The 55,309-nt window shown below is 61.0% G+C and carries 56 protein-coding genes and 5 pseudogenes (1 of these 61 cut by a window edge); 44 read left to right on the top strand and 17 right to left on the bottom strand.

The window, feature by feature from the left end; translation table 11 throughout:
• From ACCAA_RS12595 to ACCAA_RS12635, 9 genes are all read left to right on the top strand, one after another.
• Positions 1-393: efflux RND transporter permease subunit (locus tag ACCAA_RS12595; protein ID WP_186407604.1), on the top strand; the 393-nt coding region annotated here is incomplete at its 5' end.
• Positions 386-1,804 carry an efflux transporter outer membrane subunit gene (locus ACCAA_RS12600; RefSeq protein WP_186407605.1) on the top strand — a complete coding sequence of 473 codons (1,419 nt, stop codon included), beginning with the start codon at positions 386-388 and terminating at the stop codon, positions 1,802-1,804. The genes ACCAA_RS12595 and ACCAA_RS12600, both read left to right, overlap by 8 nt.
• A gap of 303 nt (positions 1,805-2,107) precedes the next feature.
• Entirely contained in the window at positions 2,108-2,878 is a 771-nt protein-coding gene (ppk2, locus tag ACCAA_RS12605; protein WP_245754564.1) for a polyphosphate kinase 2, read from the top strand.
• 98 nt (positions 2,879-2,976) lie between these two features.
• Positions 2,977-3,873 (top strand): polyphosphate kinase 2, encoded by an 897-nt coding sequence (gene ppk2, locus ACCAA_RS12610; RefSeq protein ID WP_186407607.1) that lies wholly within the window; start codon positions 2,977-2,979, stop codon positions 3,871-3,873.
• Positions 3,874-3,965: 92 nt separating this feature from the next.
• On the top strand, positions 3,966-4,493 hold the full coding sequence (locus tag ACCAA_RS12615; protein ID WP_245754559.1) for a lipid-binding SYLF domain-containing protein: 528 nt from the start codon (positions 3,966-3,968) through the stop codon (positions 4,491-4,493).
• 119 nt (positions 4,494-4,612) lie between these two features.
• Positions 4,613-4,786, top strand: a complete 174-nt coding sequence (locus tag ACCAA_RS12620; RefSeq protein WP_186407609.1) for a hypothetical protein — start codon at positions 4,613-4,615, stop codon at positions 4,784-4,786.
• A gap of 26 nt (positions 4,787-4,812) precedes the next feature.
• Positions 4,813-5,739 (top strand): ABC transporter ATP-binding protein, encoded by a 927-nt coding sequence (locus tag ACCAA_RS12625; RefSeq protein WP_186407661.1) that lies wholly within the window; start codon positions 4,813-4,815, stop codon positions 5,737-5,739.
• Positions 5,736-6,497, top strand: a complete 762-nt coding sequence (locus tag ACCAA_RS12630) for an ABC transporter permease (RefSeq protein WP_186407610.1) — start codon at positions 5,736-5,738, stop codon at positions 6,495-6,497. The genes ACCAA_RS12625 and ACCAA_RS12630 overlap by 4 nt, the downstream gene beginning before the upstream one ends.
• Positions 6,498-6,528: 31 nt before the next feature.
• Complete coding sequence (locus ACCAA_RS12635; RefSeq protein ID WP_186407611.1) at positions 6,529-7,542, top strand: methyltransferase; 1,014 nt, start codon at positions 6,529-6,531, stop codon at positions 7,540-7,542.
• A gap of 180 nt (positions 7,543-7,722) precedes the next feature.
• Here the strand turns inward: ACCAA_RS12635 and ACCAA_RS12640 are convergent, their stop codons facing one another.
• From ACCAA_RS12640 to ACCAA_RS12650, 3 genes and pseudogenes are all read right to left on the bottom strand, one after another.
• On the bottom strand, positions 7,723-8,007 hold the full coding sequence (locus ACCAA_RS12640; RefSeq protein ID WP_186407612.1) for a type II toxin-antitoxin system RelE/ParE family toxin: 285 nt from the start codon (positions 8,005-8,007) through the stop codon (positions 7,723-7,725).
• Positions 8,004-8,282, bottom strand: a complete 279-nt coding sequence (locus tag ACCAA_RS12645) for an antitoxin of toxin-antitoxin stability system (RefSeq protein ID WP_186407613.1) — start codon at positions 8,280-8,282, stop codon at positions 8,004-8,006. The genes ACCAA_RS12640 and ACCAA_RS12645 overlap by 4 nt, the downstream gene beginning before the upstream one ends.
• 103 nt (positions 8,283-8,385) lie before the next feature.
• Positions 8,386-8,592, bottom strand: a pseudogene (locus ACCAA_RS12650) (MerR family transcriptional regulator); the annotation flags it as partial.
• On the opposite strand from ACCAA_RS12650, the pseudogene ACCAA_RS12655 reads away from it, so the two are divergent.
• From ACCAA_RS12655 to ACCAA_RS12675, 4 genes and pseudogenes are all read left to right on the top strand, one after another.
• Positions 8,588-8,833, top strand: a pseudogene (locus ACCAA_RS12655) (mercuric ion transporter MerT); the annotation flags it as partial. The pseudogenes ACCAA_RS12650 and ACCAA_RS12655 sit on opposite strands and share 5 nt — an antisense overlap.
• Positions 8,834-8,845: 12 nt before the next feature.
• Positions 8,846-8,938 (top strand): annotated as a pseudogene (locus ACCAA_RS12660) (mercuric transport protein periplasmic component); the annotation flags it as partial.
• The gene (merC, locus tag ACCAA_RS12665) at positions 8,939-9,361 is read left to right on the top strand and encodes an organomercurial transporter MerC (RefSeq protein ID WP_186407662.1); all 423 of its coding nucleotides are present in this window, start codon (positions 8,939-8,941) and stop codon (positions 9,359-9,361) included.
• A gap of 140 nt (positions 9,362-9,501) precedes the next feature.
• Positions 9,502-10,246, top strand: a pseudogene (locus ACCAA_RS12675) (FAD-dependent oxidoreductase); the annotation flags it as partial.
• A gap of 314 nt (positions 10,247-10,560) precedes the next feature.
• On the opposite strand, the gene guaA reads toward ACCAA_RS12675, so the two are convergent.
• Both guaA and guaB read right to left on the bottom strand, forming a co-directional pair.
• Complete coding sequence (guaA, locus tag ACCAA_RS12680; protein ID WP_186407614.1) at positions 10,561-12,126, bottom strand: glutamine-hydrolyzing GMP synthase; 1,566 nt, start codon at positions 12,124-12,126, stop codon at positions 10,561-10,563.
• Positions 12,127-12,207: 81 nt separating this feature from the next.
• Positions 12,208-13,668 carry an IMP dehydrogenase gene (gene guaB, locus ACCAA_RS12685; protein ID WP_186407615.1) on the bottom strand — a complete coding sequence of 487 codons (1,461 nt, stop codon included), beginning with the start codon at positions 13,666-13,668 and terminating at the stop codon, positions 12,208-12,210.
• Between the two features lie 62 nt (positions 13,669-13,730).
• On the opposite strand from guaB, the gene ACCAA_RS12690 reads away from it, so the two are divergent.
• Positions 13,731-14,174: a DUF4124 domain-containing protein gene (locus ACCAA_RS12690; protein ID WP_186407616.1), complete on the top strand. Its 444-nt coding sequence runs from the start codon at positions 13,731-13,733 to the stop codon at positions 14,172-14,174.
• A 26-nt stretch (positions 14,175-14,200) separates the two neighbouring features.
• Here ACCAA_RS12690 and ACCAA_RS12695 read toward each other — a convergent pair whose 3' ends face one another.
• Positions 14,201-14,515: an RnfH family protein gene (locus tag ACCAA_RS12695; protein WP_186407617.1), complete on the bottom strand. Its 315-nt coding sequence runs from the start codon at positions 14,513-14,515 to the stop codon at positions 14,201-14,203.
• The gene (locus ACCAA_RS12700; protein ID WP_186407663.1) at positions 14,508-14,951 is read right to left on the bottom strand and encodes a type II toxin-antitoxin system RatA family toxin; all 444 of its coding nucleotides are present in this window, start codon (positions 14,949-14,951) and stop codon (positions 14,508-14,510) included. Before ACCAA_RS12700 ends, ACCAA_RS12695 begins: the two co-directional genes overlap by 8 nt.
• 85 nt (positions 14,952-15,036) lie before the next feature.
• Here ACCAA_RS12700 and smpB point away from each other — a divergent pair.
• The 4 genes and pseudogenes from smpB to ACCAA_RS12720 all read left to right on the top strand — a co-directional run.
• Positions 15,037-15,486: pseudogene (gene smpB, locus ACCAA_RS12705) on the top strand (SsrA-binding protein SmpB); the annotation flags it as partial.
• Between the two features lie 29 nt (positions 15,487-15,515).
• The gene (locus ACCAA_RS12710; RefSeq protein ID WP_186407619.1) at positions 15,516-16,298 is read left to right on the top strand and encodes a (Fe-S)-binding protein; all 783 of its coding nucleotides are present in this window, start codon (positions 15,516-15,518) and stop codon (positions 16,296-16,298) included.
• Entirely contained in the window at positions 16,295-16,972 is a 678-nt protein-coding gene (locus ACCAA_RS12715; RefSeq protein ID WP_186407620.1) for a LutC/YkgG family protein, read from the top strand. The genes ACCAA_RS12710 and ACCAA_RS12715 overlap by 4 nt, the downstream gene beginning before the upstream one ends.
• On the top strand, positions 16,969-18,444 hold the full coding sequence (locus ACCAA_RS12720; RefSeq protein WP_186407621.1) for a LutB/LldF family L-lactate oxidation iron-sulfur protein: 1,476 nt from the start codon (positions 16,969-16,971) through the stop codon (positions 18,442-18,444). Before ACCAA_RS12715 ends, ACCAA_RS12720 begins: the two co-directional genes overlap by 4 nt.
• A 302-nt stretch (positions 18,445-18,746) precedes the next feature.
• On the opposite strand, the gene ACCAA_RS12725 is transcribed toward ACCAA_RS12720, so the two are convergent.
• Together ACCAA_RS12725 and ACCAA_RS12730 are read right to left on the bottom strand one after the other, a co-directional pair.
• Positions 18,747-19,259 (bottom strand): PIN domain-containing protein, encoded by a 513-nt coding sequence (locus ACCAA_RS12725; RefSeq protein ID WP_186407622.1) that lies wholly within the window; start codon positions 19,257-19,259, stop codon positions 18,747-18,749.
• Positions 19,256-19,582: a UPF0175 family protein gene (locus ACCAA_RS12730; protein WP_186407623.1), complete on the bottom strand. Its 327-nt coding sequence runs from the start codon at positions 19,580-19,582 to the stop codon at positions 19,256-19,258. The genes ACCAA_RS12725 and ACCAA_RS12730 overlap by 4 nt, the downstream gene beginning before the upstream one ends.
• A gap of 107 nt (positions 19,583-19,689) precedes the next feature.
• Here ACCAA_RS12730 and ACCAA_RS12735 point away from each other — a divergent pair, with 107 nt between their 5' ends.
• From ACCAA_RS12735 to ACCAA_RS12750, 3 genes are all read left to right on the top strand, one after another.
• Complete coding sequence (locus ACCAA_RS12735; RefSeq protein WP_245754560.1) at positions 19,690-20,376, top strand: hypothetical protein; 687 nt, start codon at positions 19,690-19,692, stop codon at positions 20,374-20,376.
• A 397-nt stretch (positions 20,377-20,773) separates the two neighbouring features.
• The gene (locus ACCAA_RS12745) at positions 20,774-21,088 is read left to right on the top strand and encodes a BrnA antitoxin family protein (RefSeq protein ID WP_245754561.1); all 315 of its coding nucleotides are present in this window, start codon (positions 20,774-20,776) and stop codon (positions 21,086-21,088) included.
• A gap of 705 nt (positions 21,089-21,793) precedes the next feature.
• Complete coding sequence (locus ACCAA_RS12750; RefSeq protein WP_186407625.1) at positions 21,794-22,534, top strand: hypothetical protein; 741 nt, start codon at positions 21,794-21,796, stop codon at positions 22,532-22,534.
• A gap of 31 nt (positions 22,535-22,565) precedes the next feature.
• On the opposite strand, the gene glpK is transcribed toward ACCAA_RS12750, so the two are convergent.
• Both glpK and ACCAA_RS12760 read right to left on the bottom strand, forming a co-directional pair.
• Positions 22,566-24,122, bottom strand: a complete 1,557-nt coding sequence (gene glpK / locus ACCAA_RS12755) for a glycerol kinase GlpK (RefSeq protein ID WP_186407626.1) — start codon at positions 24,120-24,122, stop codon at positions 22,566-22,568.
• A 76-nt stretch (positions 24,123-24,198) separates the two neighbouring features.
• A complete protein-coding gene (locus ACCAA_RS12760) occupies positions 24,199-24,780 on the bottom strand; it encodes a TetR/AcrR family transcriptional regulator (RefSeq protein WP_186407627.1) in 582 nt (193 codons plus the stop codon).
• Positions 24,781-24,997: 217 nt separating this feature from the next.
• On the opposite strand from ACCAA_RS12760, the gene ACCAA_RS12765 reads away from it, so the two are divergent.
• The 18 genes from ACCAA_RS12765 to ACCAA_RS12850 all read left to right on the top strand — a co-directional run bounded on the left by ACCAA_RS12765 (position 24,998) and on the right by ACCAA_RS12850 (position 43,566).
• Positions 24,998-25,747, top strand: a complete 750-nt coding sequence (locus ACCAA_RS12765) for an electron transfer flavoprotein subunit beta/FixA family protein (protein WP_186407628.1) — start codon at positions 24,998-25,000, stop codon at positions 25,745-25,747.
• A 2-nt stretch (positions 25,748-25,749) separates the two neighbouring features.
• A complete protein-coding gene (locus ACCAA_RS12770) occupies positions 25,750-26,682 on the top strand; it encodes an electron transfer flavoprotein subunit alpha/FixB family protein (protein ID WP_186407629.1) in 933 nt (310 codons plus the stop codon).
• A gap of 22 nt (positions 26,683-26,704) precedes the next feature.
• The gene (locus ACCAA_RS12775; RefSeq protein ID WP_186407630.1) at positions 26,705-27,370 is read left to right on the top strand and encodes an energy-coupling factor ABC transporter permease; all 666 of its coding nucleotides are present in this window, start codon (positions 26,705-26,707) and stop codon (positions 27,368-27,370) included.
• 40 nt (positions 27,371-27,410) lie between these two features.
• Positions 27,411-28,739, top strand: a complete 1,329-nt coding sequence (locus ACCAA_RS12780; protein WP_186407631.1) for a type IV pilus assembly protein FimV — start codon at positions 27,411-27,413, stop codon at positions 28,737-28,739.
• A 35-nt stretch (positions 28,740-28,774) separates the two neighbouring features.
• The gene (locus ACCAA_RS12785) at positions 28,775-30,568 is read left to right on the top strand and encodes an acyl-CoA dehydrogenase (protein WP_186407632.1); all 1,794 of its coding nucleotides are present in this window, start codon (positions 28,775-28,777) and stop codon (positions 30,566-30,568) included.
• Positions 30,569-30,813: 245 nt separating this feature from the next.
• Positions 30,814-31,221 carry an acyl-CoA thioesterase gene (locus ACCAA_RS12790; protein WP_186407633.1) on the top strand — a complete coding sequence of 136 codons (408 nt, stop codon included), beginning with the start codon at positions 30,814-30,816 and terminating at the stop codon, positions 31,219-31,221.
• Between the two features lie 15 nt (positions 31,222-31,236).
• Entirely contained in the window at positions 31,237-33,207 is a 1,971-nt protein-coding gene (locus ACCAA_RS12795; protein ID WP_186407634.1) for an acetoacetate--CoA ligase, read from the top strand.
• A gap of 116 nt (positions 33,208-33,323) precedes the next feature.
• The gene (gene dndC, locus ACCAA_RS12800) at positions 33,324-34,448 is read left to right on the top strand and encodes a DNA phosphorothioation system sulfurtransferase DndC (protein ID WP_245754562.1); all 1,125 of its coding nucleotides are present in this window, start codon (positions 33,324-33,326) and stop codon (positions 34,446-34,448) included.
• 12 nt (positions 34,449-34,460) lie between these two features.
• Positions 34,461-34,658, top strand: a complete 198-nt coding sequence (locus tag ACCAA_RS12805; protein ID WP_186407635.1) for a DNA modification system-associated small protein — start codon at positions 34,461-34,463, stop codon at positions 34,656-34,658.
• A gap of 8 nt (positions 34,659-34,666) precedes the next feature.
• On the top strand, positions 34,667-36,727 hold the full coding sequence (gene dndD / locus ACCAA_RS12810) for a DNA sulfur modification protein DndD (protein ID WP_186407636.1): 2,061 nt from the start codon (positions 34,667-34,669) through the stop codon (positions 36,725-36,727).
• Positions 36,728-38,257: a DndE family protein gene (locus ACCAA_RS12815; RefSeq protein ID WP_186407637.1), complete on the top strand. Its 1,530-nt coding sequence runs from the start codon at positions 36,728-36,730 to the stop codon at positions 38,255-38,257.
• 1 nt (position 38,258) lies between these two features.
• Positions 38,259-38,771 carry a hypothetical protein gene (locus ACCAA_RS12820; RefSeq protein WP_186407638.1) on the top strand — a complete coding sequence of 171 codons (513 nt, stop codon included), beginning with the start codon at positions 38,259-38,261 and terminating at the stop codon, positions 38,769-38,771.
• A gap of 9 nt (positions 38,772-38,780) precedes the next feature.
• Complete coding sequence (locus ACCAA_RS12825) at positions 38,781-40,079, top strand: DGQHR domain-containing protein (RefSeq protein ID WP_186407639.1); 1,299 nt, start codon at positions 38,781-38,783, stop codon at positions 40,077-40,079.
• An 85-nt stretch (positions 40,080-40,164) separates the two neighbouring features.
• The gene (locus ACCAA_RS12830; protein ID WP_186407640.1) at positions 40,165-40,647 is read left to right on the top strand and encodes a type II toxin-antitoxin system VapC family toxin; all 483 of its coding nucleotides are present in this window, start codon (positions 40,165-40,167) and stop codon (positions 40,645-40,647) included.
• Positions 40,640-40,879: a hypothetical protein gene (locus ACCAA_RS12835; RefSeq protein ID WP_186407641.1), complete on the top strand. Its 240-nt coding sequence runs from the start codon at positions 40,640-40,642 to the stop codon at positions 40,877-40,879. Before ACCAA_RS12830 ends, ACCAA_RS12835 begins: the two co-directional genes overlap by 8 nt.
• Before the next feature lie 2 nt (positions 40,880-40,881).
• Positions 40,882-41,754 (top strand): c-type heme family protein, encoded by an 873-nt coding sequence (locus tag ACCAA_RS12840; RefSeq protein WP_186407642.1) that lies wholly within the window; start codon positions 40,882-40,884, stop codon positions 41,752-41,754.
• 18 nt (positions 41,755-41,772) lie between these two features.
• A complete protein-coding gene (locus ACCAA_RS12845) occupies positions 41,773-43,140 on the top strand; it encodes a serine/threonine-protein kinase (RefSeq protein WP_186407643.1) in 1,368 nt (455 codons plus the stop codon).
• Between the two features lie 66 nt (positions 43,141-43,206).
• Entirely contained in the window at positions 43,207-43,566 is a 360-nt protein-coding gene (locus ACCAA_RS12850; protein WP_186407644.1) for a hypothetical protein, read from the top strand.
• 122 nt (positions 43,567-43,688) lie between these two features.
• On the opposite strand, the gene ettA is transcribed toward ACCAA_RS12850, so the two are convergent.
• On the bottom strand, positions 43,689-45,353 hold the full coding sequence (ettA, locus tag ACCAA_RS12855) for an energy-dependent translational throttle protein EttA (RefSeq protein ID WP_186407645.1): 1,665 nt from the start codon (positions 45,351-45,353) through the stop codon (positions 43,689-43,691).
• Positions 45,354-45,530: 177 nt separating this feature from the next.
• The gene (locus ACCAA_RS12860; protein ID WP_186407646.1) at positions 45,531-46,307 is read right to left on the bottom strand and encodes a ferredoxin--NADP reductase; all 777 of its coding nucleotides are present in this window, start codon (positions 46,305-46,307) and stop codon (positions 45,531-45,533) included.
• A 99-nt stretch (positions 46,308-46,406) separates the two neighbouring features.
• Between ACCAA_RS12860 and ACCAA_RS12865 the strand changes: the two genes are divergently transcribed.
• Entirely contained in the window at positions 46,407-47,333 is a 927-nt protein-coding gene (locus ACCAA_RS12865) for a LysR family transcriptional regulator (RefSeq protein WP_186407647.1), read from the top strand.
• A 1-nt stretch (position 47,334) separates the two neighbouring features.
• On the opposite strand, the gene ACCAA_RS12870 is transcribed toward ACCAA_RS12865, so the two are convergent.
• Entirely contained in the window at positions 47,335-47,892 is a 558-nt protein-coding gene (locus ACCAA_RS12870) for a DUF3617 domain-containing protein (protein ID WP_186407648.1), read from the bottom strand.
• A gap of 42 nt (positions 47,893-47,934) precedes the next feature.
• On the opposite strand from ACCAA_RS12870, the gene mtnA reads away from it, so the two are divergent.
• Genes mtnA through ACCAA_RS12885 form a run of 3 tightly spaced genes read left to right on the top strand, consistent with a single transcriptional unit; the run spans position 47,935 to position 51,305 of the window.
• The gene (gene mtnA, locus ACCAA_RS12875) at positions 47,935-49,020 is read left to right on the top strand and encodes an S-methyl-5-thioribose-1-phosphate isomerase (protein ID WP_186407649.1); all 1,086 of its coding nucleotides are present in this window, start codon (positions 47,935-47,937) and stop codon (positions 49,018-49,020) included.
• A complete protein-coding gene (locus ACCAA_RS12880; protein ID WP_186407650.1) occupies positions 49,013-49,657 on the top strand; it encodes a class II aldolase/adducin family protein in 645 nt (214 codons plus the stop codon). Before mtnA ends, ACCAA_RS12880 begins: the two co-directional genes overlap by 8 nt.
• A 37-nt stretch (positions 49,658-49,694) precedes the next feature.
• Entirely contained in the window at positions 49,695-51,305 is a 1,611-nt protein-coding gene (locus ACCAA_RS12885) for an NAD(P)/FAD-dependent oxidoreductase (RefSeq protein WP_186407651.1), read from the top strand.
• A 37-nt stretch (positions 51,306-51,342) separates the two neighbouring features.
• On the opposite strand, the gene dksA is transcribed toward ACCAA_RS12885, so the two are convergent.
• Positions 51,343-51,765, bottom strand: coding sequence for an RNA polymerase-binding protein DksA (gene dksA / locus ACCAA_RS12890; protein WP_425394483.1), 423 nt, complete (start codon positions 51,763-51,765; stop codon positions 51,343-51,345).
• A 158-nt stretch (positions 51,766-51,923) separates the two neighbouring features.
• On the opposite strand from dksA, the gene ACCAA_RS12895 reads away from it, so the two are divergent.
• On the top strand, positions 51,924-53,822 hold the full coding sequence (locus ACCAA_RS12895; RefSeq protein WP_186407652.1) for a serine/threonine-protein kinase: 1,899 nt from the start codon (positions 51,924-51,926) through the stop codon (positions 53,820-53,822).
• 49 nt (positions 53,823-53,871) lie between these two features.
• Here the strand turns inward: ACCAA_RS12895 and ACCAA_RS12900 are convergent, their stop codons facing one another.
• Together ACCAA_RS12900 and ACCAA_RS12905 are read right to left on the bottom strand one after the other, a co-directional pair.
• Complete coding sequence (locus tag ACCAA_RS12900) at positions 53,872-54,426, bottom strand: OmpA family protein (protein WP_186407653.1); 555 nt, start codon at positions 54,424-54,426, stop codon at positions 53,872-53,874.
• A gap of 234 nt (positions 54,427-54,660) precedes the next feature.
• Positions 54,661-55,309, bottom strand: partial view of a cupin domain-containing protein gene (locus ACCAA_RS12905; RefSeq protein ID WP_186407654.1) — the 3' portion only. Its footprint extends 212 nt past the window's final position; only the last 649 of its 861 coding nucleotides appear in the window; its start codon lies off the right edge, out of view; its stop codon occupies positions 54,661-54,663.

Genomic DNA, 55,309 nt, shown 5'->3' on the forward strand with positions numbered 1-55,309 from the left:
CTGGCGGCCAAGAACGCGATCCTGATCGTCGAGTTCGCCAAGATGGAGTACGAGAAGGGCGAGTTATCGCTCGCCGAGGCGACGCTCAAGGGTGCGCAACTGCGCCTGCGGCCGATCCTGATGACCTCGTTCGCCTTCATCCTCGGCTGCGTGCCGCTGGCCATCGCCAGCGGCGCCGGCGCCCTGTCGCGGCAAGTCATGGGCAGCGCGGTGATCGGCGGCATGCTCGCCGCCACCTGCCTGGCCATCTTCATCATCCCGGTGACTTTTTACGTCGTCGAGAAGATCAGTCACAAGGGAGAGACCGGCGTGCGCCATCACGAGGCGGGCAAGCAGGATGCCGGCCAACTCGCGCTGGAGCCGGCCGGCAACGAGGAGGATCGCCATGCGTAAGCCACCGCTCGTCACCTTGCTGGCGCTGCTGGTCAGCGCTTGCATGGTCGGACCCGACTACGTCCGCCCGCCGGTCGACACGCCGACGGCCTGGCGCCTGAGCGAAAAGGACGCTCGCGACCTCGCCAACACCCTCTGGTGGGAACAGTTGGGTGACCCGGTGCTTAACGATCTGGTGACCACCGCGCTGCGTGAAAACAAGGATCTGATGATCGCTGCCGCGCGAGTGGATCAGTTTGCCGGCAACTACGGCATCGTTCGCTCAGGCCTCTTCCCGCAGCTCAGCGCCAGCGCCGACGCCCGTCGGCAGAGAGACATCAGCGCGGTGGTGATCGGCGCCGGTGGCAACGAGATCTACAACAGCTACAACGCGGTGTTGAACGCCAGTTGGGAGATCGACATCTGGGGCCGCATCCGTCGCCAGACGGAAGCCGCACGCGCCCAGCTCCTGGCCAGCGAGGAAGGCCGGCGCGGGGTCATCCTGTCGCTCGTCGGCAGCGTGGCCGGCGCCTACATCAACCTGCGCGACCTCGATCGCCAACTGGAGATTGCCCGGGCGACGGCGAAGAGCCGCGGCGAGTCGTACGACATCTTCAAGCTGCGCTTCGAGGGGGGCATCATTTCGGTGCTCGAACTGAGCCAGAACAAGTCGCAATACGAAGAAGCGCTGGCGAGCATCCCACCGCTGGAGAAAGCCATCGCCCAGCAGGAAAACGGGCTCAGCGTGCTGCTCGGCCGCAACCCCGGACCGATACCGCGCGGCAAGGACATCGACCATCTGACGCTACCGGTCATCCCGGCCGGCCTGCCGTCGGATCTGCTTGAACGCCGGCCCGACCTCCGGCGCACCGAGCAGAACCTGATCGCGGCCAATGCGCTGATCGGCGCCGCCAGGGCGGCCTACTTCCCGACCATCTCGCTGACCGGCCTCTTCGGTTACGCCAGCACCAGCCTGAGCAATCTCTTCGACGGCCCGAACAAGGTGTGGAGCTACGGCGCCCCCATCACCATGCCCCTCTTTACCGCCGGCGCGATTGCCGGTCAGGTACAGGCCGCAGAAGCCACGCAGCAGCAGGCGCTGTTTGGCTACCAGAAAGCGATCCAGGAAGCTTTCCGCGAAGTCAACGACGCGCTGGTCAGCCAGGACCGGACGCGCGAACAGCTCAAGGCGCAGCGGCGCCAGGTCGAGGCGCTGCAGCAGTACGCGGCCACCGCTCGCCTGCGCTACGATAACGGCTACACCAGCTACATCGAAGTCCTCGACGCCGAGCGCAGCCTGTTCAACGTTCAACTACAATACACACAGACCCAGCAGGTGGAATTCCAGTCGATGATCAATCTTTACCTGGCCATGGGCGGGGGCTGGGTCAGCGAAGCCGAGAAAATGGCCAGTGTGAGCAATGTGCAGTGATCGCCGTTGAGCATCCGGCAGCCTGCCGACGGCCTCGTCACTGGCGATCTGCGGTGCCCTGAACGGCGCCGCAGCTTTTCGCCGGAGTTATGACCGGCGGTGGTACCAGCAGGGAAGTGTCCACAGACCACTCCAAAGGAGGAGACAATGAGCGAGAAGCAGAAGCAGAACACGGAAGCTTCGGTCGAGGGAAACATCAATCCGGACATGCCGCCAGAACCGGAAATCGAAGAGGTACCCGAGGTCGTCGATAGCGCAGAAGAAACTGGAAAGGCCGCGAAGCGCAAGAAGTCGACCAAGAAGATGTCCAACCGGGCCTATCTCAAGGCACTCGAGAAGCTGGAGGCGGAACTCGTTCATCTCCAGTCCTGGGTGATTAGAAAGGGCCTCAAGGTCATCCTGGTCTTCGAAGGCCGCGATGCAGCAGGCAAGGGCGGAACGATCAAGGCGATCACCGCGCGCGTCAGCCCGCGCGTTTTCCGCGTGGTCGCGCTGCCCGCGCCGACCGACCGCCAGAAGAGCCAGATGTATGTGCAGCGCTACATCTCGCACTTCCCGGCAGCCGGCGAAGTGGCTATCTTCGACCGCAGTTGGTACAACCGGATAGGCGTCGAAACGGTGATGGGCTTCGCCACCGAGGATCAGGTGCAGCATTTCCTCAGGATGACGCCGATGTTCGAGAAGGCAGCGGTGAAAGAGAACGGCATCATCCTGCTCAAGTACTGGCTCGAAGTGGACATGGACGAGCAGGCGCGGCGCCTCGAGGCACGCATCACCGACCCGCGCAAGCAGTGGAAGCTCTCGCCGATGGACCTCAAGTCCTACAGTCGCTGGTACGATTATTCGCGCGCCCGCGACAGAATGTTCAAGGAAACCGATACTCATTGGGCACCCTGGTTTGTCGCCAATTCCAACGACAAGAAGCGCGTTCGCCTGAACATCATCCAGCACATTCTGAACAGTATCCCCTACGAAGTGCCCAAGGATCCCAAGATCACGCTGCCGCCGAGGCAGAAGCGGGGAGACTACAAGGAGCCCAAGCTGACGCTCAAGCGCGTTCCGGAAGTCTATTAAGCAGGGAGCCAGGCGCAGGATCATGCCGCCGGCGTGCTTGCGCGGCGGCGGCATGGACCGGGGTTGCAGTGGCAACATCATTTGGAGTGGTTTGCACGATGGGCAAGAAAGAGAAAGCACGAAAGAAAGCTAAAGTCCTGGGTAACATCAATCCGGACCTGCCGTCAGAACCGTCGGCGGGCGAGGCGCCGGCGACGGCCGAGGCCGCCACGGCGAAGAAGCTGTCCAACCGCGGCTACCTCAAGGAACTCGAGAAGCTCGAGGCCGAACTGGTTCATCTGCAATCCTGGGTCGTCGAGAAAGGCCTCAAGATCGTTATCCTCTTCGAAGGGCGTGACGGTGCCGGCAAGGGCGGGACGATCAAGGCCATCACGGGACGCCTCAACCCGCGCGTCTTCCGAGTCGTCGCGCTGCCCGCACCGACCGAGCGCGAGAAAACCCAAATGTATGCCCAGCGTTACCTGGCGCACATGCCGGCGGCCGGTGAGGTGGTGATCTTCGACCGTAGCTGGTACAACCGCGCCGGCGTCGAACGCGTCATGGGTTTTGCCAGCGAAGAGGAGGTACAGGGTTTCCTCAGGATCGCGCCACTGTTCGAAAAACTTCTGGTCGGGAAAAGCAACAACATCATCCTGCTCAAGTACTGGCTCGAAGTCGACATGGACGAGCAGACGCGCCGTCTCGAAGCGCGCATCACCGATCCGCGCAAGCAGTGGAAGCTCTCGCCGATGGACCTGAAGTCCTACAGCCGCTGGTACGACTACTCGCGAGCGCGCGACGAAATGTTCAAGGAAACGGATACCGCGTGGGCACCCTGGTCCGTCGCCAATTCCAACGACAAGAAGCGCGTTCGCATCAACATCATCAGGCACATCCTGAGCAGCGTCCCGTACGAGGCCGTCAAGCAGCCGAAAATCACTCTGCCCAAACGGCAGAAGCCCGGCGATTACCAGGAGAGCAAGCTGCCGCTCAAGTACATCCCGGAAGTCTGCTGACAACGAACCGACACAGAATCAATCGCCATCGTCATTAACAGGAGGACTACATGCACAAGACGTTTGTTTCGCAACTGGCTAGAACATCCAGGATGTTCCTGATTGCTGTCCTTGCGGCGCTCGTGGGTTCGGTCGCTGCCCTCGCAGCCGACCGTACAGCGCTCGAACGAGATGCGCAAAACACCTATCAGAAGCTGATCGCCAGAGTGTCAGGGGCGAAGGCCTTGTCCAGGGATGCTGTGGCTGTGCTGGTGTTTCCGAAGATCACCAAAGCCGGTCTGGTCATTGGCGGGCAGTACGGCGACGGCGTACTTTTCAAAGGCGGCAAGGCAGTGGGCTTCTACAACACCTCTGGCGCTTCGTACGGACTTCAAGCCGGTGCACAACAATACGGTTACGCGATGTTCTTCATGAATGAAAAATCGTTGAATGCCTTGACCGCGAACGACGGATTCGAGGTCGGTGTGGGCCCCAGCATCGTCGTGGTGGACCAAGGCATGGGCAAGTCTCTGACCTCAACGACCGCGAAGGACGACATCTACGCCTTCATTTTCAGTCAGAAGGGCCTGATGGCCGGTCTTGGTCTGCAGGGCAACAAGATTACGAGGCTGAGCGAGTAATCACGTCTGCGGCGGCGCACGATACACCTTGGGCATTTTCCGCTTGCCATGTTGCCATGCCAAGGCAGGGAAGGGTAGGGCAGGGTTGGCTGCATCGGCGCATACGGGCCGGCGCGCCGATGCCCGCTGGGCAAGATGAGACCGCGGGCCTCGAGGAAGAGCTTGATACCCTATCGGGATGGCTGCTCGATCGCTTCGTGCGTGAGCAGATCGCCCCGGACCGGATCGCCGGCGTCTCGGCCATCGTCGCGCATATTCGCCACGTCGTCGAGCGCAGGCGGAATCCTTCCTGATGCCTGTTTCAGCTATGATCGCGCCGATGCAGACAATCATCTCCGTATCCGAACTCTCCAAGACCTATCCCTCCGGCTTCCAGGCGCTAAAGGGCATCAATCTGGACATTCGCCGGGGCGAGATATTCGCCTTGCTAGGCCCCAACGGCGCCGGAAAGACAACGCTGATCGGGATCATCTGCGGGATCGTCAAAGCGAGTGCCGGGACCGTTCGGGTAGACGGTCACGATATCATCGCCGACTACCGCGCTGCCCGTTCGCTGATCGGTCTGGTGCCGCAGGAACTGACCACCGACGCCTTCGAATCGGTGTGGGCGACGGTGTCCTTCAGCCGTGGCCTGTTCGGCAAGCGCGCGAATCCGGACTACATTGAAAAGATACTCCGCGATCTATCCCTGTGGGACAAGAAAGACAACAAGATCATCACGCTCTCGGGCGGCATGAAGCGTCGGCTGCTGATCGCCAAAGCACTGTCGCACGAGCCGGAAATCCTCTTTCTTGACGAACCGACCGCGGGCGTCGACGTCAACCTGCGGCGTGACATGTGGCAACTGGTGCGCGCGCTCAAAGCCACCGGGGTGACCATCTTGCTGACTACCCATTACATCGACGAGGCCGAAGAGATGGCCGACCGGATCGGCGTGATCAGCAAGGGCGAGATCATTCTGGTCGAGGAGAAGAGAGAACTGATGCGTCAACTGGGCAAGAAGCAACTGACCCTTCATTTGCAGACCCCCCTGGAGCGAATTCCGTCCACGCTAGGCGCCTACCGGCTGGACCTGTCGAGTGATGGCAGCGAGCTGACCTATACCTACGACGCGCAAGGCGAGCGAAGCGGCATCGTGGCGCTGCTCAAGGACCTCAATGAGGCGGCCATCGTTTTCAAGGATCTGCACACCACCCAGAGTTCCCTGGAAGAAATCTTCGTCAGTCTGGTGAAGGACGCCAAATGAACGTGCCTGCCATGCGTGCAATTTACAGCTTCGAGATGGCGCGCACCCGCCGCACGCTGCTGCAGAGCATCGTCTCGCCGGTGATTTCGACTTCCCTGTATTTTGTCGTCTTTGGTGCAGCGATAGGCTCGCGTATCGCCGAGATCGACGGTATCAGTTATGGCGCGTTCATCGTTCCCGGGCTGATCATGTTGTCGCTCCTGACGCAGAGCGTCTCCAACGCTTCCTTCGGCATCTACTTCCCGAAATTCACCGGAACGATCTACGAGCTTCTCTCGGCACCTGTTTCCTATCTCGAAATCGCCGCAAGTTATGTCGGCGCTGCGGCGACGAAGTCGATGATCCTCGGCCTGATCATCCTCGCGACTGCGGGCCTGTTTGTGCCGATTCAGGTCGCGCACCCCTTGTGGATGCTTCTTTTTCTGGTCCTCACGGCGGTGACCTTCAGTCTGTTCGGTTTTATCATCGGCATCTGGGCCGATAACTTCGAGAAACTGCAACTTGTCCCGCTGCTGATCATCACGCCCTTGACCTTCCTAGGTGGCAGCTTCTACTCGATCAACATGCTGCCGCCGATCTGGCAGACGATCACCTTGTTCAACCCGGTGGTCTATCTGGTCAGCGGTTTCCGCTGGAGCTTCTACAATATCGCCGACGTCAGCGTCGGCATCAGCCTGGCCATGACGCTGCTGTTCCTGGCGATATTCCTGGCCATCGTGGCCTGGATCTTCAAGACCGGATATCGGCTCAAGACCTGACGGCGCTTCCATAACAGCAAAGGACGAATCCATGAACGACCCACTGAACCCCGAGAAGATTCTGCAGACCGGCATGGCTTTCTGGGCCTCCAAGACGCTGTTGAGTGCCATCGAAATGGGTGTCTTCACCGAACTGGCGCGCCGCCCTGAAGCATTCGATTCGCTCAGCGGCCGACTTGGCCTGCATCCTCGTTCCGCGCGCGACTTTCTCGACACACTTGTGGCACTGGGATTTCTGGAACGAAAGACGGATGTTTACGCGAACACTCCAGAAACCGATGCCTTCCTCGATCGGAGGAAGCCTGGATATATAGGCGGCATTCTTGAGATGGCAAATCACCGCCTCTACCCTTTCTGGGGTCACCTCACCGAAGCATTGCGCACCGGATTGCCGCAAAACGAAATCAAGTCCGGTTCTGGCGGACTGTTCGAGACGCTCTATGCCGACCCGGCGCGCTTGAAGGAATTCCTGGGCGCCATGACCGGCATCAGTCACGGCGCCAACATGGCCATCGCCAGCGCTTTCCCGTGGCAGGAGTATCAAACCTTCGTCGATGTCGGCACTGCACAGGGCGATCTGGCGGTGCAGATTGCACTGCGCAATCCGCACCTTCAGGGCATCGGATTTGACTTGCCGGAAGTGGCGCCCATCTTCGAAGAATACGCATTTACTGCGGGTGTCACAGATCGGCTGACCTTTCAGCCCGGTGATTTCTTCAAACAGGGCATGCCCAATGCGGACGTGGTGCTGATGGGGCATATCCTGCACGACTGGGACCTGCCCAGCAAGAAGATGCTCATCAAGAAGGCTTTTGACGCTCTGCCGGTGGCTGGCGCGCTCATCGTGTACGAAGCGATTATTGATGACGATCGGTCGAAGAACGCGTTTGGCCTGATGATGAGCCTGAATATGCTCATCGAGACACCAGGAGGTTTCGATTACACCGGGAGCGACTGCGCCTCGTGGATGAAGGACGCCGGCTTCACCTCGACGCGAGTCGAACATCTTATCGGCCCGGACTCGATGGTCATAGGCATCAAGTGACTATTCCCACTCAGATGTTAACAAGACAAAAAATACAAATGAAATCATTGCGTTGGCGTAGCCTGTACGATTTGATGCCATAAAAAATACCATGTTCATTAGTTAGTAAGAATTTGCAACCAACATTCGGCCGCATCGAATGCGGTCAACCTCTCGATCCTAGGCGCCCGTTCACCTCGCTCAATTACGGACCAATGGCCACTGGCGCGCAGTGTGAACCAAGGCCAGCATCCACACGGTTTCGCCGCTGATTTCGTACACCAAGCGATAGCTTTCATGTGGGATCAGCTCGCGGGTTCCTTGAATTTTTCCTGGCCGCCCCAGCTTCGGGTGATCGGCCAGCCTAGCGGCCGCATCGCTAAAAAGCTCATCCATGCGAGCAGCCGCTCGCGGGTTATCGCCCGCGATGTAGTCCCAAACGTCAGCGCGATCCTGCAGCGCCTCAGGCGTCCAAATAGCCCTCACGCCTGGCTCGCCACGACCGCACGCCGAGCGGCGAACGTGGCTTCAACCTCATCATTGGAGTGACCGACACCGGCACGCATCGAGGCACGAGCGGCATCAACCTTGCGCCCCAGGAACTCATCATATTCCCTAGTCGCCCGCTGACGCTGGACGAACTCACGCATCAGTTCGCGCAGGACTTGCGAAGCCGGCCGGTGCGCGGCTTCCGCTTCGGCCATGAAATCGGCGCGCAACTCCGGCTCTAGCTTCATCGTGAAAACGGCTTCTTTAGACATGGCGCAATCCTCATGTTATGTACTAACAAAGTATATACGTTTTCATTACCAACAGCGACTACTCGGACGCAAGTCAGGGTCTGCTCACGAAACGGAAAAATCGCTAAGGCATAGCCGGGCTTGCGCCACCCTGTAGCGACGCAATCAACGGGCAGGAAACATTCCCCTTCCGCGCATGACAGGCGCACACCAGCTCAGACAGTGCGGTTTCCATGCGCGCCAGGTCGGCCATCTTTTCGCGCACGTCCTGGAGCCTGTGCTCGGCCAGGTGGCTGGCTTCGTCGCAGTAGGTGCCATCGTCCAATTTCAGCGGTGCGTGGATAGGCAATCTGACAGTGCTGGAGCCGTATCGACCTCTCTTCATCGGTGCGGCGCTGGTGGCGCTGTTCTTCGCTTGGCGGCGCATTTACCGTCCGGCACAAGCCTGCAAGCCGGGCGATGTATGCGCGATTCCGCAAATGCGCGGCACCTGCAAGCTCATTTTTTGGGTTGTGGCCGCGCTGGTACTGGTTGCGCTCGGATTCCCCTATGTCCTTCCTTTTTTTCACTAACTGGAGATCACCATAAGAAAACTGTTTGCTTCCCTCGCTCTCATCGCCGTCGTTGCCCCCGTGTGGGCCGCCACTCAAACCGTCAAGCTGGCGGTGCCGGGTATCATGGGCTTGATTACACGCATCGCCGACAAGGCCGGGGCGCTCGGCAGCGTCGTGTCAGCGATGGGCTGCGCGGCCTGCCTTCCAGCTATCGCCAGTTTCAGCGCGGCCATCGGGCTGGGCTTCCTGAGCCAGTACGAGGGCTTGTTCATCAGCCGGCTGCTGCCGCTGTTCGCCGTGCTCGCCTTCGTGGCGAACGCGCTGGGCTGGCTGAGCCACCGGCAATGGCACCGCAGCTTGCTCGGCATGATCGGGCCGTCCATCGTGTTCGCAGCCACGGTCTGCTTCCTGGGGAACTGGTGGACGGCGAACCTGATGTATATCGGCCTAGCCTTGATGGTCGGGGTGTCGGTCTGGGATTTCGTCTCACCGGCACATCGCCACTGCGGGCCAGACGGCTGCGAACTGCCAGCACAACGTGGCTGACGGCAACGGCCGTCGCCGACAACAACAGAAAAGGAACAAGCATGACTACCCTAAAAATCACCGGCATGACCTGCGATTCGTGCGCGGCGCACGTCAAAGACGCCTTGGAGAAAGTGCCCGGCGTGCAGTCTGCCGTAGTGTCCATTACTGCCGCCTTCCGTGCTGGAGGAATCAAGGTGCTGGAACACACGCAAGCCAGCCAGGTTGCCCATGTGGATGGCGAATTCGTGCTGACCACAGAGCACGGTGAAGTGCGCGCCGACAAGCTGCTGGTGGCTACCGGCCGCACGCCGAACACGCGCAACTTATCGTTGGAAGCGGCGGGTGTCGTCGCCAATGCGCAGGGAGCCATCGTCATCGACAAAGGTATGCACACCAGTACGCCACACATTTATGCGGCAGGCGACTGCACTGACCAGCCGCAATTCGTCTACGTGGCGGCCGCCGCCGGCACCCGTGCGGCCATCAACATGACGGGCGGGGACGCGGCCATCAATCTGGCCGCGATGCCGGCGGTGGTGTTCACCGACCCACAGGTCGCCACTGTTGGCTACAGCGAAGCGAAAGCGCATCACGACGGCATCGAGACTGACAGCCGCACCTTAACCCTGGATAACGTGCCGCGTGCGCTCGCCAACTTCGACACACGCGGCTTTATCAAGCTGGTCGTCGAAGAAGGTAGCGGACGACTCATCGGCGTGCAGGCGGTCGCCTCGGAAGCGGGCGAACTGATCCAGACGGCGGTGCTCGCCATACGTAACCGCATGACGGCGCAGGAACTGGCTGACCAGTTTGTTCCCCTACCTGACGATGGTCGAGGGGCTTAAGCTCGCGGCGCAAACCTTCAGTAAGGACGTAAAGCAGCTTTCGTGCTGCGCCGGATGAAGAAAAGGAATGTCTCGGCATCTTTCACGCCTAAAATTACCATATTCAAAACAAGCGCAAAATATTCACGTGTGTTACAAAGCAATTGCTTAGAAAATCTCGATACCATGCAACACTGGAAAATCATGGCATGGTATCGAGCGATGTTCATGGTATCAGCGCAGATAGTACCATCCGCCATGCCATAAAAAAGCAGTGCTTGGCGGTGCTGTGTGTTGCCAGTCGATGCCAGACCCAGAAGCAAAAAAGCCCGCAGTGGCGCGGGCTTACATGTGTTTTGTGCTTCTCAATGCCGGCCGTTGCCAGACATCAAATCATTCCCACTCGATCGTTGCCGGCGGCTTGCTCGATATGTCGTACACCACACGGTTGATGCCGCGAACCTCGTTGATGATGCGGTTCGACACTCTACCGAGCAGGCTGTGCGGCAGTTCGGCCCAGTGTGCAGTCATGAAGTCCTGGGTTTCTACGGCGCGCAGGGAAACGACGTATTCGTAGGTCCGCCCGTCACCCATGACGCCGACCGATTTGACCGGCAGGAACACGGCAAAGGCCTGACTGGTCTTGTCGTACCAGCCAGCAGCACGCAACTCGTCGATGAAAATGGCGTCGGCGCGGCGCAGCAAGTCGGCGAATTCGGGCTTTACCTCGCCCAGAATCCGCACTCCCAGGCCAGGGCCGGGGAAGGGGTGGCGATAGACCATGTCGTGCGGAAGACCGAGGGCGACGCCCAGTTCACGTACCTCATCCTTGAAAAGCTCACGGAGCGGCTCGAGCAGCTTCAGATTCAGCGTCTCCGGCAGGCCACCGACGTTGTGATGGCTCTTGATGGTGTGCGCCTTGCGCGTCCGGGCACCGGCGGATTCGATCACATCCGGGTAGATCGTTCCCTGGGCCAGCCACCTGGCGTTGTTGAGCCTGTTCGCCTCGACCTGGAAGACCTCGACGAACTCGCGTCCGATGATCTTGCGTTTCTGCTCGGGATCGGTGACCCCGCGAAGGTGGCCCATGAACTGCGCAGAGGCATCGACGTGCACTACCTTGACGCCGAGATTGCGGGCAAAGGTGTGCATCACCTGTTCGGCTTCGTTCAGGCGCAGCAGGCCGTTATCGACGAAGACGCAGGTCAACTGGTCGCCGATCGCGCGGTGGATCAGCGCGGCGGCGACAGAGGAGTCGACCCCGCCAGAGAGACCGAGAATCACCTCTTCATTGCCGACCTGGGAGCGAATCCGGTCGACGGCCTCGGCGACGTAATCAGGCATCGTCCAGTCGCGCCCGCAGCCGCAGATATCGCGCACGAAGCGCCCGATGATGTCGCGGCCCTTGAGTGTGTGGGTCACCTCGGGATGGAACTGCACGGCGTAGAACCCGCGCGTCTCATCGGCCATTGCCGCGATCGGCGTCGACTCGTTGCTGCCAATCACCTTGAACCCGGCTGGCAGGTCGGTGACCTTGTCGCCATGGCTCATCCAGACGTCGAGCAGTCCGTGGCCCTGATCGTTGCGGCGATCCTCGATTCCCTTGAACAAGGCCGAGTGGCCGTGGGCGCGCATTTCGGCATAACCGAATTCGCGCCGTGGAGAGCTTTCCACTCGTCCTCCCAACTGCTCGGCCATGGTCTGCATTCCGTAGCAGATGCCGAGGACGGGGACGCCGAGGGTGAACACCACCGGCGGAGCCTTGAAGTCTTCAACTTCGTAGACCGAGTTCGGCCCGCCGGAGAGAATGATTCCCTGCGCATTGAAGTCGCGAATGAACTCGTCCGCGACGTCGTAGGGGTGCAGCTCGCAATAGACCTGCTGCTCGCGAACTCGCCGAGCGATCAGTTGAGCGACCTGCGAGCCAAAGTCGAGAATCAGGATTTTTTGATGGGACATGGCAGCGCCTCAAATGAAGCGGGCGGCCCGCCGCCGCCCGCTGAATGTCTCTGGTCAATGATCGAGCGGCGCTCAGGGTGCTTACTCGACGTGGTAGTTGGGTGCTTCCTTGGTAATCTGTACGTCATGGACATGCGACTCGCGGACACCGGCCGAAGTGATTTCGACGAAAGTGGCCCGGTCGTGCATTTCTTCAATTGTCCGGCAGCCGAGGTAGCCCATCGACGAACGCAGGCCGCCCATCAGTTGGTGGATGACGGCCAGCACCGAGCCCTTGTACGGTACGCGGCCTTCGATCCCTTCCGGGACCAGTTTATCCACGTTGGCCGTACTGTCCTGGAAATAGCGGTCGGCCGCACCCGCGGCCATGGCGCCAATCGATCCCATGCCACGGTACGACTTGTAGGAACGTCCCTGAAAAAGCTCCACTTCTCCCGGCGCTTCCTCGGTACCGGCAAACAGGCCGCCGAGCATGACCAGGTCGCCACCGGCGGCAATGGCCTTCGAGATGTCGCCCGAGTAGCGTATGCCACCGTCGGCAATCAGCGGCACGCCGCTGCCCTTGAGGGCTTCGAAAACCATCTGGATGGCGGTGATTTGCGGGACGCCAACACCGGCCACGATGCGCGTGGTGCAAATCGATCCGGGGCCGATGCCGACCTTGACGCCGTCGGCGCCATGGTCGATCATCGCCCGCGCCGCTTCGGCAGTAGCGATGTTGCCGCCGATCACTTCGACCAGCGGAAAGTTCTTCTTGACCCAGTTGACGCGGTCGAGGACGCCCTGAGAATGGCCATGGGCGGTATCGACCACGAGGACGTCAACGCCCGCTTCGGCGAGCAGTTCGGCACGCTCTTCGGTTCCCGGACCGACGCCGATGGCGGCCCCGACGCGCAGGCGACCAGCGGCATCCTTGCTGGCCTGCGGGTGTTCAGTGGTCTTGATGATGTCCTTGACGGTGATCAGGCCGCGTAGCTCGAAAGCGTTGTTCACCACCAGAACACGTTCAAGTCGGTGCTTGTGGATCAGGGCCTTGCCTTCCTCGACGGTCGCGCCCTCATGAACGGTGACCAGGCGATCACGCGGAGTCATGATGTTTCTGACCGGCTGGTCGAGGTTGGTCTCGAAGCGCAGGTCGCGGTTGGTCACGATGCCGACGACCAGTCGACCGTCGAGTACCGGCACACCGGAGATCTTGTGCAAGCGGGTCAGCGTCAGGACGTCGCGCACCGACATGCTTGGCGGAACGGTGATCGGATCCTTCAGGATACCGGATTCGAAGCGCTTGACCTTGGCCGCCTCGGCCGCCTGCACCTTCGGGCTGAAGTTCTTGTGCACAATCCCGATACCGCCTTCCTGAGCGAGGGCGATGGCCAGACGACTCTCGGTCACCGTGTCCATGGCCGCGGAAACGAGAGGCAGGTTGAGGCTGATTTGGCGTGTCAGACGCGTCTTGAGGGTGACATCGCGCGGCACTATGGTCGAATGGGCGGGAACGAGGAGGACGTCGTCGAACGTCAGCGCCCTTTGGATTAAACGCATGGCCTTTGATCCGAGGTCACAAAAACGTATTATACAGCGTGCTCCGTTACGGCTGGATGACCATGAGACGCTTTGCTCTCCTTGCTACTGCGCTGATCGCTGCTTTTGCGGCCGAAGCCCAGATCTACAAGTGGCAGGATGAAAACAACAAGACCGTGATCTCGGACCGGCCACCTGCCGGCAAGGTCCGGCAGCAGACGCAGATCGACGCGGAAGCGCCGGCCGCCGGCAGCGAGACCGGCAAGACGTTCGCCGACCGCGAGATGGAGTTCCGCAAGCGTCAGAAGGAAGCCCGGGAGAGTGCCGAGAAGTCCGCAAAGGAGCAGCGTGCGACGGCAGACCGAAAGGAAAACTGTGACGCTGCGCGCAGCTCACTGCAACTCATGGAGTCGGGCGAACGCGTGTCCATGCGCGACAGCAAGGGTGAGCGTTACTTCCTGGACGACGCCCAGCGCGAACGCGAGGTCAACAAAGCTCGTCAGATCGTGCAAGCCACCTGCCGGTAAGCGTGCCTACTCGTGCCTGCTCGTCCCTACTCACTTTCGCCAGATCCCTTTTTCATCACCTTGCCTTCGGCGGCGCGCTGCTTGCGCACTTCCTTCGGATCGGCAATCAGCGGCCGGTAGATCTCCACGCGGTCATGGTCGCGTAGGGGCGCATCAAGTTTGGTGAGCCTGGCGAAGACACCGATCTTGTTCTTCGCCAGATCGATTTCGGGATACTTCGGCAGCAGTCCGGAGGCGTCAATCGCCTGTCTTACGGTGCTGCCGGGCGGCAGCTTCAGGCTGATCAGTGGTTGCTTGGTCGGCAAGGCGTAGATCACTTCTATGGCAAGCATCTCAGACATTTGGCACCCCATGCACCTCGTCGGCCCGTTTCACGAAGGCATCGACGAAACTATTGGCGATCTGGCCGAACACTGGACCGATCACCTTTTCGAAAACCTTGCTGGAAAACTCGTAGGAGAGTTGAAACTCGATCTTGCACGCGTGCTCGGCGAGCGACTTGAAACGCCACAAGCCATCAAGCCGGCGAAATGGACCATCGACCAGAGTGATTTTCATCCATAGCGGGGATTCCTTGTTGTTCTCGGTGGTGAAGTGGGACTTCACACTGCGGTAGCTGATGTGCAGCGTGGCCACCGTCTTCCGGTCGTCGCGAAATTCACAGCGCGTCTGGCTGCACCAGGGCAAAAACTGCGGGTAGTCCTCAACACGGTCGACCAGATCGAACATCTGTTGCGACGAACGCGCGATCAGCACCGATTTCTTGACCATGGCCATCCTCTGCCACACCTCGTGAATCCTGTAGAATCGAGAATTCTAGCACTCCCCAACCCTAACGAACGCTAATCGCCCGAGAAACAGAACCATGAGCATAGTCGCCAACAAGAAGGCTTTTCATGACTTCTTCATCGAAGAGAAGATCGAGGCGGGTATCGTCCTCGAGGGCTGGGAGGTGAAGGCGATCCGTGCCGGCCGGGCGAGCATCAAGGAGGGCTATGTCGTCATCCGCAGCGGCGAAGTCTTCCTCTTCGGCATGCATGTCGCGCCGCTGCTGGCCGCGTCGTCGCATGTCAAGCCGGACCCGATTCGCACGCGCAAGCTGTTGCTGCACAGCAGGCAGATCGGCAAACTGATCGGCCAGGTCGAACGCGCCGGCTACACGCTGGTGCCGCTGGACCTGCATTTCCAGCGTGGCCGCCTGAAGGTCGAGATCGGCCTGGCCAAGGGCAAGAAGCAATACGACAAGCGCGAGACCGAGAAAGAGCGCGACTGGGTCCGCGAGAAGGCGCGCTTGATGCGGGAGAAGGTCTAGCTTTCATATTCAATAAAAAGGAGATAGAGATGGACGAGACAGGCAATCGCCACTACCCGGACAAGCCGCCGAAGGTCTACCTTTTCGGGACTTGCCTGATCGACATGTTCTGTCCCGAGGCCGGCATGGACACCGTCCGCCTGCTCGAGCGCGAGGGAATCGAAGTGCATTTCCCAGCCGACCAGACCTGCTGCGGGCAACCGGCGCACAGCAGCGGCTTTCCCGAACAGACGCGCGCGGTGGCCCTGGCGCAAATGCGTCTCTTCCCGGAACCCTGGCCGGTGATCGTTCCTTCCGGCTCGTGTGCGGGCATGATGCGCCACCACTATCCCAAGGTTTTCGCCGACGATCCGCGCCTGCTGGCCGAAGCGACGGCACTGGCCGATCGGATTTTTGAACTTTCCGAGTTCCTGCTGCATGTGGCGAGGGTCAGCCTCAGCGATTCCGGGCAGCCGGCCCGCGTCGCTCTGCACACCTCGTGTGCCGCGCGTCGCGAAATGGGCACCCAGGTCCACGCGCGGGCGCTGCTGGCGCAATTGCCGGGCGTCGATGTCGGCCTGCACGAACACGAATCCGAATGCTGCGGCTTTGGTGGCACCTTCTCGCTCAAGCACCCGGCGATCTCGTCGGCGATGGCCGGCGACAAGGTCGATGCGCTCAAGGAAACCGGCGCCGAGACCTTCCTGTCGGCAGACTGCGGCTGCATGCTCAGCCTGAACCACACCCTGCAGAAGCGGGGTGACCCCTTTCAGGGCCAGCATCTGGCGAGCTTCCTGTGGCAGCGGACGAATCCTGAAGGAGGGCGGCGATGAGCGCGCGTGACAACATCCTGCAACGCCTGCGCGCCGCGCCGCAAGGAACGGCGCCGCTGGCGCCCGACGTGCGGGGTTTCCATGCCGCGGTGAGTGCCGCCCGGCCGGCCAGCAACCGTGCTACGCGCATGGAAGTATTCTGCGACAAGATGGCTTTCTGGCACGCTGAAGTCGTCAAGGTGACGCGTGACAACTGGTCGCAGAAGCTGCGCGAACTTTGCGCGGCCAAGGGCGTACGTTCGTTACTCTACGGCGAGCAGACCGAATACACGGCTGCGTTGCTGGCCGCCGGCATCGGCGGACTGAAGCCTTACGATCGCCCGGTGGACGACTGGAAGCAGGAACTCTTCGAGAACACCGATGCCAGCTTCACCTCGACGCGCGGCGGCATCGCCGAGACCGGGACGCTGATCATCTGGCCGGACGCCAACGAGCCTCGTTTGATGTCGCTCGTCCCGCCGATCCATTTCGCGCTGCTCGACGCCGACAAGCTCTACGAAACACTGTTCGACGCGATGATCGAGCAGGGTTGGAGCGGCGGCCTGCCGACCAACGCGCTGCTCGTTTCGGGACCCTCGAAGACGGCCGATATCCAGGTGACGCTGGCCTACGGCGCGCACGGCCCGAAGGAGTTGATCGTCCTGCTGCTGGTCAATGAGGAGGAACTGGCATGAACGCACAGAACAACTCACAAATCAACGCACAAGCGAACACCCAAGCGCTCAGATTCGTCCCGGCCAGCGAATTCAAGGAACGTGCCGCCGTAGCGGTCGCCGACGCGCATCTGCGCAAGAGTTTCCGCGGCGCGATGGACTTCCTGATTGCCAAGCGGGCGGCGCAGTTTCCCGATCCGGTGGCGCTCGAAAGTCAGCGCGGGCTCGCCGAGCATATCCGCAAGTACAGCCTGGCCCGCCTGCCGGACCTCCTCGAACAGCTAGAGCGTAACCTGACCGCCAACGGCGTTCAGGTGCACTGGGCCGAAAATCCCGAACAGGCCAACGCGATCATCATCAACATTGCCCGGCGTCACTCGACCAAGCTGATGGTCAAGGGCAAGTCGATGGTCAGTGAAGAGATCGAGCTCAACCACGCGATGGCCGACGCCGGCATGGAAGCGCTTGAGAGCGACATGGGCGAATACATCGTCCAGCTCGATGGCGAAAAACCTTCGCACATCATCATGCCGGCGATCCACAAGACCAAGCTCGAGATCGCCCGCCTGTTTGCCGCCAAGGTGCCCGGTGCCGGGTATACCGAATCGGTCGATGAACTGATCGGCATTGGCCGCGCCGTCTTGCGCGAGAAGTTCATGACCGCCGAGATCGGCTTGTCCGGAGTGAACTTCGCCGTCGCCGAAACCGGCACCCTGTGCCTGGTCGAGAATGAAGGCAACGGCCGCATGTGCACCACCGTTCCCGGCGTGCATATCGCGATTACCGGCATCGAGAAAGTGGTCGAGAAACTCGAACACGTGCCACCGCTCTTTGCCCTGTTGACGCGTTCGGCGACCGGCCAGGCGATCACCACCTATCTCAACATGATCAGCGGCCCACGCAAGCCTGGCGAGAAGGACGGCCCACGAGAAATGCATCTGGTGCTGGTCGACAATGGCCGCACGCAGGCCTACAGCGACGAGCAACTGCGTTCGACGCTGCAGTGCATCCGCTGCGGCGCGTGCATGAACCACTGCCCGGTCTATACGCGCATCGGCGGCCACGCTTACGGCACCACCTATCCCGGTCCGATCGGTGAAATCATCTCGCCGCACATGCTCGGGCTGGCGGCGACGCACGTCCTGCCGACCGCTTCGAGCCTCTGCGGCGCCTGTGGCGAAGTCTGCCCGGTCAAGATCCCGATTCCCGACCTGCTCATTCGTCTACGCGGCGAAGCGCAGCACGACGCCCGTCCGGGTCATGCGCCGATGCTCGGCCAGGGTGCGGCCAAGAGTGCCCTGGTTGATGCCATCTGGTCGGGCTGGGCAGCGCTGTACACGCGTCCGGCGCTGTACCGCGCTTTCGGCTGGCTGGCGACGCGCTTCCGCGCGCTGACGCCGCCGATGCAGTCCGGCTGGACGGTCAGCCGCACGCCGCTGAAGCCGGCAAAGCGGACCTTGCACGAGCAGATGGCGGCGAGAGAAAGGCGCTGACCGGTCATGAATGAATCGTCGAAGGTCGATCCGGAATCTCGTACCCGAATCGGTTACGACGATCTCCTCTCTGCCTTCGAGTGGGTCAGCGCCGCCGCCCCATTTGAGAACTCCGCTTTGGTCTCGTGCCAGACGGGACGCACGCATGGGGGTTCGTCCAGCCACGACCTCGAAGACCGTGAGGCGGCTTGCTCGGTAAGGCGCAGGGCGTAGGAGGTGCTGAGCCAAGAGAAGCGCATCGCCGCTCGCGATCGATGCGTTTCGTACCTTTCGTATCCTATGGCTTACATTGCGCACTACGATCAGCGACGATGCATCGCGGGCGTGATCTCTCCTGCCTGATCAAGCGCGGCAATGATGAGGTCTTCGCTCAAGTGGTAGCCGGCGCGTTTCCAGGTATCGAGGATGGGCTTCACTGCGGCGAGCTTGCCAATTTTCTTCGCCAGCAACAGGATACCAACACTGCCGATGACCTTGATGTTGCGCTGCCGTGCAATCACACGCCCGAGTTTCTCGTCGATCAGTACCGCTTCGTTGATCGACAAGGCCAGGGCCAAGGCGGACTTCTCGCCAGCGTTGAGGTTGGGAATGTTATCGAACAGATGACCCATCTCGGGGTCCCCCGACAGGGTGAGCTCCCCTCGCTCGAATGCCTGCTCGATGGCCTTGGCACCTGGTCTCGTTCGATCGAACAGGCACTCTTCTCTTACCGCAGGCGCCACCAGGATCCTCTTGGCGACCGCTAAAAGTACGTCCAACGAGTGAGTACGCGCAAATACGATCAACGGGCCGCTGTCGGCCACAACGAGGTTCATTTCGAGAAGCCGGCCACCTCATCTGCCAGATCAGCCGCCGGGTAATCGATGACCGCGATGCCAAGTGCGCCGAGCACATCCATGAAGGTCTCCGTGGACATCCCGGCGAACTGCGCGGCTCTACCGAGGCTCAGCACATTTTCCTCAAAAAGCTTAACTGCGAGTGAAGCGGTGACGCCCTTGGAGAGCGTCGTGTCGTCAAAGGGAACAGCGACGAAAACTGGATGGCCCTGCTCGGCGACAAGCGACAAATGGCCGGCCTCGGCGTTTCGAATAAGGTCGTCGCTGCGTTCCCGAAGGTCACGGATAGAAAAGGTGTGCACGGCTTAGATCCTGAAAATGCGCAGCAAACGATAGCACATTTTTTCGTTGCCAAAGCCACCGCGCGCTGGCGATCAGGGAGAAGGCGCTCGGCGCCGAGCACCCGTCCGTGGCCACGACGCTGAACAACCTGGCGGGGCTGTACAAGGCGCAGGGCGGCGCTACCGACGCACTGACGGCGAGCCGGCGCAGCAGCGCGATCCTGGCGCATCGCTTCGGCGAGGGCGCGCGCAGCGAAGGCGAAGGCAGCGTCTCCGAGCAGCGCAGATTCGCCCTCTACTTCGAGTTCAACATCGCGCTGCTTGCCGAGGCGAGCGCGCGCGAGCCCAAGGCGGCCGAGGCGCTCGACGCCGCGCTCGAACGTGACTTCCCGCGCTACCGCGAACTGACCACGCCGCGGCCGCTGACACTGGCCGGCGCGCAGAAGCTGCTCGGGCCGAACGAAGCGCTGCTCGCCTTTCTGTTCAGCGGCGATGAAGGCTACGTCTGGGCGCTGCGCCGCGATCAGGCGCGCATGGCGCGGCTTGGCGTCTCGGCCAAGGCGCTGAGCGAGCGGATACGCAAGCTGCGCGTGCAACTCGACCTGTCCGCCGCCAATGTCGAGGCGCAGCTCGCGTGCCCCTTCGACGTGCAGGCGGCGCATGCGCTGTACGCCGATCTCCTCGGCCCGGTCGCCGACCTGCTGACGGTGGCCAACCCGGCCAGCCATCTGATCGTCGTCCCCGACAAGGCGCTGACCGGGCTGCCCGAGACGGCGCAGGAATTGCGCGCCGTCGCGCGGATGAATCTTGAATGATCGGGGAGCACACCATGAATACACAGGTGGCACGCTTGCCCGCAGCCCCATTTCAGAACTCCGCTTTCGTCTCGCGCCAGACGGGACGCACGCATTGGGGTTCGTCCAGCCACGACCTCGAATACGAATTGACCGAAGAAACAGTCGATGCTGCCGCTACTACATTGACGCAGATACGCTGTGTATATACACTGAACGCATGGAGTTCACTTGGTCTGAAGTCAAGCGCAACCTGAATTTGAAGAGCCACGGGCTGGATTTCCTCGACGCCCCAAGAGTCTTCGAGGCCATCACGTTCACCTTCGCAGATGATCGTTTCCCTACGGAGAGTAGCGCTTCGTGACATTGGGTCTCCTGGCCGGCATTCCTGCTTCAATTGTGCACACGGAGAACGAACATGAAATCCGCATCATCTCGTTCCGCAAAGCAATCCGCCGCGAAACGCAAATGTACTACGATGGAGTCGCAAACTGATTGGCCTCGTCTCGAGTCAAAGACGGCTACGTCCAAAGTGTCCGCAGACCATCCCGAAGCGGATGTTCGTCGCATCGTTCGCGGTATCGTCAGGCGTGGGCTTCAGCCATTGCCCGCCAAGGCTTTGATCTCTCTGCGGATTGATCAAGATGTCCTGGAGTGGTTCAAGGCACAAGGGCCGGGTTATCAAACTCGCATCAACACCGTGCTGCGCGCGTTTCGGGATGCCTCTGTCTGACTTCTCCAGGCGGATGAACGCAAGGGCTCGGGCTGAAACCAGGAATGGACGTGATCTGCTTTTGATTGACCAATAGGCGTTGATGGGCCGCGACATGGGCCACGTTGATGTTCATTTGCTCGTTTCTGCCCGCTGATTGTGGACGCGCAACAAGCGGCTGCACGCCATAGCGCTTGAGTTGCGTCTGGCGCACGCGCAGATTCAGCATTGAATCGAGCCTCTTGCAAGACTCCCGAATGAAATTACGCCTGTCACTGAACGATACCTAACGACCTGGCTCACCTGCCGGAGCTGCCAAGGCTCCCTGAGGGAGCTAGAACTTCGGGAAACGGGCTTGCCACGATCAGCGATTGACCGCGGTCATGAGCGCCACATATACTCTCGCTGATGCAATCTGTTTGCATGTGCGTTTCCTCGCTGTCATGGCGTCCGATCCATCCCGCCTCCAGCATCAATCGTGGCTTTCGCGGTTCCACCGTTTTGTTTCGCTACTCGGTGATGAAACCTCCGTCTCGAACTCTTCACGAAGTCAGGCGACGTGATGGCTGCTGGCAGGATCGCTCGCTCGGCGGCAGGCTGCGTACCCCTCTCAGTGAGTGGAGGTAGATGGCCGTGATACCGATTTGCGTCAAGACGCCAAAGGGCATCGAGGAGGTCGAGAAGCGGACCTGCCGCCTGGCGCCGCGTGCTCGCCAGGTGCTCATCGTGATCGACGGCAAGCGCGACTACGACGCGCTGCTGACCATGTTTTCCGCCGACACCCTGCCGGCAGTCTGCCGGCAACTGCTCGACGAGGGCTTCATCGTCCCGCTGCGAGGGAACGAACCTGTGCCGACGCTGCCGCCGACGCCTGTCCGGTCGGTGACAGTGTCCGCCGACGCGGCGCCGCTGTCGGCCATCGACGAGCAGCGTCTGAAAATGGCGCGAAACTTCATGACCAACACGCTGCGCACCTTCGTTGGAAATTCCGCCTCGAGCCTCATCAACCACATCGACGTGGCCGCGCGACTCGAGGACCTGCATGAGCTGGCCATGCCCTGGCGCGCGGCCATCTCCCTGTCTTCTGATGGTCGCAAGCAACTGGCCGACCTGGAAAGCAAACTTTCCGTCATCGACGAGTGCTTCCTGCTGGCGTGGAACGTCCCCGCCGCTGCCCCGGTGGGCGCATCGGCCGCGGCGAAGCCGGCAGCGGGCGTGCCGACCGCAACTCCTGCCCCGGCCGACGACGACGAACGCCTGGGAATGGCGCGGAATTTCATGCTCAACACGCTCGACGCCTTCGTCGGCATGGCCGCATCGAGCTTGATCGCGCGCGTCGAAGGCAGCCCAAGCATCGAGGAATTGCGTCACCTGTTCAGTGAGTGGCACGACGCGATCGCGCTCAGTGGCGATGGACGAAAGCGTCTTGACGAACTCGAGGCCAAGCTGGCAGCTTTGCTCTCCTGAAGACTGCCGGCACCGCCGACCGGCGCCGATGCTAGTCAGCTTTCGCCCAGTGCCGGCAACGCTCCACGGCGCGACGCCAGTCGCCGAGCAGGGCGGTCCGCTGCGCATCGGACATCGCCGGTTCAAAGCGCCGCTCGGCTCGCCACAACGAGGTCAGCTCGGCTTCGTCCTGCCAGAAGCCGACTGCCAGTCCCGCCAGGTAGGCAGCACCGAGCGCAGTGGTCTCGATGATGCGCGGGCGCACGACGGGCACACCCAGCAGATCAGCCTGAAACTGCAGCAACAGATTGTTCGCGGCGGCGCCACCGTCGACGCGCAATTCGCGCAGGCGCGCGCCGGATTTTCCGGAGTCTGCAGAATCTGCGGAATCTGAGGAATCCCGAGAATCCTCTTCCATGGCGATCAGCACCTCGGCGCTCTGAAAAGCTATTGCTTCAAGCGCGGCGCGCGCGATGTGCGCGCGGTTCGTTCCGCGCGTCAGACCGAGCAGGGCGCCACGGGCGTAGGGGTCCCAGTACGGAGCGCCGAGGCCGGTGTGTGCCGGCACCAGATAGACACCACCGCTATCGGGTACTGAAGCGGCCAGCGTTTCGATCTCGTCGGTTCTGGAGATCATCCCCAGCCCGTCGCGCAACCATTGCACCACTGCGCCGCCCATGAAGACGCTGCCTTCGAGCAGGTAAGTGGTCTGCCCCTGACGCCGCCAGCCGATCGTCGTCAGCATGCGGTGCGTCGAGTTCATGGCCTGCGAGCCGGTGTTCATCAGCAGGAAGCAGCCCGTGCCATAGGTATTCTTGGCCATTCCCGGTTCGAGGCAGGCCTGGCCATAGGTCGCCGCCTGCTGGTCGCCGGCCATGCCGGCGAGCGCGATCGGCGCGCCGAGCAGGTCGCCGTCGAGCGTCGCGATCAGCCCGCTACTGTCGACGACTTGCGGCAGCACGGCCGGCGGAATGTCGAGCAGGGCCAGCAGTTGGTCATCCCAGCACCGGCGCCTGATGTCGAAGAGCAGCGTGCGCGAGGCGTTCGAAGGATCGGTGACATGGACGCGGCCGCCGGACAGCTTCCACGCCAGCCAGGTGTCTATGGTGCCGAAAGCCAGTTCGCCACGCTCGGCGCGGGCGCGGGCGCCGGGGATATGGTCGAGCAGCCATTTCAATTTGGTTCCCGAGAAGTACGCGTCGAGAACCAGGCCGGTGCGCTGGCGGAACAGTTCGACGTGACCCGCTCGCTCCAGGGCAGCGCACAGACCCGCCGTCCGCCGGTCCTGCCAAACGATCGCCCGGTGCAGCGGTTCGCCACTGGCGCGATCCCAGAGAAGCGTGGTCTCGCGCTGGTTGGTGATGCCGACAGCGGCAACCCGGCTGGCCGCGATTCCGTTCTCGCGCAGCGCCGCGCGCGCGACGGCAAGCTGGGTTTGCCAGATGTCGATGGCGTCGTGCTCCACCCATCCCGGTTGCGGGTAGTGCTGGGCATACTCCTGCTGCGCGGTGCCAACAACGCTGCCGTCGCGCGCGAAGACGATGGCACGCGAACTGGTCGTACCCTGGTCGAGGGCGAGAATGAATTGTTGGCTGGCGGTAGGTTTCATCGGGCAATCCCGCGCGAGAGAAAGGTCGCTCAGAAAAAGATGACCGCCAGGGTGGTCGCCCTGGCAGCCGGCGAGACTACTGCGTGACGATCAACTCGGCGATCCAGCGCTTGCCGTCGCTGATTTCACGATCGTCGTTCTTGCAGGCCATCAGGCTCCGCCCGAAGACGTAGGCGTAGAGCAACAGGCTGCGGCTTTTCGCCTCGTCGTCAGAAACGCCGCGGGCGACGAACAGCTTGCGCGTGCAGTCGAGACGCCAGTTGTCCACCTCCTCGACGATACTGGCCGCTTCGGTGTCCCGCCGCGCCCATTCACGCACCGCCAGCTCGATCGAGATCCCTCGCCGGTTGCGCGTGGCGCCGTAGACGTCGATCAGGTGCAGCAGTTGCTCTCGCTCGCTACCGGGAGTGGCGACGGTCTGCTTGTCGATATCCCGGATGCGGCCGTCCCGCCAGGTCTGCAGGACGGCCGTGAACAGGTCCTGCCGGTCCTTGAAGTGCCAGTAGAAGCTGCCCTTGGTGACGCCGAAATTCTTGGCCAGAACTTCAACTCGCATTCCCTGGACGCCCTGCTCGGCCAACACGTCGATTGCCGCCTCGACCCACTCGCTGCGGTCGAGTTGAGCACGCGGCCTGCGCTTTTCCAGCCTCATCGTCATCTGGTCCTTTCGTGAATCACGCGCCTCAGGCAATATATCAAGTTCATGTGTCGCCGCGTTGGCCGACAGTGTTGACAGTCGTCGTACCATACGGTACCGTACGTCATCCATACGATGAGGTATGGTTCATTGTCCGGCCAGAATACAGCAATGTCAAACGTCGATTGCCTTGATCGCAATTGATGTCGATTACCGTGTAGTCATCAAGGAGAGCAAATTGAAAATCCTCGTTCCAGTCAAACGGGTGGTCGATTACAACGTCAAGGTCCGCGTCAAGGCGGATGCGAGCGGTGTGGATCTGGCCAACGTCAAGATGTCGATGAACCCTTTCGATGAAATCGCCGTAGAGGAGGCCGTCCGTCTCAAGGAAGCCGGCATCGCCACTGAAGTGGTCGTCGTTTCCGCGGGTGTGGCCAATTGTCAGGAAACCTTGCGTACGGCGATGGCACTTGGCGCCGACCGTGGCATCCTGATCCAGACCGATGCTGAATTGCAGCCGCTGGCCGTCGCCAAGCTGCTCAAGGCCGTGTGCGCCAAGGAGCAGCCGCAGATCGTCCTTTGCGGCAAGCAGGCCATCGACGACGACGCTAACCAGACCGGGCAGATGCTGGCCGGTCTGATGAACTGGCCGCAGGCGACCTTTGCCTCCAAGGTGGTTGTCGCCGGCCAGCAGGCAACGGTGACGCGCGAGATCGACGGCGGTCTGGAGACCATTGAAGTGCCATTGCCGGCCGTGCTGACCGCCGACCTGCGGCTCAACGAACCGCGCTACGCGACCTTGCCGAACATCATGAAAGCCAAGAAGAAGCCCCTCGAGACCACCAACCCGGCAGCGCTTGGCGTCGATGTCACGCCGCGTCTGAAGACGCTGAAGGTTGCCGAACCGGCCAAGCGGACGGCGGGTGTCAAGGTGGCTGATGCCGCCGATCTGGTGATGAAACTCAAGACTGAAGCGAAGGTGATCTGACCATGGCCATTCTCGTTATTGCTGAACACGACAATACCTCGATCAAGGCGGCGACGCTCAATGCGGTCACCGCGGCGACCAAGATCGGTGGCGACATTCATCTGCTGATTGCCGGCAGCGCTTGCGCTGCAGCCGGCGAGGCGGCAGCGAGGGTCGCCGGGGTGAGCAAGGTGCTGGTCGCAGACGCCGCCCCGTATGCCGATCACTCTCCGGAAAACCTCGCCGCGCTGGTAGTAGCCAATGCCGCCAACTATGGCCACATCCTGGCTCCGGCGACGACCAGCGGCAAGAACTTCATGCCGCGAGTGGCCGCGCTGCTCGACGTGGCGCAGATCTCCGAAATCGTTGCCGTTGAGTCGGCTGACACCTTTGTTCGTCCGATCTACGCGGGCAACGTTCTGTCTACCGTCCAGTCGATCGACCCCGTCAAGGTGATTACCGTCCGGGCAACCGCTTTCGAAGCCGCCGGCGAGGGTGGCAGCGCCGTCATTGAAACTCTGGCTGCGGGCACCGATCTCGGCCTGTGCAAACTACTCGGGCAGGAGCTGACCAAGTCCGAGCGCCCTGAACTCACCGCCGCCAAGGTCATCGTCTCGGGCGGACGTGGCATGGGCAGCGGCGACAATTTCCACAAACTGCTCGAACCACTTGCTGACAAGCTGGGGGCGGCGGTGGGTGCCTCGCGCGCGGCGGTCGATGCCGGTTTTGCGCCAAACGACTATCAGGTCGGTCAGACAGGCAAGATCGTTGCGCCGCAACTCTACATCGCGGTCGGCATCTCGGGCGCCATACAGCATCTGGCCGGGATGAAGGACAGCAAGGTGATCGTGGCGATCAACAAAGACGCCGAGGCACCGATCTTCCAGGTGGCCGATTATGGACTTGTCGGCGATCTCTTCGAAGTGCTGCCAGCGCTGGTTGCTGAGCTCGGCTGATCAGCACCGGGATGCGGGCCGCATGAACCTGCCGGACGGCCTGGTGGACGGTGACTGGACCCTGATCGCTTGGCTCCTGTTCGTCGTCGTCGCGCTCTTTGCGGTGCGGCGGGCACCGTGGCGTGTGCTGAGCGATAGCGCACGCCAGAATGCGTTCCTGGGAATGATCGTCGCACTGATCCTGCTCTGGCACCTGCAGGCCGGGGTAAAGCCCGGCCTGGCCTTTCACCTCCTTGGTGCGACCGTGTTCACCCTGTGCTTCGGCTGGGCGCTGGCCTTCGTCGGCCTGTGCCTGGTGCTCGCCGGAGTCAGCCTCAACGGTTCTGCCGGCTGGCAGGCTTTTGCGGCCAATGCTCTGCTCATGGCCGGGGTCGGCGTGGCAGTCAGTCACGCGCTTCATCAAGTGGTCGACCGGGTGCTGCCGCGGCATCTGTTTGTCTACCTCTTTGGCCACGGTTTCTTTGCCTCGGCGCTGGCGGTGATGGCCGTCGGTGTGTCGGCCAGCGTCCTGTTGGCCTTGGCCGGAGTCTATGAGAGCGAGTATCTGATCGCTGAGTACCTGCCGTATTTCATTCTTCTCGGCTTTGCCGAGGCCTGGTTGTCGGGCATGCTGACGACGCTGTTTGCCGTCTATCGACCAGACTTGCTGGCGGATTTCGAGGATGCGCAGTTTTTCGGCAGAAAATGACACCTTCGCCGGCGTGTGGGTCCCGACCGGGGGCGCTTGAGTGATCACCGCGACCTTCCGCTGTTGCCGGTTGCTGGCCGCGCTGACCTTGCTGCTGGCCCTGCCGGAGGCAGCCGCCGTTGGCCTTGGCGAGAGGCACAGCGACTCGCGGCCGGGGCGGGAAGCGAACGTTCGCCTGCCCAACGACGCCGGGCTGCCGTTGCGCCTGAGCACTGAATTGTCGGTCGTCGCGCCGGACAGCGACCTCGGCCGCGACCTGCGACGTCTCGAGTATCGGACCCTGCAGATGCTCGTTGGTCGCAAGGACGACCAGCAGGTGCTGGGTGACAAGCTCGCCTGGCTGGAAGCGGATCTGGCCGAACTGAAAAGGGCCGGCGATCGCCTCGGCGGGGTAGCGGCAGCGGTGCCGACGCCTTCACCGGCCGCTCCAGCCACACCGGCGAAGCTGTCGGCGAACACCAGGGCGGTCCCTGCATCGACAGTGCTCGTGCCGACCGCTCCGCTGGCCAGCCCGCGGCCAGCCGGCGGGACGACACCGGAGATCGCGCCACGGCAGACTGCGACAGCGTCCGAAAACGCGTTCACCGACCGGATGCTCTACGTATACGCTGGCCTCGCTGGCCTCGCTGGCCTCGGCGTAATGGCGTTGCTGCGCGCGCTCCCCGTCTTTCGTCGGCGGCTTGTTGCGCGACCAGCTCGCGTTTCCCGGCGGGGGGCTGAACCGGTGGCGCCTGCGGTCAGCGAAAACGACCTCTCGCGCACGCACGCAGAGGCTGTGGCCGTGCCCGTAAAACTTGCGGGGCAAGCACGTGTGCGGGAGCCGCAGCAGGCTCCGGACCGAACGGAGTTCCTGTCGCAGACTTCAGCCGACATTCGAGCGGACGTTGAGCAAGGGGGGGCAGGTCCCGCGCTCGAGTTGGCAGAGGTCATGCTCTCCTTCGGCCGTGTCGGCGGCGCGGCGAAAACCTTGCAGGAATACATCGACGCGAACCCTAAAGAGGCCTTGCCGCCGTGGATACGCTTGCTCCAGATCTACCAGGGCAACGGCCTGCGCGAGGAATTCGAGGCGCTGGCTGCGAAGTTGAACCAGAATTTCAACGTCGAGATCATGCGTTGGGATGGTGAGCAGCGCCGCGATGAACTCGAACTGCTGCCGCTTGGACAGGCAACGGAAAAAGTGGTGACACTCGAACAGCTTCCTCACTTGCGCGAGAGAATCGTCTCGCTCTGGGGCAAGCCGGAGTGTCGTGATTATCTGGAGCAGTTGCTGCGCGACAATCGTCAAGGTCAGCGCAGCGGATTTACCTTGCCGGTCGTCGAGGAACTGCTGTTCCTGATCGACCTCATAACGGCCTGCGAAGCCGAATAACAGGCTAACGAGTAGCCAAAACAGGAGAGATGAAGATGAGTGAATATTTTGCCCCCGTGCGCGACATGCATTTTGTCATCAAGGAACTCGCCGGGCTGGAACAGGTGGCGGAACTGCCGGGTTACGAAGACGCGAGCGCCGATCTCGTCGATGCCGTTCTCGAAGAAGCGGCAAAGTTCGCGGGTGGCGTCCTGTCACCGCTCAACTGGCCGGGCGACCAGGAAGGCGCGCGCTGGCATGACAAGGCGGTGACCATGCCGGCGGGTTTCAAGGAAGCGTACAAGCTGTTCGCCGACAGTGGCTGGACGGCACTGGCCGCCGAGCCGGAATGGGGTGGGCAGGGACTGCCCAAGGTGGTGGCGGCCGCCGTCGCCGAGATGTGGAAATCGGCCAATCACTCGTTTTCGCTCTGTCCCCTGCTGACCGCCGGCGCCATCGAGGCGCTGGTTCTCACCGGCTCCGACGAATTGAAGGCGACCTACCTCGAAAAAATGGTCAGCGGGGAATGGACCGGGACGATGAACCTCACCGAGCCGAGCGCTGGCTCCGACCTGGCCGCCGTGCGCACCCGTGCCGAGCCACAGGCCGACGGCAGCTATCTCGTTTTCGGGCAAAAGATATTCATCACCTACGGTGACCATGACATGGCGGAGAACATCATCCACCTGGTGCTGGCCCGAACGCCGACCGCGCCCGAGGGCGTCAAGGGCATTTCGCTGTTCGTCGTGCCGAAGTTCATGGTCAACGACGACGGCAGCCTCGGTGCCCGTAATGATGCCTGGTGCGTGTCGATCGAGCACAAGCTCGGCATCCACGCCAGCCCGACCGCGATCATGGCCTTTGGCGACCACAGCGGCGCGGTCGGCTACCTGGTAGGCGAAGAGAATCGCGGCATCGAGTACATGTTCATCATGATGAACGCGGCCCGCTTCGGTGTCGGACTGGAGGGGGTTGCCGTTTGCGAGCGGGCCTATCAGCGGGCGCGTGACTACGCGCGCGATCGCATTCAGTGCACCGACATCGGCGTCCGTGGGGGGCCGAAAGTGGCGATCATTCACCATCCCGATGTGCGCCGCATGCTGATGACCATGCGCTCCTACGCCGAAGCGACACGCGCGCTGGCCTACGTGGTGGCGGCCGCGCACGATGCCGCCATGCGCCATGCGGATGCCGCGGTGCGCCAGCGCAATCAGGCCTTCGTCGATCTGATGATCCCGGTGGTCAAGGGCTGGAGCACCGAATCCGGCGTCACCATGGCCTCGCTCGGCGTTCAGGTGCATGGCGGCATGGGTTACGTCGAGGAAACCGGCGCCGCGCAGCACCTGCGTGACGCGCAGATCTCGACGATCTACGAGGGCACCACCGGCATACAGGCCAATGATCTGATCGGTCGCAAGATCGCGCGCGAAGGCGGCACAACGCTGAATTCGGTGATCGACATGATGCGCGCCCTTGACGCTGAACTGGCCAGCCAGGGCGGCGGTCATTTTGCTGCCATTCGCCGCCGCTTGGCGGCCGCAGTCGATGCGCTGGCCGCCGCCGGCGACTGGCTGGTCGCCACCTATCGCAGCGACGTGCGTGCCGCCTCGGCTGGTGCCGTCCCCTTCCTGAAGCTCCTCGGCATAGTCGCCGGTGGCTGGCAGATGGCGCGCGCCGCGCTCATCGCGCAAGCGAAGATCGATGGCGGTGACCATGATCCGTTCTTTACAGCGAAGATCATCACTACCCGCTTCTACGCCGATCACGTGCTCTGCGAAGCCGCCGCTTTGGCGAGCAGCGTGACCGATGGCGCCGAAGGCGTGATGGCGCTGCCTGACGAAATGTTCTGAGCGCGGCAGCCGGCAGCGCCGGTGGCCGAGTTGTGGCTCGACCACCGGCCTCTGCGCCGTGCCTACGGGCAAGGTCACGCGCTGGATCAGCATCAGCCCCAACGGTCATGACTTTTCAAGACTCCCCCGATAGTGAAAGTCATGACCGTTTCCCTCACCCCCGACCCCTCTCCCGCGCAGGCGGGCGAGGGGAGATTTGTGAGTCGCTCGTGCGACTTTCATGGTAACAAGAACAGGAAGCGCCCATGCACAGCCCACGCAAACTCGTCCAGACCAGCCTGATCCCCATCCGCTGGGGTGACATGGACGCCTACGGACACGTCAACAACACGATCTATTTCCGTTACATGGAGCAGTGCCGCGTCGAATACCTCGAAGCACTGGGCTTCAAGGTCATGCCGCACGGCACGGCGCCGGTGATCATCAATGCCGCCTGCACCTTCCTGGTGCCGCTCAACTATCCCGGCGTCGTCGAGGTCAGGATGTTCTGCGGGCACCCTGGCCGCAGCAGCGTCCAGACGCATTTCGAGCTTCGCCTGCACGACGACGATACCCTCTATGCGACCGGCGATGCGAAAATCGTCTGGATGGACGTGGACAGCGGCAAGTCGGTGCCGATTCCCGACACCCTGCGCGTCGAGTTGACGAACTGACCAGGGACGAGGGGGATGGAGCCACTCTGGCGCCCGAGCGCCGAACGTATCGCTGCCGCCAGGCTGAGCGCCTTCATGACTGCCGTCAACCGCCGCTGGCACGTCGACTGCTCTGATTACACTGCTCTCTGGCGCTGGTCGGTTGCCCAGCCTGAGGCCTTCTGGACCTCGGTATGGGATCAATGCGCAGTGCTTGGCGAGCGCGGCGATCGCGTGCTCGAGAACGGTGACCGGATGCCCGGCGCGCGCTGGTTCCCGCAAGCCCGAATCAATTACGCACAGAACCTGCTCCGCCGCGACGATGACGCCGACGCGCTCGTCTTCTGGGGCGAAGCGAAGGTCAAACGCCGCCTGTCGAACCGTGAGCTTTACGCGCAAGTCTCGCGCTGTGCGCAGGCGCTGCGGGGAGCGGGTGTCGTTGCCGGAGATCGGGTCGCCGCCTATCTGCCGAACATGCCCGAGGCGCTGATCGCGATGCTCGCCACGGCCTCGCTCGGCGCCATCTGGTCGTCAGCATCGCCGGACTTCGGCGTCCAGGGTGTCCTTGACCGTTTCGGGCAGATCGAAGCCAAGGTCCTGGTCTGCGTTGACGCCTACTGGTACAACGGCAGGCCGGTCGACTGCCTGGCCAGGAACGCCGAAGTCGCCGCGCGAATGCCCTCGCTGGCACGCACGGTCGTCGTCTCGTACCTCGACGAGGTGCCCGATGTGTCGGCCATCCGAAATGGCCTGCGCTGGGCGGACTTCATCGCGCCATTTGCTGCCGGTGAAATCGAATTTGCGGCCTTGCCCTTCGATCACCCGCTGTTCATCATGTTCTCGTCGGGTACCACCGGCGTTCCCAAGTGCATCGTCCACTGTCACGGCGGCGCCCTGCTGCAGCACCTGAAGGAACATCAGTTGCACGGCGACGTCAGGCCAAACGACCGCCTCTTCTACTTCACCACCTGTGGCTGGATGATGTGGAACTGGCTGGTCTCGGGTCTCGCTTCGCAAGCCACGCTGCTGCTCTACGACGGTTCCCCGTTCGTGCAGACTCCCGCGGGCCAGGCTGGAACGATCCTCTTCGACTATGCCGAAGCCGAGCACATGACGCACTTCGGGACCTCGGCCAAGTTCATCGACGCCATCGCCAAGGCCGGCTTGAAGCCCCGCGAGACGCACCGACTGGAAGCGCTGCGGACGATGTTTTCGACCGGCAGCCCACTGGCGCCGGAGAGCTTCGACTACGTCTATCGCGACCTCAAGGTGGACGTGTTGCTGGCCTCGATCTCCGGCGGTACCGACATACTGTCGTGCTTTGCCCTCGGCAATCCGATCCTGCCTGTGTACCGCGGCGAACTGCAATGCCGTGGTCTGGGTATGGCGGTCAATGTCTTCGACGACGAAGGCCAGCCGATTCCGGCCGGCCGCGGCGAGCGCGGTGAGCTGGTATGCACCGCACCTTTCCCGGCGATGCCGATCGGTTTCTGGAACGATGCCGACGGCGCCAAATACCACGCCGCCTATTTCGATCGCTTCGCCAGCGTCTGGTGCCACGGCGATTTCGTCGAACTCACCGCCCATGACGGGATGATCATCCACGGCCGCTCGGACGCGGTGCTCAACCCCGGCGGCGTGCGCATCGGAACGGCCGAGATCTACCGCCAGGTCGAGCAATTGCCCGAAGTCGTCGAGTCGCTGGTCATCGGTCAGGAGTGGGAGAACGACGTACGCGTCGTCCTGTTCGTCAAACTGCGAGACGACATGGTCCTCGACGAGTTGCTGATCAGCCGCATCAAGCAGCAGGTACGCGACAACGCCACGCCTCGCCATGTTCCGGCCAGGGTGCTGCAGGTCGCCGACATCCCGCGTACTAAGAGTGGCAAGATCGTCGAACTCGCCGTGCGCAACGTGGTTCATGGCCGCGTGGTGAAAAACGTCGAAGCGCTGGCCAACCCGGAGGCGCTGGATTTGTTCCGCGATCGGGTTGAGCTGCTGAGCTGAAGCTCGGGGCCTCGTCGAGGAACCAGTGGCAGTTCGCGTCGTCGCGCACCACGCCGGGTAGCTGAACAAGGGACAGGAGGATGGCGAGGGTTGGTCGGTGCGGGTAGAATGGCCGCATGAACGCAGCTAACGACCTCATGCAAGACCATATCCACAGCCTGTGGAGCGAGATTATTGAGAGCATCAAGCAGGAATATCTCTCCGAAGACCAGTCGTATCCGTGGATCCTGGGTTTCTCGGGTGGTAAGGATTCAACCGTTGTTGCCCATGCGGTCTTCGACGCCTTGCTCTCCCTTGCTCCGTCAAGGCGCACGCGCGAAGTCCACGTTGTCTCAAATGACACCCTGGTCGAGAGTCCACTGGTTGCTGCTCACCTACATCGAACTCAGGCGGCATTACGCAACGCTGCCAAGAGCTGGTGCCTTCCAGTCACCATAGCAACCACACGTCCGCCAATCGAGAAGACCTTTTGGACTCTACTGATAGGAAAAGGATATCCTAGCCCGAACCAGACGATGCGCTGGTGCACCGACCGGCTGAAGATCCAACCGACAAGCCAATACATCCTCGACAGAGTGTGCGCCAAAGGGGCCGCGATCATTGTCCTCGGCGTTCGACGAGATGAGAGTGAGACTCGCCGCATCAACGTGAATAGGCGGAAAAACCTCCACCAATCGAACCTCTCACCTCATTCAGAATTGCCAGGAGCCTTTGTCTATCGACCTATCGTCGAGATGACCACCGATGATGTTTGGGACGCCATCGCGACCTTCCCGCCACCTTGGGGCGGAAGCCACACCGGACTGATCCAGCTCTATCGCGATGCCGAGGGCGGCGAATGCCCCGTCGTCCTGAGCAAAGCGGAAGCCCCCGGTTGCGGTACGGCATCTAGCCGCTTTGGTTGCTGGACGTGCACTGTGGTGGAAAAAGACAGAAGCCTGCAAGGTTTCGTCGATTCGGGTAACCGCGAGTACAAGCCATTGATCGACTTTCGAGATTGGCTCAAGGAAATACGGAATAACCCAAACTATCGCAGCGTTGAGCGACGGAACGGGAAGATCCAATTTGATGCTCTGGGCAAGCACATCCCCGGTCCCTTTACGATACAGGCGAGGAGAATGATTCTTGAAAAACTTCTTGAAACCCAAGAGGCATACGGCGGCGACCCACTTATTAGCAACGATGAGATTGACCTCATAAAGGCCATCTGGGCTCAAGATCTCTCCAAGAAATCGCAATAAACAAGGACAATAATGGATAGTTATCTGAGCGATTTGCCTCTCTGGTCTGACCCAGAGGCAAAAACAATTCTCGCCGAGCTTTGCGAAAAGCACAGGGTGCCCATGCAGGTTCTAGAAGATTTGGTTTCGATCCAACGCGAGCGACAAAGCCAAGAGCGAGCTGATGGCGTCTATCAGGCCATAACGGAAGCCCTGGATCAGATGGAATAAAGTATGCCATGTGGATATCCAAACTCGAACTGACGAATTTCAAGAGCTTTACCTTTCAAACCTTTACCTTCCCACGGCCAGAAAATGCCGCAAACCTGATCCTTATCGGAGGCATGAATGGTTTTGGTAAGACAACACTTCTGGAAGCTCTTTACCTTTGCTTGTACGGACCGGACGCAATGCCGCATCTCGCCCGCGCCGGTCTCAAGCCCACCGAAGAGCGCAAGGGGTACCCTACCTTTCTGGAACGGGCGCTGAACGGTCAGGCGATCGGCTTAGGGCGCGACAGTATGAGCGTGAAAATAGAGGCGCTCTCCCTCCCATCGGAAGGTTTTGAAATCACCCGTCGCTGGTTTTTCACAAAGCGTGGCGATTGGAATGGCGAAACGGAGATTCTTCTACAAGAAATTTCCGGAGGAATCTCCAGGCCGATAGATTCCGCGCATTTGCCATTGCTGCTTGACCAGCGCTTTGTGCCCGCGCATCTGGCACCATTCTTCTTTTTTGATGGAGAAGAAGTCAAGACACTTGCTAATCGTAACCGCATTGAGCAGATCAAGGCAGGAATGGAGGGACTCTTGGGCGTCGTTCTATTGCGCGGAGTTCAGAAGCGCCTGGAACAGTACCAAGCTAGTAATCGATATAGAAATGGCTGTTCCTCGGTAGACGAGCAGAAATATAAGGAGTTGGCCGAGAAGCTTGATCGTGATGAGCGGCAACTCGACGGGCTCAACGGCCAGCGGCAAGAGCTGGACCGCGAATTGGAAGCTGCCAAGGGAAAACGAGACGATCTGATGGGCCGGATCATGGCCCTAGGTGGAGGCAGTGGAGATATCGCAACCGCTGGCGATATCGTCCGCCAACAGGGTTTGGTGAAAGGCCAGCTAGTCGAGTGCGAGCGGCAAATGGAAGATGCATTGTCTGCGAAGTTGCCATTCCACTTAATTCACAAGGATTGTAGTGATCTATTAAAGGAGCAACTCCTCCAGGAAATCAAGCGACGCAAGTGGGACGCGCGAAGAGACAGTATGGAGCCCGAGAAGGAGCGCTTCATTACTTCCTTTTTCCAGGCTGCAGAACCCACTATTAATCCCGCATTAAGTGATGCTCAAATAGATGCCGTCTTGGGCCGACTTAACGTTGCTTGGGAGAGTTTGTTCTACCCGCCGCCGACCGCCTGCGCTCGAGTGATTATTCATGATTATCTGTCAGACGATAAGCGTGAAAGTGTTTTGGCGATGATGGAAAGACTGCGCATCGGTGCGCAGGAAATTCGCGGCTTAGTTTTAAGGAGAGAAAGCCTTGAGCGCGAGTTGCGCGACCTAGAAAAACGATGGGCGAAGATAGACGGGGTGGATAGGGACGGGACACTTTCGCGGATCAATGAAGAGCTGGCCGGAGTAAGCGTCACTATCGATCAGAAGGAGCGTTTTCGAGGTGATCTCGATCGCCAGATTAACTCGCTCGGTGCGACAATAGACCAGGACCGGGCGGTTTATTCGAGGATGCACGAGCAGATCGTCAAAGCCAGTCCGGCCAAGTCCAATATTTCGAAAGCCCAGCGCGTGAGGGAATTGGTCGATGAATTGACCCCTCGCTTGTATGCTTTAAAAACTCGGCAGTTGGGCGAGGCGATGACGAAAGCCTACAAACTGTTGGCTCATAAGTCACAGGTGGATCGGATAAAAATCGACGAAACTGGCGCTAGCCGTTTGCTGGCGAAGGATGGTACTGAGATAGTTTTTGACCGTTCGGCGGGCGAAAACCAGTTGTTCGCGACGGCGCTGCTGGCTGGGCTTGCTCAGGTCTCTGGCATTGATGCGCCCCTTGTCGTCGATACCCCTCTTGCTAGACTCGATAGTGCGCATCGGAAGAATATCCTCAATTTCTGGATCAACCAAAAGTGCAGACAAGTCATATTACTTGCCCAAGATGAAGAAATTGACGGCGAAATGTTCAGAGTCATTGGAGGCGCAGTTTGCAAGAGCTACCTGCTTGAGCATAGCGATTTGGGCCGTGGAGTAGGGCGGGCGAAGGGCATTGAAAATCAATACTTCAAGGGGCGTTAAGTGGCAGAATGGACCATTGAGAAGGCCTTGCTAGCCAACTTTGCGTCGTCATCGGAAGCGTATCGACAGACTGACGAATTGCGGATAAAGCTCGGTTTCGCAGCACGCGCGCCTATCGCTCGCATGGCGATCGGCCGGTCACTTGGTGAAACCACGATGCCACCAAAGACTCCTGACATGCAGGGCAAGCCCATAAAGGGCGACACGCTATTTGGTGTGGACGAGCACTCACTTTGGATGGCCCTGATCGTCGCAAATTTCCGCGACCTGTTTCCGAAACTTCCGATTACTCTCCCAAATCTTCAGGACATGGTCGCAAGGCACTGGCATCGCGGCGTTGGCCTTCTAATATCGGACTGGGAGGAGGCAGGCGGCTATTCGAAGTTCGTCGAGATCCTGATCACTCGCAGGGCGACTTTGTCAGAAGACATTCCAGACTTCGAGGGAGCACCGGAGCGAGGCTCCGGCGAGGGCTGGGCAGGTCCGGAAGCGGTCGCCAAAGCCGTGCGTGTTGATCTGGGGAAAGAAGAGAATACTGATACATCCTTTGTATGGACGGTCAACGGTGTCGGATACTCCCCGCACATCGCAGTCATGGGTCAGGCGGGTTCCGGGAAGACGCGCACGATGATTGATGCTATAAAACAGGTACACGCGCAGACAGGAGCCCCAGTTCTTCTGCTGGACATGGGCAAGGGAGACCTGGCGGAAAACGCTGATCTGGTCAGAGCACTTGACGCCCGCGTTCTTCAGGTTCCGCGCGACCCTCTTCCGTTGGACATGTTCCATGGATCGTCCCGCTCCGAGACAGAAGCGTCCGACGTGGTTCTTGGTTTTCGTGACTCATTGTCCAAAGTCATGCAAAGTCGGCCGGGCGCGGTACAGCTTGAGCACATAAGGGAAGCTCTCAAACCGTTATTCGCAAGAAATGAAAGGATATCGCTGGAGGACGTGAGGCACACGCTCAAAGATCATTACGAAGATGGCGGCGTTCGGGTCGATTCTGTCATCTCGGCGATCAACGACCTCACCGAACGTATGATTTTTTCCCCGGAGTTGTCTCCGGCTGCATTCTTCTCAAAGTCCTGGATTATCATCTTTGCTCACGCGCGAGACACGGTCAAGAACTTGGCGGCCTACATGCTTTTAGACTCTTTGAATGGCTACATGAAGCGTCTCGATGAAGCTCCGCAGGACCAGCACGGCCACCGTGCTATCCGAATGGTCTTGTCGGTTGACGAGGCCCGGCATTTGCTGGCTTCGCGGCACAAAGCTCTCTCCGACAATATACGCCTTCACCGTTCGAAGGGTCTAGTCGTTTGCCTGGCTTCGCAGTCTCCCGACGATTACGACGGTGCGGGCGATGACTATCTGGAAAATATTGGCCTGCCTGTCTGCTTTAAGACAAATGCCGCATCCACAACAGTTCTGCAAAATATGTTCCGAGGAAAAATTAGTTTTTCCGGCTTGGGTACGGGTGTTTGCATGACGATAAAAGACGGGCGGCCAATCAGGGTAAAAGCTTTCTAAAATGACTCCCCACACCAATTCCTTTAAAGTACTCGGCAGTTTTATTTCGAGTCGATTATGCACGCCACTTGGCCACGTCTCCTTTTGGGCTTATATTATTCTTGCAATTGTCCTATTCGGAGCTGCAGGTATATGGGTGGAGCTTGTACGATTATTGCTTAAAGCAAATGCAAGTGAATTTGAAGGGATTCTAACTGCGATATACACTTATTTCCCAGCTATTGCGGTTGGCGCAGCCGTCCAGTTAATTATGGATCGACCACCAAAGCCTGTTGCTTCTTTCACCATGGTATGGGTTGTATTCTCATTAGTATTGGTCATCCCTTACTCTGTGGGTTTGGTTCAGCCTGACGATGCTCTGCGTCTTGGAGTTGTTGGCAGTGTCATGGCCTTTCTCATGTGGTGGGTCGCCAATGGAGCTAATCCAAGCTACCTAGATTCGTCTCCCGAAGACACGTTGGGTGCTACACCTACTTCGGAACCGGCTGGCGACACCAGTAATTTTACTGTCTGAAAGTGAGACTTGAATAACTATCCGATCACTGTTCCAGCGATCAGAGTCACTCAGCCGCTGGGAATATTTTATGTCGTTTCTCTGCCCGCGAGAGTCCTGTTGGACACAGCCTACAGCGATCGACTCAGAGCTAGAAGATCTGCGGATGGTAGCTCGTATGAGCTTGAAGGATCGCAGCGAGAACTTCATAGGGATCGACTTCGAGAAATCGGTACTTATTTGTCAACCGAGGAATCCACGTTCCCGAATTCGATCATTTTGGCACCGAATTTTGATTTGGAGTCGGGCTTGCCTGTGGACAACTCAGATATTCGTTGGCGCGTGGTCGAGAAGGAATGTACATGTGTTCCCGGAGATGTATCTTATAGCCTCACGATACCGACAGATGAGGCATTGGCGCCAATTATTGACGGACAACATCGGTTGTTCGGGTTTAACTTCTGCGACAAGCCGGATCGCATGGATATGGGCTTGGTTTGTTCTATTTTCCTCGATTTGCCTAAGCCGTTTCAAGCGTTTCTGTTCGCAACAATCAACTCTAATCAAAGGCCCGTCAATAAGAGCCAGACCTACGAGGCGTTTGGTTACAACATTGAAAAAGAGCTTCCGGACTCGTGGAGCCCGGACAAGCTCGCAGTGTTTTTGGCGCGAAAGCTCAACGCCGAAGACGACTCACCGTTAAAAGGCCGCATTCTAATCGCTGCGGAAAACGACTTCGCTATGACTCGCATCGAAGCCCGTCAGCAAGGTACCTGGATGGTATCGATGGCCACGGTTGTAGAAGGTATTTCCAGGCTGGTTTCGCAAAACCCCAAGCGCGATAGAACCGCTTTGCTTAAGCGCCATCCCAACGACCGTCGACGGGAAATCCTCACATCTGAGGTCCCCGCGGACAGGTCTCCGCTGCGGTCGCTGTATTTGGCAGCAAACGACAAGGTGGTTTATGCAGCCGTAAAGAATTTTATGATTGCTGCTAACGACATGTTCTGGAATAAATGTCAGCCCGCTTCATTCATTTGCAAGACGGTTGGAGTGCAGGCGCTTTTTGACACCCTCGTCGAACTGTCGAAAGAAGGCTTGGCTTCAAAGACATTTAGTGTAGAATTTTTTCGGGAAAGACTTCGAGCGGCAGCCGATATAGATTTCACGGCGACGCTGTTCCAAAATGCTTCCGGGGCAGGTAGATTGATTATCCGCACCTGCATTCTTTTCCGTCTTGGGCTGAAGAACGAGGAAGATTTGCCGGCTTCTAACAAGGAAGAAATTCTCGCAGTTCTCCGTGACGTTCGCAGCGTTGAATATAGGTGAGCATCAGTAGATAAGGTGTTGGATCCGGTTAAGAATTGCCTAATTACAGCGAAGTCGAGTAGCGAACACCGATCTTACAATTGATATGAAACGTAAAGTTTATATTGAAACTTCTATCATCAGGTATCTGACTGCTGGTCCGAGCAAGACGATTATCGGGGCAGCCCACCAGCAGCTTACGCAGTCATGGTGGGAAGGGCGTTTTGAATATGAACTCCTGGTTTCCCCATCCGTCTGGAAAGAATGCGCGGCTGGCGATCCTGATGCAGCGGGTAGGAGGCTGGCTGCGCTTGAGGGATTGGATGTACTCGCGGTGACGGAAGAGATGATTGCTCTTGCCGAGGCTTTGATCGCGCAGCACCTCATTCCCACCAAAGCGATTGAAGATGCCCTCCATATCGCCGTTGCCACTTTGCATCACATGGATTTTCTGCTCACATGGAATTGTCGCCACATCGCGAATCTCGTGATTCAGGAAGGTATCGCTGAATATCTCGAACAGTGGGGGTTGTTCTTGCCGATTATCTGCACACCAGAGGAACTGCTGGGAGGTCAAGAGGATGAATGACGAAATCATTGCCGAAGTGCGCGCCATCAAGGACGCCATCGGCGCGAAATTCAATTACGATCTCCGCGCTCTTTTCGAGGAGATCAAACGCGACGAAGCTGAACTTCAAGCGAAAGGGATCAAGTTGGTTCCGCCGCCAACGAGTCCCGCCAGCTTGTCTCACACTGCCTTGCGGCGAACTCGTTTCGTTCGCCGCCGAGTTTTCTGTCCTTATCCTGGCAAGGGGGAGTGATCATGGGTCTGCGACTGAAATTCAATCTGGTGCTGGTGCTCGTCTTTGGTGCCGGGATGGGCGTGTCGGCGTACGTGTCGCACCGCCTGCTCGACGACAACGCCAAGCAGGAGACGCTACGTAGCGCCGGCCTGATGATGGAGTCGGCGCTCTCGGTACGCGGCTACACGGTCAAGCAGGTGAAGCCGCTGCTCGAGTCGCAACTGGCCGAGAACTTCCTGCCGCAGACGGTGCCTGCCTATGCGGCCACCGAAACGTTCAACAACCTGCACGTGAAGTACCCGGACTTCACCTACAAGGAAGCGACGCTCAATCCGACCAACCCACGCAACCGGGCGGTCGACTGGGAGAGCGACATCGTGCAGAAATTCCGCGGCGACGAAAGTGCAAGGGAACTGACCGGCGAGCGCGAGACGGCGACCGGCCGCATGCTCTACATCGCGCGCCCGATCACGATCAAGGATCCTGCCTGCCTTGCCTGCCACAGCGTTCCCTCAGCGGCGCCGGCCTCGATGATCCGGATCTACGGCGAAAACAACGGCTTCGGCTGGAAGCACATGGAGACGATCGGCGCGCAGGTGGTCTCGGTGCCGATGTCCGTGCCGCTGGCTAACGCGCAGCGCACCTTCAATACTTTCATGCTCTCGCTCGGCGGCATCTTCCTGGCCACTTTTATCGTACTGAATATCATGTTGTCGTTCCTCATCATCCAGCCGATCTCGCAAATGTCCGCGGCTGCCGACAAGATTTCAACCGGCGACTTCGACGTGCCCGAGTTCCCGGCGCGCGGCGGCGACGAGATTGGCGTGCTGGCCAACTCGTTCAACCGCATGCGCCGCAGCCTGCAAAAGGCGATCAAGCTGATCGAAGGCTGAACGGGGAGTGACGACGCCATGACTCTCCCGGAACACATCGGCAAATACGAGATCCGTCGCAAGATCGGCAAGGGCGCGATGGGCACCGTGTACGAGGGTTTCGACCCGGTGATCGAGCGCCCGGTGGCGATCAAGACGATCCTTGCTGAATACCTGGCATCCGTCGAATCGGCGGCAGCGGTGATGCGCTTCAAGCGCGAAGCACAGGCCTGCGGCAAATTGCAGCATCCCGCCATCGTCGCCGTATACGAGTACGGCGAGGACGAGGAGATGGCGTTCATCGTCATGGAGTACGTGCAGGGGCAGGAACTGCGCAAGGTAATGCAGCAACGCGGCGGCTTCGAGTTGATCGACGTCTTCGAGGTGATGAAGCAACTCCTCGCCGCGCTCGATTATTCGCACAAGCACGGCGTCGTGCACCGCGACATCAAACCGTCCAATATCATGGTCCTTGCCGGGATGAAGATCAAGATCATGGACTTCGGCATCGCCAGGATCCAGACATCGTCGCTGACGCAGGTCGGAACGCTGATCGGCACGCCGACGCACATCGCCCCCGAACAACTGCAGGGTGAGGCTGCTGACAGTCGGGCCGACCTCTGGGCAGCCGGGGTGATTCTCTACGAACTGCTCACCGGCCATGGGCCTTTTCTCGCCGAGACGCCGGCTGCGGTGATGCACAACGTCATGTACGCCGACCCGGCGCCGCCCTCGTCAATCGTACCTTTCCTGCCGCGCGTATTCGACGCGCTGGTCGCGCGCGCGCTGGCGAAGGAGCCGGACAACAGGTTCCAGAGTGGTCGCGACTTTGCCAACGCGCTGGTCGCGGCGTTCATTCAGGCCAAGCCGGGAACCAGGCCGGCGGGCAGCGCACCGCCGTCGGCGGCGCGATCCGCCGAAAAGCGCGCCGGGACGCCGGGGTCGATGCCGGCGCTGCCGCCGGAAACGCTGGCCGAGATCGAGTCGTCTCTGATCAGGTCGATCGGGCCGCTGGCCAGGATCCTGGTGCGCAAGGGTGCGACGCAGGCCAGAAACGTCGAGGAGTTCTACTCGCTGCTTGCCGAAAACGTCCCCCAGGGCAGCGAGCGCGCCGATTTTCTGAAGCGTATCGAGCAACTCGACAAGGCCGGATCGGGAACCAGCCCAGCGGCACCGGCCCGTCCGCCCGAGAAGACTGCCCACAAGCCGGCCGCGGGCTTCGATCCGGCCACGCTTGCTGCGGCCGAGAAGCGCTTTGCCCAGTATGTCGGGCCGCTCGCCAAGGTGCTCATCAAGCGCGCAGCGAACGATTCTGGCGACGTGAAGGAGCTCTACCGCAAGCTCGCCGAACATATCGACTCGAAGCAGGAGCGCGCTGCTTTTCTCGAGGGTATCGGCCAGAGTTAAGTTAGCTGGTTCGACATTTCAGCCGACTCGCTTCACTCTCAACTTTTTGAAAAGGATGCAACGACGATGGGCCTTGAAGACGACGAACACATTGATGTGTGCGAGGACATTGAAATCGAGCTCAAGAGGCAATATGAAGTCCACGCCGATCTGACCGACGCGATTTGCATCTTTGCGCTGGAGAGCGCGAAGACTGCGGTCCGGAAGCAATGTGGATTTGCGAAGAATGAGAAGATCCCAGACCACCCCCTTGCGCAGGGAATCATCGCCGCTTGCGTAGCCATAGGCATGGCTCGAATTGGCAAAGTGAACCATCTAACCCTTGCTGAATACCTTGCGCGAATCGACAAGATCAAACGTTCCGTCAGGAGGCACTCCGCGTTCGGTGCACGGGGATACTACGAGTTCATTCAACGTTTCGTGTAGATCGAGTCGCGCGGCGATCACTGTGCGACCCGACGAGGGCCGCAAAGTACATCAACCGGCGCGCTTCGCTCTCGCCAGAAGAACATGTGGTCCTGGCTTCTGCCGCTGGCGAACGCCTGTGACTACCGCGTGATCGGCTTGTAGCGAATTCGCCGCGGTTTCGCCGCTTCCTCGCCGAGGCGGCGTTTCTTGTCTTCCTCGTACTCGTGGTAGTTGCCGCTGAAGAAGGTCCACTGTGAATCGCCCTCGCAGGCGAGAATGTGCGTGCAGATGCGGTCGAGGAACCAGCGGTCGTGGGAAATGACCAGCACGCTGCCGGCAAACTCAAGCAGCGCGTCTTCGAGCGCGCGCAGCGTTTCGACGTCGAGATCGTTCGACGGTTCGTCGAGCAGCAGGACGTTGCCGCCGGCGATCAGCGTCTTGGCCATGTGCAGACGACCACGCTCGCCGCCCGAGAGCTGGCCAACGTGCTTCTGCTGGTCGCCACCCTTGAAGTTGAAGCGGCCGATGTAGGCCCGCGCCGGCGTTTCGTACTTGCCGACGGTGAGGATGTCGGCGCCGCCGGAGATTTCCTCGAAGACCGTCTTGTCGCCGTCGAGACAGTCGCGGCTCTGGTCGACGTAGGCGAGCTTGACCGTGCTGCCGATCTCGACTTCGCCGGAATCGGGCTGCTCCTGGCCGATCAGCATCCGGAAGAGCGTCGATTTGCCGGCGCCGTTCGGGCCGATGATGCCGACGATAGCGCCGGGCGGGACGTTGAAATTGAGCTTGTCGATCAGCAGGCGGTCGCCGAAGGATTTGCTGACGTTTCTGAATTCGATGACCTTGCCGCCCAGACGCTCGCCGACCGGAATGAAGATCTCCTGCGTCTCGTTGCGCTTCTGGTATTCGAAGCTGGACAGTTCCTCGAAGCGTGACAGGCGTGCCTTGCTCTTGGCCTGGCGCGCCTTCGGGTTCTGGCGCACCCATTCCAGTTCCTGTTTCATCGTCTTGATGCGCCCGGCTTCCTGCTTGCCTTCTGTTTCCAGGCGCGCCTCCTTCTGCTCCAGCCAGCTCGAGTAGTTTCCCTTCCACGGGATTCCCTGGCCGCGGTCTAGTTCAAGAATCCACTCGGCGGCGTTGTCGAGGAAGTAGCGATCGTGCGTGACGGCGACCACCGTTCCGGGGAAGCGCACGAGGAACTGTTCGAGCCACTCGACAGATTCGGCGTCGAGGTGATTGGTCGGTTCGTCGAGCAGCAACATGTCGGGCTTCGAGAGCAGTAGTTTGCACAGCGCGACGCGGCGCTTCTCGCCGCCCGAGAGCTTGCCGATCTCGGCGTCCCAGGCGGGGAGGCGCAATGCGTCGGCGGCCAGTTCGAGCTGGCTGCTGAGGTCCGACCCGGCGCTGGCGATGATCGCTTCGAGACGCGCCTGTTCCTCGGCCAGTTGGTCGAAATCAGCGTCGGGTTCGGCGTAGGCGGCGTAGACCTGTTCGAGCATCGCCTGCGCCTGAAACGCTTCGCCGAGACCCGACTCGACTTCCTGGCGGACGCTCTTTGCCGGGTCGAGCGCGGGTTCCTGCGGCAGGTAACCGATCTTGAGGTTGGGCATCGGCGTCGCTTCACCGATGATGTCCCGGTCGATACCCGCCATGATGCGCAGAACGGTCGACTTGCCCGAGCCATTGAGGCCGAGCAGGCCGATCTTCGCACCGGGGAAAAACGACAGCGAGATGTCCTTGAGGATCTGGCGCTTGGGCGGGACGATCTTGCCCACGCGGTGCATCGTGAATACGTATTGAGCCATGGCGGTCGATCAGAAGGTGAAAAAGTGGCTGGCGGACGCGCTGCCAAAAAGCGCCAGTCTACCTGAGACTGCGCGCTCGTGGCGTAGGTTGGGGTGACGAAGGAACCCCAACGCCCCGGCCCATATCCGTTGGGGTTCGTACCTCACCCCAACCTACAGCTCGTTCCACGGCCGCGCCTATTTGTCGACAAACGCCCGTTCGATGACGTAATCGCCCTGCGCGCCGATGTACGGGGAAACCTGGAAGCCGCGACGATCGAGCAGGCCGCAGCAATCCTTGATCATCGCCGAACTGCCACAGACCATCGCGCGATCACGGGCGGGGTCGAGTGGCGGCAGTCCGATGTCGGCAAACAGTTGGCCACTGTCGACCAGTTGGGTAATTCGGCCCTGATGGCGGAACGGTTCGCGAGTCACCGTTGGGTAATAGATCAGCTTGTCGCGCACCAGATCGGCGAAAAATTCGTGCCGCGGCAACTCCTCGCTGATGAAGTCGCTGTAGGCCAGATCCTTGATCCAGCGAACGCCGTGGATCAGCACTACCTTATCGAAACGCTCGTAGGTTTCCGGATCCTGGATCAGGCTGATGAACGGCGCCAGTCCGGTACCGGTGGCCAACAGGTAGAGGTTGGCGCCTGGTCGCAGGTCGCGTAGCACCAGCGTTCCCGTCGGCTTGCGGCTGACAACGACTTCGTCGCCGACAGACAGGTGCTGCAGCTTCGAGGTCAGGGGGCCATTGGGTACCTTGATGCTGAAGAATTCGAGATGATCGTCGTGGTTGGCGCTGGCGATGCTGTAGGCGCGAGTCAGTGGTCGCCCCTCCTGCGGCAGGCCGACCATCACGAACTGCCCATTGATGAAGCGCAGGCCAGGGTCGCGCGTGGTGCGAAAACTGAACAGCGTTTCGCTCCAGTGATGAACTGAAAGGACGCGTTGGGCAGAAAAGTTGCTCATTGTTTTCACCATGGTGTGCTGTTGACCCGAAGCATCGTAGTTTGTTGTGCTATATTTGTAAAACGGATTTTTTGAATAGAACATATCCAGGAAGTAGATATGCGCTTCACCTTGCGACAGATCGGCGTCTTTGTCGCCGTCGCTCGCCACGAGAGTGTTTCGCGTGCCGCCGAAGAGCTTTCCTTGTCGCAGTCAGCGACCAGCACGGCACTCGCCGAACTCGAACGACACTACGAAACCCAGCTTTTTGATCGCTTGGGCAAAACGCTGCGCCTGAACGAACTCGGACAGGCGCTGCTGCCGCAGGCCATCGAACTGATCGAGCGCGCGGCGGCGATGGAGAGCGTTCTCGAAGGTCGTGCCGGCTACGGCCGGCTGCGCATCGGCGCGACGTTGACCATCGGCAACTACCTGGCAACCCTGATAGTAGCCGACTTCCTCAAGCGCCACCCGGAGAGCACGGTCCAACTGACGGTGCATAACACGTCGACGATCGTCGATCAGGTGGCGCGCCACGAGCTGGATCTGGGGCTCATCGAGGGCAGTTGCCGGCACCCCGAGCTAGTGGTCGAACCGTGGGTGGCCGATGAACTGGTCGTCTTCTGCTCACCGGGACATGCGCTGGCGAGGCAGGGATCGGCGACGCTCGCGGAACTCGCTGCCGAGTCGTGGATCGTTCGTGAACCCGGCTCGGGGACGCGCGAGACACTCGATCAGGCGCTGCGCCACGATCATTGGCCGCTGAGAGTCAGACTGGAACTGGAGCATACCGAGGCCATCAAGCGCGCCGTCGAGTTTGGCCTCGGCATCGGGTGCATCTCTCGCCTGGCGCTACGCGAGGCCTTCCGACGGGGCAGCCTGGTGGCCATCAAGACGCCTGAACTCGATTTGCGACGCCATTTTCACTTCCTCTGGCAGCGGCGGAAATTTCAGACGGCCGGGATGCGCGAGTTCCTCGCCCTGTGTCGCGCGATGACCGCAGGCATCGCGCGCAGCGACCAGATCGAGTGGTCGTTCATTCCCTAGCTCACTTCTGCCGCTTCATCATCTCCTGAACGGTAGGATCCTTCATCATTTCCTTGAGATTCATCCCGCCGACGTTGGGCATGATCACGTCGCCGGGTTTCTGGCCGGGCTTGCAGGGGCCGACCCAGCGGGCTTCTATCGACATTTTCGACTCGCTGGTCCCGTGCATCGGTGGACTGAAGCGGGTCAGCATGTCGCCCTTGTAGGCCGAGTCGAAGGCGCCGATGAAGACGGCATCGGTGGTCGCCGTGCTGCCCTGAATCTTGCACACCGAATGAACGCTGACCTTGTTGGCCAGCGGCTTGACCTCGAGGACACTGCAGTTCGCCTGTTGCTTCTTGGCCTGCTGTTGCATCAGGTCGTCGGTGGTCTGGTCGATGCACTGCTGCATCGCGCCCATCGCCGGCATGCCTTCCATGCGGCTATTGATTTCCCATAGACCCGGTTTGCGTTTGGGCATTTCGGCAGCCTGCAGGCCTCCCGCGAGGCCTGCAGCGGCCAGCGCGAGAAGCCACACGGAACAAGGAGTGCGGGCGGCGGCGATGGCAAGGGACTTCATGATCGTTCCTCTCAGGGCAAAGACCAGTGGATAATGGCAGTCATGAAAGTGAATGGCAAGCTCACGCGAACAATCTGGCCGCTAGCCGATCCACGTGCCGTGGACGTCATCGACCAGACCGCCTTGCCTTACGAGTACCGCGTGCGGCGACTGGCCAGCCTGGAAGACGTGCGGCACGCGATCTGCAGCATGCAGGTACGAGGTGCGCCACTGATCGGCGTAACGGCCGCCTACGGCGTGGCGCTGGCGCTCGTACCGCGGGCCGACGACGACACCCTGCTGGCCGCCATTGCGACGCTGGCCGCGACACGCCCGACGGCGGTCAATCTGCACTGGGCGCTGGCGCGCCTGCAGGCCTGCCTGACACCACTGGCACCCGCGCTGCGCGCCGAGGCGGCGTGGCTGGAAGCGGCCAGGATTGCTGACGAGGATGTCGAACAATGCCGCCGGATCGGCGAGAACGGCCTGCTGTTACTGCGCTCGCGTGCCGGCGCGCGCGGCCGGCTCGACCTGATGACGCATTGCAACGCCGGCTGGCTGGCCACCGTCGACTACGGCACGGCGCTGGCGCCGATCTATGCCGCAAGCGCAGCGGGAATTGACGTGCATGTCTGGGTTTCCGAAACACGCCCGCGCAACCAGGGTCTGCTGACGGCCTGGGAACTGAGGCAGCAGGGTGTGCCGCATACGGTGATCGCCGATAACGCAGCGGGTGTTCTGCTGGCCCGCGGCGGGATCGACGCGGTGGTCGTCGGCGCCGATCGTATCGCCGCCAATGGCGATGTCGCCAACAAGGTTGGCACCTGGCTGAAGGCACTGGCCGCGCGCGAAGCCGGCGTGCCGTTCTACGTCGCCGCACCCCGTTCGACGATCGACTTTGCCTGTCCGAACGGTGAGCTGATTCCGATCGAGGAGCGCCCCGCCGATGAACTGTGCATCGTGCGTGGCCACGATGCGGCCGGCCGGCCCGGGGATCTCCGTCAGCTCCCGGCCGATGAAGCGGTCGCCAATCCTGCCTTCGACCTGACCCCGGCGAGACTGGTCAGCGCGCTGATCAGCGAACGTGGCTCGTGTCCGGCAAGCGGCGCAGGCTTGCTCTCGCTCTACCCGGAAGAGCGCCATGGATGAACTTCGCCGGCAACTGATCATTACCGCGCAGCGCATGGACGCTGCGGGTCTCAACAAAGGCACCGCCGGCAACGTCAGCGTGCGCGCCGGGCAGGGCAGGGCAGGCGGCTTCCTGATCACCCCTACCGGCATGCCCTACGAGACGCTGGTCAACGAGGACATGGTTTTCATGCATCTCGATGGCCGCTGCGAAGGGCGCCGCAAACCGTCGTCCGAATGGCGCTTCCACCGTGACCTCTACGCCGCTCGCGCGGACGCCGGTGCCATCGTGCACGCCCATTCGCCGTTCGCCACCAGCCTGGCCTGCCTGCGCCTCGACGTGCCAGCGTTCCACTACATGATCGCGCGTTTTGGCGGCGCTACCGTGCGCTGCGCCGGTTACGCGACTTTCGGCACGCAGGCCTTGTCCGACGCGGTGCTGCTGGCCATGGCCCAGCGTCGCGCCTGCCTGCTCGCCAACCACGGCATGCTGGTGCTCGGCGACGATCTGGCGCAGGCACTCGCCCTCGGCGTCGAACTCGAAGCCCTCTGCGAGCAGTATTGGCGCGCCTGCCAGCTCGGTCCACCCGTGCTGCTCGATGCGCTTGAGATGGCGACCGTTCTGGCGAAGTTTGCCGACTATGGCCAGCAAGGCTGAAGACCCGCGAGGGCTTGTCCACCCACCGGAATTGGCCATGTTGCGTATCAGCGAAATTCGCCTCCCACTCGAACATTCCCCCGAAGCGCTGGCCGCGGCCGTTGCCGACCGCCTCGCCATTGCGCCAGCGGACGTTCTGCAGCTCAGCGTTTTCCGGCGCAGTCATGACGCGCGCAAGGCCAGTGCGCTGATGTTCATCTACAGCGTCGACGTCGTGGTTCCGAATGAAGCTGGCTTGCTCGCGAAGTTCGCCGGCGACCATCGGCTGCAGCCGACGCCGGACATGAGCTACCACTTCGTCGGGCGGGCGCCGGAAAAACTGCTTGCCAGGCCGATCGTCGTCGGCTTTGGCCCGGCCGGCATCTTTGCCGCGCTGGTTCTGGCGCAGGCCGGTTTTCGGCCGATCGTCCTCGAGCGCGGCAAGGCGGTGCGCGAGCGCACGCAGGATACCTGGGGCCTGTGGCGAAAGAAGGTGCTCGATCCCGAGTCGAACGTGCAGTTCGGCGAGGGCGGTGCCGGCACCTTCTCGGACGGCAAGCTGTACAGCCAGATCAAGGACCCGCAGCACTACGGGCGCAAGGTGCTGGTCGAATTCGTCAAGGCCGGCGCGCCCGCGGAGATTCTCTACGTCGCCAAGCCGCACATCGGCACCTTCCGGCTGGTCGGTATGGTCGAACAGATGCGCCGCGAGATCGAGCAACTCGGCGGCGAGGTCCGTTTTCAGCAGCGAGTAACGGGTCTGCAGATCGACCAGGGCCGCGTGCGCGGGGTGACGCTAGCCTCCGGTGAGGAACTGTGCGGCGAGCACGTCGTCCTGGCAGTCGGCCACAGCGCCCGCGACACTTTCGAAATGCTGTACCGCTCGGCTGTGTTCATGGAAGCGAAAGCGTTCTCGATCGGCTTGCGCATCGAACACCCGCAATCGCTGATCGACCGAGCCAGGTTCGGGCCCAACGCCGGCAACGCGCTGCTCGGTGCCGCCGACTACAAGCTGGTCCATCACTGCCGCAATGGGCGGTCCGTCTACAGCTTCTGCATGTGTCCCGGCGGGACAGTCGTCGCCGCCACTTCGGAGCCGAACCGGGTGGTGACCAACGGCATGAGCCAGTATTCGCGCAACGAACGCAATGCCAACGCGGGCATCGTCGTCGGCATCACGCCGCTCGACTACCCTGGTGGGCCGCTGGCCGGCATCGCGCTACAACGCGATCTCGAGACGCGCGCCTTCGAACTCGGTGGCGGCACCTACGAGGCGCCGGCACAACGCGTCGGCGACTTCCTCGCCGGCCGGCCATCGACGCACCTCGGATCGGTAATCCCCTCGTATCAGCCGGGTGTCAGGCTGACCGATCTCGCCACCGCCCTGCCGAACTACGCGATCGAAGCGATTCGCGAAGCGCTGCCGGCCTTCGAACGCCAGATCAGGGGTTTTGCCATGCCCGATGCCATCCTCACCGGCGTCGAGACGCGGACTTCGTCACCGCTGCGCATCACCCGCGCTGCGGATGGCCAAAGCGTCAACGTCAAGGGCTTGTATCCCGCCGGCGAGGGCGCCGGTTACGCCGGCGGCATCCTCTCGGCGGGCGTCGATGGGATCAAGACGGCGGAAGCCGTAATCCGGGAGATGCTCAAGGCAGGGGCGGGATAGCGCTCACCGGCAAAGCGGTGCGCGGGCCTTGAACCGATCAGCCAAAGCGGCGCTTGTTCTGCTCGCGGCGCTCCTGAGCTTCGAGGCAAAGCGCAGCCGTGGGGCGGGCCAGCAGACGGGCAATGCCGATCGGCTCGCCGGTTTCCTCGCACCAGCCATAACTGCCGTCGTCGATCCGCTTGAGCGCTTCGCGGATTTTCTGGAGCAGCTTTCTTTCGCGGTCGCGGACGCGCAGCTCCAGCGTATGCTCCTCTTCGGCGCTGGCGCGATCGTTCCAGTCGGAGCTCGTTTCGCTCTCCTGCAGGTGGCCGGCAGTGGCTTTCACAGCCGAGAGCAGCGACTGCTCTTCTGCGAGCAGCCGCCGGCGAAAGAACGCCACTTGTCCGGCAGACATGTAGTGTTCCAGCGACGCAGACCGCAGCGTCTCCTCGGTCTCTGCTGCTGACGCAAGCTTGTTCACGTTTATCACTCCTTCATTTTCTGATTGACCACCGACCAATGGTATAGCATTGCCAGTCGGTGGCAAAGCTGCAGTGTTTGAACGACGCTTTGCCACACTGGCAAAGTGCGTCAGAATGACGTGCTTGCCTTCGTCGTTATAAAAATACAGGGAACTCAATGTCGGACTCAGAAGACTACGACAGGACTTGGCTCCAGCGTCCGCTGACGGGGTCATCGCCTCCACCTGGAGATCGCCAGGCAGGCGAAGACCCGGACAGCAATGCGTTGCCGGAGGGCACCAAGATTGATGAATTCGAGGTCATCGGCCTGATCGGCATAGGTGGTTTCGGGATCGTATACCTCGCCCATGATCACTCACTCGGCCGGCTGGTCGCGCTCAAGGAGTACATGCCCGCGTCGCTGGCGGCGAGGATCGAGGGTCTGACCGTGGCCGTCAAGTCGGCACGCCTGGCCCAGACCTTTGCCATTGGCCTGCGCAGCTTCGTCAATGAAGCCCGGATGCTGGCTCTGTTCGACCATCCGGCCTTGGTCAAGGTCTTTCGCTTCTGGGAAGGCAATGGCACGGCCTACATGGTGATGCCGTTCTACGAAGGGATCACGCTCAAGCAGACCTTGCAGAGAATGCCGGGGCCGCCCGACGAGGCCTGGTTGCGCCGCGTCATAGACCCTTTGCTCGACGCGCTGGAGGTTCTTCACCGCGAGAACTGTTTCCACCGTGACATCGCTCCCGACAACATTCTGCTGTTGACCGATGGGCGCCCCTTGCTGCTCGACTTTGGCGCGGCCCGTCGCGTCATCAGCGACCGGACGCAAGCCCTGACGGTGATTCTCAAGCCGGGCTACGCCCCGCTGGAGCAATATGCTGAAGTGCCGCACGTCAAACAGGGCGCGTGGACCGATATCTATGCCCTCGCTGCGGTCGTTTATAACGCCATTACCGGCCGGCCCCCGACGCCGTCGGTCGGTCGCTCGATCAACGATACCCTGGTACCGCTGACCAAAGTGGCGGCTGGCCGCTACCGTCACTCCTTCCTGTCTGCGCTGGACCGAGCCCTGGCGGTAAAACCGGAAGATCGCCCGCAGACCATTGCCGAATTCCGCGCCTTGCTGGCGCTTGAGGAAGTGCCGAGCACGAAGCCGGCCGCCGAGAGCGCCAAGGCAACGGCAGTGGCCAAGGCGACGGCAACACCCATGACTCCTGAAGGAAGCAAGCCAGCGAGCAAGACAGCACTGCTGGTCGGCGCGGCAGGCGCCATCATGGTCGTCGCTGGGGGGGCATGGTATGCTCTCAGGACCAAAACCGTTGAGCCCCCGTCACCAGCGGTCACGGTCGCAGCGCCTGCCATAGCGCCGGTGGTGCCACCGGTGGTGCCGCCGGTCACGGCTGCCCAACCGTCAGCAGCCGGAGCCGATTCGCCGGCCACCCCGGCAGCGCAGGTCAAGACGGTGGACGGAAAATCCTTGGCTGAGGATCAGTTGGTGGAAACCCTGCTCGGCAAGGACGGTGCGATAGGCGGAGGACAGAAGGTAGTCAAGCCCTTTGACCCGGTGGACATGCTGCAGCAGATCTACCAGCAGCGCGACCCAGATCACCAGGTGACGGCGATAGCCGAGAAGGCGAAGGTAAAAATCAACCGCGACAGGCTCAGCTTCCGCGTCAACTCCCTCTACCCCGGCTATGTGTACCTGCTGATGGTGGGCCCCGATGGCAATATCAACATGCTGTTTCCAAACGCCATCGACGCAGACAACGGCATCGGCGGTGACGGTGAACTGCGCCTGCCTCGACCCGGATGGGCGATGACGGCCGGAGGGCCGCCCGGTACCGATCACTTCGTGGTCATCGTTTCGGAAAATCGCCGCGACTTCAAAGCCGCCGGCCTGAAAAAAGGGACGACCTTTGACGAGTTTCCGCGTCCGGCGGTGGAGAAGATCGCCCAGCACTTGGCAAAAGGAGTGCCCATTCCTTTCGCTGGCAAAGCGGTCTGCCCTTCCAGCGGCAAGTGCTCTTCGCGTTACGGTGCGGCCATCTTTTCGATCGAAGAGATTGAATGAGGCCCTGTGAGGCGCTGATTACCGATGGGCGGCGACGCTTGCTGAAGGTCTAATTGTCGAGGCGCTTGATCGTCACGCGCCGGTTTTCCGGTGCCTCGGGGCGCGCCGGATTGAGTAGCTCGGACGGGCCTTTGCCGACCGGTTTGAGGCGACCGCGATCAATGTGGTAGTTCTCCGACAGGTAACCCACGACGCTCTCTGCACGTGCCTGAGACAGACGCAGGTTGTAGTCCTCGCCACCGCGAGGATCGGTATGGCCCTCGATGGCGAAGCGGAAGGGGGTCAGCTTGTCCGAGTTCAAGGCCCGACCGACGACATCCAGTGATTGCTTGCCAGCCGGCGTCAGGCCCGCCGAACTGGTTTCAAAAACGATCAGCAAAGAAGCCGAAGGGGGCTTGGCTCCCGGTAGCGAGCTTTCGTCGCGAACGACATTGATCGAGCGGGTCTTCCGCCGTGCCGGCGTAATCGCCGGTTCTGCCGACAGTATGTCCACCAGGGCCCGCTCATTGATTTCATCGGCCTTGAGCACTCTCTCAGCCTGTGCGAATGAGGCCAGGGGCGCCAGGGTACAGCACACCAAGCCGAGAATCCTGACGTATTTCATGCGCCTACTCCTAGAACAAAGTTTCACAGAATCGTCCATGCTCGCGCTCGGCGATCGCCGCCGAGCAGAAGCACCAGCCAGCGCAGAAACACTTCCAGCGGCGTGCAGCAGGCGGAAGGTTGCGGCGCCTTCGATTGCATAGCATACGCCGTTCACCGCTGGTCGAGTCGACAAAGCTGGCGGTCAGCGAAGCACGATGCCGTCAGCAAGCAACGCTGTTCACGATAGGTGTGCTCACCTTGGTGGCGGCAGAGGCAGAGGCGCGCATCCGCGAACGAAAAGCAGCGCGCCAGCGTCGCTGCTCACCTCACCGTGCTCGCTGCCGGCCGGCGCCAGGTGGAACTCACCGGCCTGCAGCAACAGGTCGCCGAAGAAAGCGTCGCCGGCAAGCATCATGCATTCCTCCTCGCCTGCGTGAGCGTGCGCCGGCAAGCGGCTGTCCGGTGCCAGGCGAATGAAACGCGAGATCACCTCGCCATCGCGCCAGAGGATCTTCTGCTCCACGCCCGTAGCCACGCTGTGCCAAACGCCCTCGCCGGCGAAGACGGTGTGGATAGCCGGTCCGTTGCCCGGTACCAGACCACCGAGCAACTCGCCGATGGTCGCCCTGGTGTCTCCCAGCGACGTACCCCGCAGGTACGCCAGGCTGCCCTCTGGTGAGGAAATGCGGCCATGCCGGCTACCGGCCGGCGAGACGTGGTAGTCCCCCGGCCCCAGCTCCAGGTCACCCAAGCGGAGGCCACCGCTGAGCACGATGCCTTCCTCAAGCTGGTGATGGCGATGTACCGGGAGCGTAGCTCCGGGTGCGAACTCGATCAGGATCGACGCGTCGTGCGGTCGCTGCCAGAGGAGCTTGGCATGGATGCCCGTCTTGACTGCGCGC

This window comes from Candidatus Accumulibacter aalborgensis (assembly GCF_900089955.1).
Lineage (GTDB): Bacteria > Pseudomonadota > Gammaproteobacteria > Burkholderiales > Rhodocyclaceae > Accumulibacter > Accumulibacter aalborgensis.

Excerpts from the sequence above, each read along its gene's own strand:
- ACCAA_RS12600 (WP_186407605.1), top strand. The coding sequence starts at position 386 with ATGCGTAAGCCACCGCTCGTCACCTTGCTGGCGCTGCTGGTCAGCGCT.
- ppk2 (WP_245754564.1), top strand. The coding sequence starts at position 2,108 with ATGTCCAACCGGGCCTATCTCAAGGCACTCGAGAAGCTGGAGGCGGAA.
- ppk2 (WP_186407607.1), top strand. The coding sequence starts at position 2,977 with ATGGGCAAGAAAGAGAAAGCACGAAAGAAAGCTAAAGTCCTGGGTAAC.
- ACCAA_RS12615 (WP_245754559.1), top strand. The coding sequence starts at position 3,966 with ATGTTCCTGATTGCTGTCCTTGCGGCGCTCGTGGGTTCGGTCGCTGCC.
- ACCAA_RS12620 (WP_186407609.1), top strand. The coding sequence starts at position 4,613 with ATGCCCGCTGGGCAAGATGAGACCGCGGGCCTCGAGGAAGAGCTTGAT.
- ACCAA_RS12625 (WP_186407661.1), top strand. The coding sequence starts at position 4,813 with ATGCAGACAATCATCTCCGTATCCGAACTCTCCAAGACCTATCCCTCC.
- ACCAA_RS12630 (WP_186407610.1), top strand. The coding sequence starts at position 5,736 with ATGAACGTGCCTGCCATGCGTGCAATTTACAGCTTCGAGATGGCGCGC.
- ACCAA_RS12635 (WP_186407611.1), top strand. The coding sequence starts at position 6,529 with ATGAACGACCCACTGAACCCCGAGAAGATTCTGCAGACCGGCATGGCT.
- ACCAA_RS12645 (WP_186407613.1), bottom strand. The coding sequence starts at position 8,282 with ATGTCTAAAGAAGCCGTTTTCACGATGAAGCTAGAGCCGGAGTTGCGC.
- merC (WP_186407662.1), top strand. The coding sequence starts at position 8,939 with ATGGGCTTGATTACACGCATCGCCGACAAGGCCGGGGCGCTCGGCAGC.
- guaA (WP_186407614.1), bottom strand. The coding sequence starts at position 12,126 with ATGTCCCATCAAAAAATCCTGATTCTCGACTTTGGCTCGCAGGTCGCT.
- guaB (WP_186407615.1), bottom strand. The coding sequence starts at position 13,668 with ATGCGTTTAATCCAAAGGGCGCTGACGTTCGACGACGTCCTCCTCGTT.
- ACCAA_RS12690 (WP_186407616.1), top strand. The coding sequence starts at position 13,731 with ATGAGACGCTTTGCTCTCCTTGCTACTGCGCTGATCGCTGCTTTTGCG.
- ACCAA_RS12695 (WP_186407617.1), bottom strand. The coding sequence starts at position 14,515 with ATGTCTGAGATGCTTGCCATAGAAGTGATCTACGCCTTGCCGACCAAG.
- ACCAA_RS12700 (WP_186407663.1), bottom strand. The coding sequence starts at position 14,951 with ATGGCCATGGTCAAGAAATCGGTGCTGATCGCGCGTTCGTCGCAACAG.
- ACCAA_RS12710 (WP_186407619.1), top strand. The coding sequence starts at position 15,516 with ATGGACGAGACAGGCAATCGCCACTACCCGGACAAGCCGCCGAAGGTC.
- ACCAA_RS12715 (WP_186407620.1), top strand. The coding sequence starts at position 16,295 with ATGAGCGCGCGTGACAACATCCTGCAACGCCTGCGCGCCGCGCCGCAA.
- ACCAA_RS12720 (WP_186407621.1), top strand. The coding sequence starts at position 16,969 with ATGAACGCACAGAACAACTCACAAATCAACGCACAAGCGAACACCCAA.
- ACCAA_RS12725 (WP_186407622.1), bottom strand. The coding sequence starts at position 19,259 with ATGAACCTCGTTGTGGCCGACAGCGGCCCGTTGATCGTATTTGCGCGT.
- ACCAA_RS12745 (WP_245754561.1), top strand. The coding sequence starts at position 20,774 with ATGAAATCCGCATCATCTCGTTCCGCAAAGCAATCCGCCGCGAAACGC.
- glpK (WP_186407626.1), bottom strand. The coding sequence starts at position 24,122 with ATGAAACCTACCGCCAGCCAACAATTCATTCTCGCCCTCGACCAGGGT.
- ACCAA_RS12760 (WP_186407627.1), bottom strand. The coding sequence starts at position 24,780 with ATGACGATGAGGCTGGAAAAGCGCAGGCCGCGTGCTCAACTCGACCGC.
- ACCAA_RS12770 (WP_186407629.1), top strand. The coding sequence starts at position 25,750 with ATGGCCATTCTCGTTATTGCTGAACACGACAATACCTCGATCAAGGCG.
- ACCAA_RS12775 (WP_186407630.1), top strand. The coding sequence starts at position 26,705 with ATGAACCTGCCGGACGGCCTGGTGGACGGTGACTGGACCCTGATCGCT.
- ACCAA_RS12785 (WP_186407632.1), top strand. The coding sequence starts at position 28,775 with ATGAGTGAATATTTTGCCCCCGTGCGCGACATGCATTTTGTCATCAAG.
- ACCAA_RS12790 (WP_186407633.1), top strand. The coding sequence starts at position 30,814 with ATGCACAGCCCACGCAAACTCGTCCAGACCAGCCTGATCCCCATCCGC.
- ACCAA_RS12795 (WP_186407634.1), top strand. The coding sequence starts at position 31,237 with ATGGAGCCACTCTGGCGCCCGAGCGCCGAACGTATCGCTGCCGCCAGG.
- dndC (WP_245754562.1), top strand. The coding sequence starts at position 33,324 with ATGAACGCAGCTAACGACCTCATGCAAGACCATATCCACAGCCTGTGG.
- ACCAA_RS12805 (WP_186407635.1), top strand. The coding sequence starts at position 34,461 with ATGGATAGTTATCTGAGCGATTTGCCTCTCTGGTCTGACCCAGAGGCA.
- dndD (WP_186407636.1), top strand. The coding sequence starts at position 34,667 with ATGTGGATATCCAAACTCGAACTGACGAATTTCAAGAGCTTTACCTTT.
- ACCAA_RS12820 (WP_186407638.1), top strand. The coding sequence starts at position 38,259 with ATGACTCCCCACACCAATTCCTTTAAAGTACTCGGCAGTTTTATTTCG.
- ACCAA_RS12830 (WP_186407640.1), top strand. The coding sequence starts at position 40,165 with ATGAAACGTAAAGTTTATATTGAAACTTCTATCATCAGGTATCTGACT.
- ACCAA_RS12835 (WP_186407641.1), top strand. The coding sequence starts at position 40,640 with ATGAATGACGAAATCATTGCCGAAGTGCGCGCCATCAAGGACGCCATC.
- ACCAA_RS12840 (WP_186407642.1), top strand. The coding sequence starts at position 40,882 with ATGGGTCTGCGACTGAAATTCAATCTGGTGCTGGTGCTCGTCTTTGGT.
- ACCAA_RS12845 (WP_186407643.1), top strand. The coding sequence starts at position 41,773 with ATGACTCTCCCGGAACACATCGGCAAATACGAGATCCGTCGCAAGATC.
- ACCAA_RS12850 (WP_186407644.1), top strand. The coding sequence starts at position 43,207 with ATGGGCCTTGAAGACGACGAACACATTGATGTGTGCGAGGACATTGAA.
- ettA (WP_186407645.1), bottom strand. The coding sequence starts at position 45,353 with ATGGCTCAATACGTATTCACGATGCACCGCGTGGGCAAGATCGTCCCG.
- ACCAA_RS12860 (WP_186407646.1), bottom strand. The coding sequence starts at position 46,307 with ATGAGCAACTTTTCTGCCCAACGCGTCCTTTCAGTTCATCACTGGAGC.
- ACCAA_RS12865 (WP_186407647.1), top strand. The coding sequence starts at position 46,407 with ATGCGCTTCACCTTGCGACAGATCGGCGTCTTTGTCGCCGTCGCTCGC.
- ACCAA_RS12870 (WP_186407648.1), bottom strand. The coding sequence starts at position 47,892 with ATGAAGTCCCTTGCCATCGCCGCCGCCCGCACTCCTTGTTCCGTGTGG.
- mtnA (WP_186407649.1), top strand. The coding sequence starts at position 47,935 with ATGAAAGTGAATGGCAAGCTCACGCGAACAATCTGGCCGCTAGCCGAT.
- ACCAA_RS12880 (WP_186407650.1), top strand. The coding sequence starts at position 49,013 with ATGGATGAACTTCGCCGGCAACTGATCATTACCGCGCAGCGCATGGAC.
- ACCAA_RS12885 (WP_186407651.1), top strand. The coding sequence starts at position 49,695 with ATGTTGCGTATCAGCGAAATTCGCCTCCCACTCGAACATTCCCCCGAA.
- ACCAA_RS12895 (WP_186407652.1), top strand. The coding sequence starts at position 51,924 with ATGTCGGACTCAGAAGACTACGACAGGACTTGGCTCCAGCGTCCGCTG.
- ACCAA_RS12900 (WP_186407653.1), bottom strand. The coding sequence starts at position 54,426 with ATGAAATACGTCAGGATTCTCGGCTTGGTGTGCTGTACCCTGGCGCCC.